We start from the raw sequence: 56,357 nt of genomic DNA on the forward strand, positions 1-56,357 counted from the left end.
ATTTGTTTATTAGTCAGTGGTGGAGCCCTCCGCCGCGGTGCGGGTCCGGCGCGCGGGGCGGTCGCCCGCGGCGCGGACCGCGCCACGGGCCGGGCGGGCGGGGGCCGGGGGGAGCTGGCCCTTGAGAGGGCCCCATTCATTGGGGTCGGGGACGCCCGGCGGCAGCATCTGGCGGCGCTTGGGCCCGCCGTGCTCGGACTCGCCGGGCTCCTTCGCGCCGGGCCAGGCCTTGGCGACGCGGGCTGCGAGGACGAAGTCCTTGCGGAGGGGGTGGCCTTCGAAGGTCTCCGGCAGCAGGAGGTGGTCCAGGCCGGGGTGACCCTCGAAGCGGACACCGAACATCTCGTGCGTCTCGCGCTCGTGCCAGCCCGCGCCCGCGAAGACCTCGACCGCGGAGGCGAGGACGGGGGCCTCGTGGGGGACGGTGGTGCGCATCAACAGGCGGCGCACGGGGTCGAGGGCGACCAGGTGGGCCGACACGCGGAAGCCCGTGCCGGGTTCGTCGACGGCGCTCAGCCAGTCGAAGTAGGTGCAGCCAAGCTCGTCGCGGGCGGTACGCAGGGCGGTGGTCCAGGACGCGGGAGGTACGTCGACGGTCAGGAGCTCGTACGACTCCTCGGCCGTGGCCTCCGTACCGAAGAGGTCCTCGGCGGGGGCGGGAAGCCAGCCGACCGTGCCGTTCATCGGGCCTCCCCCGCGTCGGTGCCGCCTGTGGCAGGCGGTGTGACCAGGCCGCTCTGCAGGGCCGCCGCCGACGGACGTGCGGCACCGTACCGCTCCCCCAGCGACTCGCGGGCGATCTTCTCCTGGAGCTTGAGGATGCCCTGGAGCAGCGCCTCGGGGCGGGGCGGGCAGCCGGGAACGTAGACGTCGACGGGAATGATCTGGTCGACGCCCTTGGTGACGGAGTACGAGTCCCAGTACGGGCCGCCGCAGTTGGAGCAGGCGCCGAAGGAGATGACGTACTTCGGCTCGGGCATCTGTTCGTAGAGGCGCTTGATGGCGGGCGCCATCTTGTCCGTGACCGTGCCGGAGACGACCATCAGGTCCGCCTGGCGGGGGCCCGGCGCGAACGGGATGACGCCGAGGCGGATGAAGTCGTGGCGGGCCATCGACGCGGCGATGAACTCGATGGCGCAGCAGGCGAGGCCGAAATTGAAGACCCAGAGCGAATAGCGGCGGCCCCAGTTCAGGACGACCTTCATCGGCTCGGGGGCGAGGCGCGCGAGCGCGCCGAGGCGCTTCGGCTCCGGAAGCAGGACGGGCTCCGCGACGGGCCCGGGCTGCCCTGTGCCCGCGGCGGGCACCGAAGGAGTCGTTTCTGGCGTCACGTCCATGCCAGGACACCCTTCTTGTATGCGTAGAGCAGGCCCACGGCCAGGAAGCCCAGGAAGATGAACATCTCGACGAGGGTCGCCGCTCCGTAACCGGGGGCGGCGAAGACCGTGGCCCACGGGAAGAGGAAGATCGAGTCGATCGCGAAGATCACGTAGAGGAACGCGTAGACGTAGTAGCGGACCTGGGTGTGGGCCCAGCCCTCGCCGACGGGGTCGACGCCGCACTCGTAGGTGAGGAGCTTCTCGGGGGTGGGCACGACGGGGCGCAGCAGCCGCCCCGCGCCGAAGGCGACGGCGACGAACAGCACGCCGATGGCGGCGAGCAGTCCGATGACAGAGTAGGACTGGAAGTAGTCCGCCGCGATGACGGCGGTCGGTTCGACGGTCGGTTCCCGCACGTCCGTCCCTCGCTCCCCTGGCCTCGACCTCATGACTGTTCGAGTGGCCTTCCGGCCTCGCGACGTCACGCCACCGTTCGACGATCTGTACGCAACGTGAGTCTAGGGCCTGTCAAAGAAGCGGTAAGCAGCCCATCACGCCTGGCGGGGCAGGGGTGGGGTTTTCCCTAGCAGAACGTGGCGGTGCACCTCATGGCGTCGGCGCGTGCCGCCGGGCACGCTGGCCCATGTGACCGAACAAATCCCGTCCGCGAGCGCGGCGGCGGCCGGCAAAGACACGGACCGCCTGCCGCCAGCCCGGTTCGCCTACGACAGGCACACCTGGAAGGAGATCGCGCATCTCCTGGCGAACCTGCCGGCGGCCCTGCTGGGCTTCGTCTACGTCGTCACCGTGCTGTCCGTCGGCGCCTTCCTGACCGTCACGGTGATCGGCTTCCCGCTGCTCGCCGCGGGTCTGCTGGGCGCCCGTCAGCTCGGCAGGCTGGAGCGGGCACGGGCCCGCATGCTGCTCGGGGTGCGCGTGGACGAGCCGAGCCCGCTCCCGCGCCGCGGGGCGGGCGGTTTCCTCCCCCGGCTGTGGATGGCGCTGAAGGACCCGGTGGGCTGGCGGACCGCCCTGTACGACTTCATCCGGCTGCCGTGGGGCATCCTCACCTTCACGCTGACGCTGACCTCGCTCTTCGTGCTGTGGCCGGTGCTGCCGTTCATCGCGCGGGGCCTGGCCAACGCGGACCGGGCGATGGTGCGCGGGCTGCTGTCACCCTCCGACGAGCTGGAGCGGCGGATCGCCGAGCTGGAGTCCGACCGGGGGGTCGTGGTCGACACGGCCGCCGCGGATCTGCGGCGCATCGAGCGCGACCTGCACGACGGGGCGCAGGCCCGCCTGGTCAACCTGGCCATGGGCCTCGGTCTGGCCAAGGAGAAGCTGCTGGAGGACCCCGTGTACGCGGCGGCGATGGTCGACGAGGCGCACGGTGAGGTGAAGCTGGCCCTCCAGGAGCTCCGGGACCTGGCGCGCGGCATCCATCCGGCGGTCCTCACCGACCGCGGCCTGGACGCCGCCCTCTCCTCGGTCGCCTCACGCTGCACGGTGCCGGTGAAGGTGACCGTCGACCTGGCGGCGAGGCCTGCCGAGGCCATCGAGGGCATCGCCTACTTCACCGTCTCGGAGCTGCTGCAGAACGTCAGCAAGCACAGCGCCGCGAAGTCCGCGTCCGTGGACGTGTGGCGCAGCGAGGACCGGCTCCTCATACAGGTCGCCGACGACGGCCGTGGCGGCGCCGGCTTCGACGGCGGTACGGGGATGCGCGGGCTGGCGGAGCGCCTGGGCGCCGTCGACGGCCTGTTCGTCGTCGACTCGCCGGAGGGCGGCCCCACGGTCGTCACCGCGGAACTGCCCTGGCGGGACCGGCAGCGCTGAGGGCGGACCGGTAGCGCCGAGGACGTACCGGCGGCGCCGAGGGGGTGGGGAAAACCCCCCGCCCAAGATGCCGACGGCCTCCATGGTCCACGGGCCCCGGGGCCAGCAGGGTTGGACCACGACAGACACAGCAGACCGAGAAGAACGGGGACCAGGCCCATGGCCACGGAGTACGGGCACGGCTACGGACGCCGGAGCGGGACGTCCGACTGGGGTGCGGAGTCGAGCGCCGGACGGCGGTCCCGGCTGCCGGCCGGGCTCCGGGCGCCGTTCGAGGGCCGCACCTGGCGCGAGTTCGCCTATGTGCTGCTCAGCCTGCCGATCAGCGTGCTGATGTTCACGTACGCCGTGACGATGGTCTCGCTCGGTGCGGGTCTGCTGGTGACCTTCCTCGGCATACCCGTGCTGGCGGCGGGGCTGGCCGGCTGCCGGGGCCTCGGCGCGCTGGAGCGGGCGCGGGCGCGCGGGCTGCTCGAACTCGACGTCGCCGCTCCCGAGCCGCTGCGGCTGCGCAGGAGCGGTCTGATGGGGTGGATGGGCGCGGTCCTCAAGAGCGGCACGTCCTGGCGCCACCTGCTGTACTCGGTGCTGCACTTCCCGTGGGCCGTCTTCTCCTTCGTCGTCGCGGTGAACTTCTGGGCGTACGGCTGGGCACTGCTGACGTACCCGCTCTGGTACTGGGTCCTCCCGATGTACGGCGGCCAGGACGGGCTGCAGCTGTACGGCGACGAGACGCATCAGATCTACCTGGACAACCCGTTCGAGATCACGGTGACCGCGCTCGTGGGGCTGCTGTTCACGCTGGCCACGCCATGGATCGTGCGGGCGCTCACGCTGGTGGACCGGCTGCTGGTGCACGGACTGCTCGGCCCGTCGCGGCTGGCGACACGGGTGGTGGAGCTGGAGTCGGACCGGGGGGTCGTGGTCGACACGGCCGCCGCGGATCTGCGGCGTATCGAGCGCGACCTGCACGACGGGGCGCAGGCCCGGCTGGTGGCGCTGGCGATGGATCTGGGGCTGGCGAAGGAGAAGCTGGCCGAGGACCCGCGGGCGGCGGCGCGCATGGTGGACGAGGCGCACGGCGAGGTGAAGACGGCCCTTCAGGAGCTGCGGGACCTGGCGCGCGGCATCCATCCGGCGGTCCTCACCGACCGCGGCCTGGACGCCGCCCTCTCCTCGGTCGCCTCACGGTGCGCGGTCCCGGTGCAGGTGGACGTGGATCTGGCGTCGCGGCCGGCGCCGGCGATCGAGGGGATCGCGTACTTCACCGTCTCCGAGCTGCTGCAGAACATCAGCAAGCACGCGCGCGCGACCTCGGCGGCGGTGGACGTCTGGCGGTCGGAGGACCGGCTGATGCTGCAGGTCACGGACAACGGCGTGGGCGGGGCCGAGGCCGGCGCGGGCGGCGGTTCCGGGCTGGCCGGGCTCGCGGAGCGGCTGGACGCGGTGGACGGCATATTGGTGGTCGACTCCCCGGCGGGCGGCCCCACCCGCGTCACCGCGGAACTGCCCTGGCGCGGCTGAGGCGCCGACGACCGGACAAGCAGGCAGGCCCGCACCCACCCCACCCCTGGCAAAACCTGGAATGCTTGACGGGTCTTCGGGGGCGAAGTCGAGCAACGGGGGGCCGAGGATCGTGGAGGACAGGGTGCGGGTGGTCATCGCCGAGGATTCGGTGCTGCTCCGGGAGGGTCTGACCCGGCTCCTCACCGACCGCGGGCACGACGTCGTGGCCGGCGTCGGTGACGCGGAGGCGTTGATCAAGACCATCACGGAGCTGGACGCCGAGGGCGGCCTGCCCGATGTCGTGGTCGCCGACGTGCGGATGCCGCCGACACACACGGACGAGGGCGTCCGCGCGGCGGTGCAGCTGCGGAAGACTCATCCAGGACTCGGCGTGCTGGTGCTGTCACAGTACGTGGAGGAGCGCTACGCCACCGAACTGCTGGCCGGTTCCAGCCGCGGCGTCGGGTACCTGCTGAAGGACCGCGTGGCCGAGGTGCGCGAGTTCGTGGACGCGGTGGTCCGGGTGGCCGAAGGGGGTACGGCCCTCGACCCGGAGGTCGTGGCGCAGCTGCTCGGACGCAGCCGGAAGCAGGACGTGCTCGCGGGGCTCACGCCAAGAGAGCGGGAGGTCCTGGGGCTGATGGCCGAGGGCCGGACCAACTCCGCCATCGCCAAGCAGCTGGTGGTGAGTGACGGCGCGGTCGAGAAGCACGTCAGCAACATCTTCCTCAAGCTGGGACTGTCCCCGAGCGAGGGGGACCACCGCCGCGTCCTCGCCGTACTGACCTATCTGAACTCCTGAGGTCCACCCCCGGATCCGCACCGGTCGACGCGGGCCCCGGGGACGACCCGTACGGCGCATTCGAACGGGATGCGGGGAGCTACTCGGGCAGGTAATCATCATGCGAATGGCCGAGGGCGGGCGAGCCGTCCAGTCGTAGGGTTGGTGCTGGGAGGACCCTGTGGGGTCGATCCCCGACAGTGCCTCGAAGGAGGTCCAGTTCAGTGACGAGCCAGGTCAGTAGCCCAGCGGAGCAGGCCGACGGAGCGGTCGTGGGAGAGCAGCGCAAAGCGGCCGGCGTCAAGGACGTCCGCCGTCTCGACCGAGTGATCATCAGGTTCGCGGGGGACTCGGGTGACGGTATGCAGCTCACCGGTGACCGTTTCACCTCGGAGACCGCGTCGTTCGGCAACGACCTGTCGACGTTGCCGAACTTCCCTGCCGAGATCCGGGCGCCTGCCGGGACGCTGCCGGGTGTCTCCTCGTTCCAGCTGCACTTCGCCGACCACGACATCCTCACCCCGGGCGACGCGCCGAACGTCCTGGTGGCGATGAACCCGGCGGCGCTGAAGGCGAACGTGGGTGATCTGCCGCGCGGTGCGGAGATCATCGTCAACACGGACGAGTTCACCAAGCGGGCGATGCAGAAGGTCGGCTACGGGACGAACCCGCTGGAGGACGGTTCGCTCGACGGCTACCAGTTGCATCCGGTGCCGCTGACCACGCTCACGGTGGAGGCGCTGAAGGACTTCGACCTCTCGCGCAAGGAGGCCGAGCGCAGCAAGAACATGTTCGCGCTGGGTCTGCTGTCGTGGATGTATCACCGGCCGACGGAGGGCACGGAGCGGTTCCTGCAGTCGAAGTTCGCGAAGAAGCCGGACATCGCGGCGGCGAACATCGCGGCGTTCAGGGCGGGCTGGAACTTCGGGGAGACCACGGAGGACTTCGCGGTCTCCTACGAGGTCGAGCCGGCGGCGAAGGCGTTCCCGGTGGGCACGTACCGCAACATCTCCGGGAACCTGGCCCTGGCCTACGGTCTGATCGCGGCGTCCCGGCAGGCGGATCTGCCGCTGTTCCTGGGCTCGTACCCGATCACGCCGGCCTCGGACATCCTGCACGAGCTGAGCCGGCACAAGAACTTCGGCGTGCGCACGTTCCAGGCCGAGGACGAGATCGCGGGTATCGGTGCGGCGCTGGGCGCGGCCTTCGGCGGTTCCCTGGCCGTGACGACCACGTCGGGGCCCGGTGTGGCGCTCAAGAGCGAGACGATCGGGCTGGCCGTGTCGCTGGAGCTGCCGCTGCTGGTGGTGGACATCCAGCGCGGCGGGCCCTCGACCGGTCTGCCGACCAAGACCGAGCAGGCCGACCTGCTGCAGGCGATGTTCGGGCGCAACGGTGAGGCTCCGGTACCGATCGTGGCGCCGCGCACGTCGGCGGACTGTTTCGGTGCGGCGCTGGAGGCGGCACGGATCGCGCTGACGTACCGCACTCCGGTCTTCCTGCTCTCCGACGGGTATCTCGCCAACGGTTCCGAGCCGTGGCGGATCCCGGAGCTGGAGGAGCTCCCGGATCTGACGATGCAGTTCGCGCAGGGTCCGAACCACACCCTGGAGGACGGCACCGAGACCTTCTGGCCCTACAAGCGCGACCCGCACACCCTCGCCCGCCCCTGGGCGATCCCGGGCACGCCCGGTCTGGAACACCGGATCGGCGGCATCGAGAAGCAGGACGGCACGGGGAACATCTCCTACGACCCGGCCAACCACGACTTCATGGTCCGCACCCGGCAGGCGAAGATCGACGGCATCGACGTCCCCGACATCGAGGTCGACGACCCCGCCGACGCGAGGGTCCTGGTACTGGGCTGGGGGTCGACGTACGGGCCGATCACAGCGGCGGTACGGCGGCTGCGCACGGCCGGGCTTCCCGTCGCGCAGGCGCATCTGCGTCATGTGAACCCGTTCCCGCGGAATCTGGGAGAGGTGCTGGCGCGTTTCGACAGGGTGGTGATCCCCGAGATGAACCTCGGTCAGCTCGCCACGCTGATCCGGGCGAAGTACCTGGTGGACGCCCAGTCGTACACCCAGGTCAACGGCATGCCGTTCAAGGCCGAGCAGCTGGCCGCGGCGCTGAAGGAGGCCATCGATGGCTGAGACGTCCCTGGAAGGAAGCGGCACGGTCGAAGCGCTTTCCCTGGTGCCCAAGGCCGCGGGCAGGCAGTCCATGAAGGACTTCAAGTCCGACCAGGAAGTGCGCTGGTGCCCCGGCTGCGGTGACTACGCGATCCTCGCCGCCGTACAGGGCTTCATGCCCGAACTGGGCCTGGCGAAGGAGAACATCGTCTTCGTCTCCGGCATCGGCTGCTCGTCCCGCTTCCCGTACTACATGGACACCTACGGGATGCACTCCATCCACGGCCGGGCCCCGGCGATCGCCACCGGCCTGGCCGCCTCCCGCCGCGACCTGTCCGTCTGGGTCGTCACCGGCGACGGCGACGCACTCTCCATCGGCGGCAACCACCTCATCCACGCCCTGCGCCGCAACGTCAACCTCAAGATCCTGCTGTTCAACAACCGGATCTACGGCCTGACCAAGGGCCAGTACTCCCCCACCTCCGAGGTCGGCAAGATCACCAAATCGACCCCGATGGGCTCGCTCGACGCCCCCTTCAACCCGGTCTCCCTGGCCCTGGGCGCCGAGGCGTCGTTCGTCGCCCGCACCGTCGACTCCGACCGCAAACACCTCACCGAGGTCCTGCGTGCCGCCGCCGCCCACCCCGGCACGGCCCTCATCGAGATCTACCAGAACTGCAACATCTTCAACGACGGTGCCTTCGACGCCCTCAAGGACAGGCAGCAGGCCGAGGAAGCCGTGATCCGCCTGGAGCACGGCCGGCCCATCCGCTTCGGCGCGGACAACACCCGCGGCGTGGTCCGCGACCAGCGGACCGGCGACCTCGAAGTCGTCACCGTCACGCCCGGCAACGAGGAGCAGATCCTCGTCCACGACGCCCACGCCGACTCCCCGACCACCGCGTTCGCACTCAGCAGGCTCGCCGACCCCGACACCCTGCACCACACCCCGATCGGCGTCTTCCGCGCCGTCGACCGCCCGGTCTACGACGCCCAGATGACCGACCAGCTCGACACCGCCGTCGAACAGAACGGCAAGGGCGACCTCGCCGCACTCCTCGCCGGCGGCGACACCTGGACCGTCGTCGGCTGAACCTCCCGGTCGGCGCAGTACCGGCCTCTCAGCAGGCGCGGTACAGGCTCCGCAACAGACGCACCACAGGCCCGGGCTCAGGCCCGGGCCTCGTCGTATGCCTTCCGCGCCTGCTCCACGTCCCCCATCCGCCGCTCCGTCCACAAGGCCAGCACCCGCACCTGCTCCGCGGCCTCGCGGCCGAGGTCGGTGAGGGAGTAGTCGACGCGGGGCGGGATCACGGGCCGGGCGTCGCGGTGCACGAACCCGTCACGCTCCAGGGTCTGCAAAGTCTGGGTGAGCATCTTCTCGCTGACCTGCCGGATCTCACCGATCGCCCGGCGCAGCTCGCTGAACCGGTGCGGGCGTTCGAGGAGCCGGATCAGCACCAGCACGCCCCAGCGGCTGGTGACGTGCTCCAGCACCAGCCGGTACGGGCACATCGCCTCGCTCCCGGGCTGCCTTGCGCTATCCGCCATGCCGGTACCTTACTTCAAAGTGGGTACTTTCGAGGAGTTAGTGCCCCTCTTAGGGTGAGTGTCAACCCCCGCCGCATCCACTCCACGGAGGAGCCTCACCATGAGCATCGTCGTCACCGGAGCCACCGGACGCCTCGGCCGCCACGTCATCGAGCAGCTGCTGGAGCAGGTCCCGGCCGACGGGATCACAGCCGTCGCCCGCGACGCCGAGAAGGCCGCCGGTCTCGCGGAACGCGGGGTGCGGATCGCACTCGCCGACTACAACGTGCCCGCGACCTTCGACGTTCTGTTCTCCGCGGGCGACAAGGTACTGCTCATCTCCGGCAACGAGTTCGACAAGGGCCGTGCGTCCCAGCACAAGGTCGTGATCGACGCCGCCAAGGCGGCCGGCGTGGCGCTGCTCGCGTACACGAGCGCCCCCGGCAGCCTGACGGCCGCGCTCGCCGACGACCACCGCGCCACCGAGGAGCTGCTGCTGGCGTCGGGCCTGCCGTACGTGCTGCTGCGCAACGGCTGGTACCACGAGAACTACACCGAGAACCTCGCCCCGGTCCTGGAGCACAACGCGGTGGTCACCGCCGCCGGTGCGGGCCGGGTCGCCTCCGCCTCGCGCGCCGACTTCGCGGCCGCCGCCGTCGCGGTGCTGACCGGCGCGGGCCACGAGAACAAGACGTACGAGCTGAGCGGCGACGAGGCGTGGGGGTTCACGGAGTACGCGGCCGAGCTCAGCCGGCAGACCGGCAGGGAGATCAAGTACAGCCCGGTCCCGGCCGACACCTACCAGGGCATCCTCACCGGCGCCGGGCTGCCCGAGGCGTTCGCCGCGATCCTGGCCGGGGTGGACGCGTCCATCGAGAAGGGCGAGCTGGCCGCGCGCACCGGCGCCCTCTCCCGCCTGGCCGGACGTCCGACCACCCCGCTCTCCGAGGCGATCGCGGCGGCACTGAGGGGCTGACTTCGCACCACCCGTCCCGCTTGTCATGACCGTATGGCGATACGGCCATGACAGGCGCGGGTGGTCGGCGCTACCTTCGTGCGGTGGGCTGGAGCGCGAAGGAGGAGCCGGTGTCCGGAAAGTCGAGGGGCGAGAGCCACATAGGCCTGCTGAACGGCGTCGCGGCCTATGGGATGTGGGGGCTCGTCCCCCTGTTCTGGCCGCTGCTGAAGCCCGCCGGCTCGGTGGAGATCCTCGCCCACCGGATGGTGTGGTCGCTCGCCTTCGTCGCCGTCGCACTGCTGTTCGTACGACGGTGGGGCTGGGCCGGCGAGTTGCTGCGGCAGCCGCGCCGCCTCGGACTCATCACGATCGCCGCGGCCGTCATCACCGTCAACTGGGGCGTCTACATCTGGGCCGTCAACAACGGTCAGGTCGTCGAGGCGTCCCTCGGCTACTTCATCAACCCGCTGGTCACCATCGCGATGGGCGTGCTGCTGCTGAAGGAACGGCTGCGGCCCGTGCAGTGGGCCGCGGTCGGCGTCGGCTTCACGGCCGTGCTCGTCCTCACCATCGGCTACGGCCGCCCTCCATGGGTCTCGCTCGTCCTCGCCTTCTCCTTCGCCACCTACGGCCTCGTGAAGAAGAAGGTGAACCTCAGCGGCCTGGAGTCGCTGACCGCGGAGACCGCGATCCAGTTCCTGCCGGCGCTCGCCTATCTGCTGTGGCTGACCGGCCGTGGCGAGTCGACCTTCCACACCGAGGGCGTGGGGCACGCGGTGCTGCTCGCCGCGACCGGCGTCGTGACCGCGCTGCCGCTGGTCTGCTTCGGCGCGGCCGCGATCCGCGTGCCCCTGTCGACGCTGGGGCTGCTGCAGTACCTGGCCCCGGTGTTCCAGTTCCTGCTGGGCGTCGTCTACTTCCGCGAGGCCATGCCGCCCGAGCGCTGGGCCGGGTTCGCGCTGGTCTGGCTGGCGCTGACGCTGCTCACCTGGGACGCGCTGCGCACCGCGCGCCGGGCGGTCCGCAGGCTGAGGGTCGAGAGGAGCGTGCCCGTCACCACCATCGCGACCGGCACCAGCAGCGCCGTACGGAAGGCGGACAGCGTGGCCTCCGGGCCCGATCCGGTCGTCGACTCCAAGCCGTAGACGGCGGTCACCGCGGAGATCCCGATCGCGGAGCCGAACCGCGTCGCGCTGTTGAGCAGCCCACCCGCCAGGCCCTGCCCCTCCGCCGCGACACCGTCCGTCGCCGCGATGGCCAGCGGCCCGTACGCCGGCGCGAACGCGGTGCCCTCGAGATGAGCACCGTGGACCACGGCGACGCCGACCCCTTTCAGCGGGACACCCGCGAGGGCCACGAGGTACGGCAGATTCTCGACCGGGTCGCAGACAAGTGGTCACTCCTCGTCATCGCCCTCCTGGACGCCGAGCGCGCGGCGGCACCACTTCGCCGCCTCGTGCAGGGTGCGGTCGGCCTGGTCACGCGTACGGTCCACCCCGTCGGACCGCCGCGCGTCGAGTACCGGCTCACCCCTCTGGGCGGCACCCCCCACGCCACGGTCCAGTCCCTGGTGCGGTGGTCGGAGGAGCATCAGCGGGAGCTCGCGGTGGCCCGGGCGGCGTACGGGAGCGAGAGACACGGCAGGCCGCCGGGCAGGCCTAGGAGGTGGCCCCGCGGGCGCGGTGGGCGCGGACCTTCGCACGGTTGCCGCAGTGCTCCATCGAGCACCAGCGCCGTCGGCCCGGCCGGGAGTTGTCGACGAACAGCAGCCGGCAGTCGTGGGCACCGCACTCGCGGACACGGCCGGCGTACGGGCCGGTGAACAGCTCGATCGCGTCACGCGCCACGGTCGCCAGCAGGGCCGTGCCGGTGGCGCCCGGGGCCCAGGCGCGGGTGCCGTCCGCGGTGAGGCGGGCGGCGAGCGCGGGCAGCGCGGCGGCAGCGTTGACGACGTCCAGGTGGCGGGAGCGGAGCGGGCGGCCGTGGGCGCGGTCGGCGGTGAGCACGGTCAGGGCGTCGCGCAGGGCACGGGCCCGCGCGAGTTCGTCCTCGGTGACGGTGAGGTCGAGTCCGGCCGGCAGCCGGCTGCGTTCCACCCAGGCCACCAGGTCGGCGGGCCGGTGCAGCACCTCGTAGCGGGCCAGGTCGCCCGGGCCGCCGGTGGTGAGCAGTTCCAGACAGAGCGCGCCGGGGTCGAAGCGGAAGGGCTTGCCCTCGGACGAGATCAGGGTCAGGCCGGGGGAAGCCGCCTGTGGAATCGGCGCTTCCCATGGACTCTCGGTCATGTAACCAATATAACTGGTTACATGACCGACAAGGCAGCAACACCTGTGCACTGGAAGCTCGTCATCGACGCCGCCGACCCCCACGCACAGGCCGACTTCTGGGCCGCCGCGCTGGGCTACGAGGTCGAGGACAACAGCGCCCTGATCGAACGGCTGCTCCAGCTCGGCTCGCTCCCGGTCGCCGCCACCATGGACTTCCACGGCCGCCCGGCCTTCCGGGACCTGGTCGCCGTACGGCATCCGGACGATCCGTACGAGGAGGAGAGCGGCACCGGCCTGGGACGGCGCCTGCTGTTCCAGCGCGTGCCCGAGTCCAAGACCGGCAAGAACCGGCTCCACCTGGATCTGCACCCCGGCGAGGGCCGGCGGGCGGACGAGGTGGAGCGACTGCGGGGCCTGGGCGCGAGCGCGGTGCGGGAGGTCAAGGAGGCCGGCGGCGAGTGGGTGGTGATGACCGACCCGGAGGGGAACGAGTTCTGCGTGCAGTAGGGCCGGGGTGTGGAGGGGTGGGTCCGGGGCGGGCCTCGCTACCCGGACGGACGGTCCCGGGGCAGCCGGCCCGAGCCCGGCCGGGCAAACGTCGCGGTGCCGCTCAGCCTCCGGATGCCCTGCCCGCGCGCGTGGCGAGACGGTCCATGCGGGCGTGGGCGGATTCCAGCTCCTCCACGTCCTCGGCGGCCGGGCCGGCCTCCGCGGCCAACTCGCTCCACAGGCCGATCAGTTCACGCCCCAGCTCCAGACCGAGCGCGGGGTCGCGCACGGCCCGCCAGGCCGTGGCCGCGCTCTGCACGTTCCCGTAGGCGCCCTCCGCGTCGTGCGTGCGGCGGTGGCTGCGGGCCACGTCCAGGGAGAGCCGGAAGGCGCGCACCGGTTCGGCCGCCAGGTAGGCGACGTACGCGGTGAGTTCGAGCAACCGGAGCAGTTCGGGGTGGTCGGGCGGCAGCGCCGCCGACGCCTCGGCCAAGGCCTGCTCCGCGACGGTCGCCGCGGTGTCTATATGCCCTGCCTTCACGGCTTCGCCGATACGGGCCGTGGGTTCGGCGAGGAGGGCGGAGGTCGGGAGCGGGGTTTCGTCCTCCGGCCCGAGGATGGCTTCGGCGACCGCGTCGAAGCCGCGAGGCGGCGTGGGCTTCGGGTCCGGGTCCGGCTCGCGGCCCGCGCCCAGCTCCGGCGCGACGAGCGGTTCCGGGTGCGGCCGCGCCTCCATGACGGGCGGCGGCCCGAACTCGCCCAGCGGCCGCGGCTCCTGGATCGCCCGCAGCCGGAAGGTCGGCGCGGAGGTGGGTCCGGAAACCGGCGGAGTGCGCAGCGTTTGCGTGACGTTGTCCTGCGGGAGTTGGGCAGCGTCCGGCCACACCGGCTCGTGCGGCGGACGAGACTGAGCGGGCGCCTGCGGCGAACGGGACGCGGCCGGGGCGGGCGCCTGCGGCGAACCAGGCTGAGCGGGGTCGGGCTCCTGCGGCGGACGAGACTGAGCGGGGCCGGGCGCCTCCGCCGGACGAGGCTGAGCGGGCGCGGGCGCCTGCGGCGAACGAGACGGGGCCGGGGCGGGCGCCTGCGGCGGACCAGGCTGAGCGAGGTCGGGCGCCTCCGCCGGACGAGGCTGAGCGGGCGCGGGCGCCTGCGGCGAACGAGACGCAGCCTGGTCGGGCGCCTGCGCCGGACGGGACCCGGCCGGATCGGGCGCCTGCGGCGGGGGCGCGGGGCGCGGTGCCGGGGGTACGGCTCCCTGTCCCGGGCCCGCCGACTCGGACACCGCACCCTGCGACCGGCCCGCCGCAGCGGATCGCGGCGGCGTCGGCACGGCCTCCTGCCCCGCGCCCGCCGGCACCGCCGCGGCATCCCCCGCCGCACTCGTCGGCACAGGATCCGCCGTGAAACAACTCGACCCGTCCGGGTGAACCTGAAGCGGTACGAGGTACCCGATCCGCTCGTCGTGAACGGTGGCGAGGACGGGCCGGCCGGTGGCAAGGGCGATGCGGTGGAGGTGGTTCAACACCGTCCGCTGGAGTTCCTCGCCGGGCACGGGAGGGACCGGGACACCCCCGATCGAGGCGCTGACCGGGCCACCCGCGCCCGGTCCGGCGCCGGGGACGCGGACGTCGATCACCGCGCCCGCGCCCTGGTCCTGCTGTTCCCGCTTCTTCTCGCGCCCTGGTCGAGACATCGGTTCCCTCACTCGCCGGCGTCCACGCCTCGGCGGACCCTACCGTCGAGTCTCACCGATTTCGCCCGATACACGCGTCACCGGGGCGTCACAGCATCGTCCCAAGACCCGGCACCCCGGTCACGGAGCTCCGCGGCGCCGCGCGAAGATCGATGGACGACGATCGCCGGCGGACGGCGGAGAGGAGCGGGCATGCGGACGGGTGCGCCACAGGGACCGGAGATCTGGATCCGCGGACCGGTCACCGCGGAACCGGCACCGGAGCCCTCCCCCGCCCCCTCCCGCACGGTCCGGCGCTTCTCCTGGGTCGGCACGCACGGCGGGTCGGGCGTCTCCACCCTGGCCGCGGTGTACGGCGGCCGGGACTGCGGACGTGAGTGGCCCGGCCCCGCCGACCCGCAGTCGGTGCTGCTCGTCGCCCGCACCCACGCGACCGGGCTGGCCTCCGTCATCCATGCCATGGAGGAGTTCCGGCGCGGGGAGGCGCCGGCCGGGCTCGACCTGGACGCCGTCGTCCTGGTCGCGGACGCGCCGGGCCGGCTGCCGCGCCCGCTCTCCCAGCAGATCAAGCTCATCGAGTCGGTCGTCGACGTGTACCGGGTGCCGTGGGTGCCGGCGTGGCGGCTGGGCGATCTGAGCGGACGCCCGCCTCGCGAGACCCGGGCGTTGGTCCGGCTGACGGCGGCGGTCCGCTGACCCAGGCCCCTTGAGCGCGGCCCTCTCCGATCCACACCTGCGACGCCCCTCGGACAGTGGACGCAGTATGCATGCGTGTGCATATACTGCACAGGCATCCAATCGTCGTACGCCGCCCATCCGGAATCCACTGGGGGACACCATGAACCGACGCTTTCTGTTCGTGCTGGGCAGCAGCCGCCGTGACGGCAACACCGAGCTGCTGGCCCGCGCGGCCGCCGAGCAGCTCCCCGCCGGCGTCGAGCAGCGGTGGATCCACCTCGCCGCGCATCCCCTGCCCGACTTCGAGGACCTCCGGCACGACAGCGACCACGTCCGACCCACGGAGGGCGATGTCGCACTGCTGCTCGACGCCACGCTCGCCGCGACGGACATCGTCATCGTCTCCCCGCTCTACTGGTACTCGGTGTCCGCGCACGTCAAGCGCTACCTCGACTACTGGTCGGCGTGGCTGCGCACCCCCGGCGTCGACTTCAAGGCGACACTGGCCGACCGCACCCTCTGGGGCGTCACCACGCTCGCGCACGAGGAGACCGAGGTCGCCGACCCGCTGATCGGCACCCTCAGCAACTCGGCCGCGTACATGGGGATGCGCTTTGGCGGAGTCCTGCTCGGCAACGGCAGCAAGCCCGGTGACGTACTGAAGGACACCGCGGCCCGCACCCGCGCGAAGACCTTCTTCGCGCAGGAGGCCCCGCTCGCGCGCTTCCCGTACGAGGCCGCGTAACCCTGCGGCTATGCGGTGATGTCCTTCGCCATGAACCGCGCCCACGCCGCCGAGCCGAACAGGGCCGCGTAGAGGGCCTGGAGGCCGAGGTTGCGTCTCAGCTCGTCCCAGTAGACCGGCTCGCGCGTCAGGTCGGCGAAGGACAGCCAGTAGTGGGAGAAGAAGTACGGCTGCATGGCGTGCAGTTGAGGTATCTGGTCGAGGATCTGCACCGTGATCAGCAGACCGACGGTCGTCGCCATCGCCGCGATACCGCTGCTGGTCAGCGTCGAGACGAACAGGCCGAGCGCCGCGACGCCGCTCCGCGAGTTCCCCCTCCGGCGGCTCCCCCGTCACCCGGTCCTCGGTGTCCGCGAGATCGCCGACGCCGCGCTCCTTCAGCACCCGGGCCGCGTCCCCGGTGTCCGGTGTGGTCACCACCAGCCGGCCCCGCGTGCCCGCCGCCAGGTCCGCCACCGCGCCCTGGGCGATCAGCCGGCCCCGCGCCATCACCGCCGCGTGTGTGCAGACCTGCTCGATCTCGTCGAGCAGGTGGGAGGAGAGGAACACGGTCGTGCCGTCGGAGGCCAGCTCCCGGACGAGGGCGCGGATTTCGCGCATGCCCTGCGGGTCGAGCCCGTTGGTCGGTTCGTCCAGGACGAGCAGGCGGCGCGGCTGGAGCAGGGCGGCCGCGAGGCCCAGCCGCTGATTCATACCGAGCGAGTAGGCCTTCGTCTTCTTGCCCGAGGCCGCCGCCAGACCGACCCGGTCCAGCGCCGCCGCGACACGGGCACGCCGGGTGCGGGGTCGGCGGACGGGTCGGCGGAGTCGTAGCGCACGAGGTTGTCGCGGCCGGAGAGGAAGCCGTACAGGGCGGGACCCTCGATGAGGGCGCCCACGTGCGGGAGCACGGCACGCGTGGCGCGGGGCATGGGGCGCCCCAGCACGTGCGCCGTGCCCGACGTGGGCTCGATCAGGCCCATCAGCATGCGGATGGTGGTGGTCCTGCCGGAGCCGTTCGGACCGAGGAAGCCGAAGACGCTGCTCGCCGGGACGGCCAGGTCGAGACCGTCGACGGCGAGCTGTCCGCCGCGGTAGCGCTTGGTGAGCGCGCGGGTGTGGATGATGCCCTCCCCCGCGGTCTCCCGCGGCGAACCCGTGACGGACGTGTCGTCCATGCGGCCCCCCGATGCGTCGTACGCGTACCGAGCCCACGCCCGGACACCGGCCCCGGGATCATGTCCCGGAGCCGGCGCTCAGCCCCTGCCTACTTCGCGGAGTCGGCCGCCTTCACCAGCGCGTCCTTGGTGACCGCGCCGACGTAGACCTTGCCGTCGTCCGTGATCAGCGCGTTGACCAGGCGGGTCTTGAAGACCGTGCCCGAGCCGAACTTGCCGTTCACCTCGTCGCCCAGGGAACCGAGGAAGCCGCCCGCGGCGCCCAGCTCGCCCGTGTCACCGCGGCCGGCACCGGAGGCCGCGCCCTCGGCCCCGGAGTCGAGGACGGCGACGGAGGTCCAGCCCTCGCCGATGACGTTCAGTCCTTCGAGGCCCTTGGCAAGCTCCTCCTCCTCGGGCCGCTGCGAGGAGTGCTCCGGCGCCTCCACGCTGTCCTCCTCGGTCACCTTCGCACCCTTGGGCGGGGTGAAGTCGAAGGTCGACGCGGCGGGCTTGGCGAAGCTGACCTGCGTGAAGCCCGCGTCCACCACGGCGGAGCCACCGCTCGCCGGGGTCAGCGTGAACTTCAGCGGCATCCCGGTCCTCGCGTCCACCGCCACGCTGATCGCGCCCACCGTGGAACCGGACTGCTTCGGCTCGATGAGCAGCTTGTAGGCGTCACGGCCGGCCACCTGGGCGGTGCCGTCGACGGTCACGGACGTGGTGTCGTCGACCGCCTTCAGCGCCTCCTCGGTCAGCCCCTTGGGCGTGGCCGGAGTCTCTTCCGCGCCCCGCTCGGTGCCCTCGTCCGCGGTGCCGTGGTAGACCTCGTTGGACGCGCTGTCGTAGCCCCAGACGTCCTTGCCGTTGTGGATCATGCTGTACTCGGCGGCGTTCTCCAGCAGCGACAGCTTCTGCTTGTCGGGGCCGTCGGCGGCGACGCGCAGGGTGTGCGTGCCGGTGGCCAGCTCGGTCAGCTTGGCCGACGGGTCGGCGGAGGAACCCTCACCGCCGGAGGGGGTCGCGCCGGACATCAGGTCACCCTCCAGGCCGCCCAGGTCGGGCAGTCCCAGATCGGTGCTGATCTTCACCGTGCCGGACAGCTGCTGCACGTCCGACGCGGCGATCTTCTCTATGAGCTCCTCCGCGGTGATCTTCGGCAGGTCGGGGCTGCCGGAGTCGGCCAGCGCGGGGACGAGCCCGATGGTGCCCGCCGCCAATCCCAGGACCGCCGCCGGGACGACGTACCGTGCGGCCTTGCGCCGCCGTGCCGCGCGCAGTTCGTCCGCGTCGGCCACGGCCGTGGTGTCGTCGGATTCGTACGGTGCCATGTGTGCCTTACCTCCGTCGTCGGCGGCGGCTGCCTCGTCGCGTCCTCGCAGGGGTCCCACCCTGAGCCGCCATTCTCACCCGGATCGGTGAGGAGTGGTGTGTTCCTTGTTCTCCATCTGACCAAACCGGACGGCAAGATGCGTCAGACCCGGGAGCCAACTCCGCGTACTGCTGGGGTATGACACGACACGACGGCTTCTCCCCCGACCCGTAGGGGTACGAGGGGGAGTCACGAGTACTACGGGGGTCACGAGGGCCGGACAACCGGCCCTCGACGCCCGGACGGCCGAACGGGCCGGACCGCTATCCGGCCCGGTGCACCACGGCGTCGCACAGCTCCGTCAGCGCCGCCTTCGCGTCGCACTCGGGCAGCGGGGCGAGCGCCGCCCGCGCCTCCTCCGCGAACCGCACGGTGTCGCGCCGCGCCTGCTCCAGCGCCGGATGCACCCGCAGCGCGGCCAGCGCCTCCGCGTGCCGCGCGTCGTCGGTGAGGTCGGAGGCGAGCAGCTCGCACAGCGCGACGTCCTCCGCCAGGCCCAGCCGGGCGGCCCGCTCGCGCAGCCGCAGCACGGGCATCGTCGGGATGCCCTCCCGGAGGTCCGTGCCCGGCGTCTTGCCCGACTCGTGCGAGTCGGAGGCGATGTCCAGCACGTCGTCCGCGAGCTGGAAGGCGACGCCGAGGCGCTCCCCGTACTGGGTGAGCACGTCCACCACCGACTCGTCGGCTCCGGACATCAGCGCGCCGAACCGGCACGACACCGCCACCAGCGATCCCGTCTTGCCGGCCAGCACGTCGAGGTAGTGCTCGACCGGGTCCCGCCCGTCCGACGGGCCCGCGGTCTCCAGGATCTGACCGGTCACCAGCCGTTCGAACGCCTCGGCCTGCACCCGTACCGCCTCGGGTCCGAGGTCGGCCAGGATGTGCGAGGCGCGGGCGAACAGGAAGTCACCGGTGAGGACGGCGACGGAGTTGCCCCAGCGGACGTTCGCGCTCGGCACCCCGCGCCGTACCTCGGCCTCGTCCATCACGTCGTCGTGGTAGAGCGTCGCGAGGTGCGTCAGCTCCACGACCACGGCGGAGGGCACGATTCCGGGTGCGTACGGGTCACCGAACCGGGCGGCCAGCATCACGAGCAGCGGCCGGAACCGCTTCCCGCCGGCCCGCACCAGATGCTGCGCGGCCTCCGTGATGAACGGGACCTCGCTCTTGGTGGCTTCGAGCAACCCTTCCTCGACAGCAGCCAATCCGGCCTGGACATCGGCTTCCAGAGCCTGGTCCCGCACGCTCAGCCCGAACGGCCCGACGACGGTCACGAGGGGTCTCCTGTCTGCTGGTGTCCACTGGCGATTACGCGGAATGTCGATAGGTCGCTGCCTTCACTCAAGTCAGCGTATCCGGTCACGTTTCGATCACCGAGGCCGCCCACCGTTACACCTCAGGCGGTATCGGATCACGGCGGGTATGTTTTTGATCACCTGATATGAGCACGTATTTATCGACTTAGCCGGAAGAGGTGCCCCTTGCTCCGCACCGCCGTCGACACCGGCCCCGAGAGCCTGGCCCGGTACGCCACCGGCCGTCGTCACCTGGCCGGACGCGAGCACATGGCGGAGTCCGCGAGCACGCCGCGGGCGACGCGCCGCACCGCCGGCCCGGCGGTGACGGCCGCCGCGCGCCGGCCGCGCCGCACGAAGCACCCGGTCCACTGAAGCCGTACCTGGGGTCACGCTCATGCACATCCGTACGTCCTTCCCCTACGAGACGACTCACGAGGACCTCCGTATCCCGCTGCCCGACGGAAGCCGGTTGTACGCGCGCGTATGGCGCCCGATCACCGACGAGCCCGTACCGGCCCTTCTGGAGTACCTCCCGTACCGCCTCACCGACTGGACCGCGCCCCGCGACCACCAGCGTCACCCCTGGTACGCCGGCCACGGCTACGCCTCCGTCCGCGTCGACGTGCGCGGGCACGGCAACAGCGAGGGCATGCCGACGGACGAGTACTCGGCGACGGAGCTGGCGGACGGTGTCGAGGTGGTGCACTGGCTGGCCGCGCAAGCGTGGTGCGACGGCAAGGTGGGCATGTTCGGCATCTCCTGGGGCGGCTTCAACTCCCTCCGGATCGCGGCGCTCGCTCCCGAACCGCTCAAGGCGATCGTCACCGTCTGCTCCCCGGGCGACCGTTACGACAACGACGCGCACCACATGGGAGGTTCCGTTCTCGCGGTGGACATGCACGCGTGGGCGGCGACCATGCTCGCCTTCGTCTGCCGCCCGCCCGATCCGCGGTACGTCGGCGACGCCTGGCGGGACATGTGGCTGCGGCGCCTCGAAGAGGTCGAGCCCTTCGTCCACACCTGGCTCGACCACCAGGTGCGCGACCACCACCGGCGGCACGACCGCGTCCGCGAGGACCACGGCGCCGTCGACGCCGCCGTGCTCGCGGTGGGCGGCTGGCACGACCCGTACCGCGACACCGTGCTCCGTCTGGTCGAGCACCTCCCGTCCGACCGCGTCCGCGGCCTGATCGGGCCCTGGTCGCACCACTACCCCGACCGCGCCTTGCCGCCCGGCCCGGCGATCGGCTTCCTCCAGGAGACCCTGCGCTGGTGGGACCACTGGCTGAAGGGCAGGGACACCGGCGTGATGTCCGAGCCCCTGTTGCGCTCGTACGTCATGGACGCGCATCCCCCGGCGACGGGGTACGAGACGCTGCCCGGCCGCTGGGTCGGTGAGCCCGCCTGGCCCTCACCCCACGTGACGACGGCCACGTACGCCCTCCGGGGCGAGCCCGTACTCGTCCGGTCACCCCAGCACACGGGCGTCGACGCGGGGCGCTTCCTCCCGATCGGCAACGAGGCCGACCTGCCGCCGGACCAACGGGAGGAGGACGCGCGCGGGGCGAGCTTCGAGTTCGCGGTGCCGGAGGAGACGTGGGTGCTGGGGCGGCCGCGGGTGCGACTGCGGCTGGCTTCGGAGGTGCCGAGCGGGCAGGTGGTCGCGCGCGTCTGCGACGTGGCGCCGGACAGCTCTTCGACGCTGGTGACGCGGGGGGTGATGGACCTCTCCGCGCGCGAGGGACGCGACCGGGTCGTGCCGTGGACCCCGGGGGCCACCGAGGACGTCACCTTCGAGCTCAGCGGCATCGGGTACGCCTTCCCGCCCGGCCACCGCATCCGCCTCTCGCTCGCCTCCGCGTACTGGCCCTGGATCTGGCCCCAGCCGGACTCCGCGGCCGGCTTCACCCTGGACCCGTCCGGCAGCGCTCTCGAACTGCCGGTACGCGCGTGTGCGACGGTCCCGCCGCTCACCTTGGAGGAGCCGGAGCAGTCCGAACCGCTCGGCGTCGCCCACCCGGCCACCCTCGACGAACCGCGCCCCGGGCGACTGGTCGTGCGCGACGTCGCCAAGGGCGAGTGGCGGCTGGAGGTCGACCAACCACGCCACGGCGGCACGCGCGTGTACCCGGACGGGCTGGAGCTCACCGAGGAGGCGCTGGAGGCGTACGCCATCCGCGAGGACGATCCGCTGTCCGCCCGCGCCCGCTCGGACTGGACGATCCGGCTGCACCGCCCGGAGCTCGCCTGGGACACCACGATCCGTACGCAGTCGGAGATCGCCTGCACCGCAGAGGACTTTTTGGCCTCAAATGAGGTGATTTGCACCTCCGGTGCCGAGGTGGTCTTCCACCGCACCTGGGAGAAGCGCATTCCACGGGCCGCCAGTTAACTAGGACTTGGGCTTATTGCCCGATTTGCCATCCTTCTGCACGCACGTGAGTTGGCTCACTCGCACCCCTTCACGAGTCCCTTGCATGGACGCGACGATCCGCCTTGACGCATGGCCGAGTTGACTCTTTTCGACCGCAAAGGATCAAGGGCGGCAAACAGGCGATTCGAAGATCAAATACCGCGATATGTGAAACCACCACTTGTTTCGGACATGTGCTCTCGCATACGTTCCCGGCCTGTCGGGCGGAACGCCGAATCCTGCCGCCGCCCGCGCCACCCATGACGGACTCACTCACCGCACGGCAGGAGCGGGGGACCCAGGTAAGCCGCCGGACCGGACGCCGCACACCACGGCACACCGGAACGGCTCGGGGTGAAGTCGCACTCGCAAGAGGGCGGCCGGGCACCTCCCAACCCGAACCCGACAGCTCACCTCGCAGGCACCGGAGAGGACAGTCCCCATGACTGCAAACGGTCAGCAGAGCCGTACCAGTACTGCCCGCATCGCTCGCAAGCTCGCCGTCGCCGGCACCGGCGCCGCCCTGCTCGCCCTGCCGCTCATCGGCGCGACCACCGCGTCCGCCGCCACGCCCACGGCCGTCAGCTCCGTCACGGCGTACCCGAACAACCTCGACGGCTGGATCCGCCAGTCGCTCGACATCATGGCGCAGCAGGGGATCCCGGGCTCGTACAACGGCATCCACCGCAACATCATGCGCGAGTCGTCCGGCAACCCGAACGCCATCAACAACTGGGACTCCAACGCCGCCAAGGGCACCCCGTCGAAGGGCCTGCTCCAGGTCATCGACCCCACCTTCGCGGCCTACCACGTGACCGGCACGGCGTACGACCCGTACGACCCGGTCGCCAACATCACCGCCGCCTGCAACTACGCGGCCGACCGCTACGGCTCGATCGACAACGTCTTCGGCGCGTACTGAGTCCTGGCCAGCAACCGTTCGAGGACGACGGCGATGCCGTCGTCCTCGTTCGACAGGGTGATCTCGTCGGCCACCGCCTTGAGCTCGGGGTGGGCGTTGGCCATGGCGACGCCGTGCGCGGCCCAGTCGAACATGGGGATGTCGTTGGGCATGTCCCCGAAGGCGATGGTCTGTTCCGGACTCACGCCCAGATGCCGTGCCGCCAGCGCCAGCCCCGTCGCCTTGGTGACGCCGCACGGCTGAAGCTCGACCGTCCCGGGCCCCGACATGGTGACGGTCGCGAGCGAGCCGACCACCATGCGGGCCACCGCCGCCAACTCGTCGTCGGACAGCGTCGGATGGCGCAGCAGCACCTTGCTGATCGGCGCGCACCACAGGTCGTCGCGGCGATCGATGCGCACCGCGGGCAACGTGGGGTGCGGCATCAGATACCCCGGCTCGATGAGGGTGAGCCCGTCGACGCCGTCCTGGTCGACGGCCGCGTACACCTGGCCGACCTCGGCCTCGATCTTGCCGAGCGCGGTCTCCGCGAGTTCCCGGTCCAGCGTGACGGACCACAGCAGACGGTCCGCGCCGGCGTCGTACAACTGCGCGCCCTGCCCGCACACCGCGAGCCCCCCGCCGCCCAGGACCTCCAGCAGTGGTCGCACCCGCGGCGCCGGCCGTCCGGTCACCACCAGATGCCGGGCACCGGCCGCCGAGACCCGCGCGAGCGCGGCGAGCGAACGGTCGGAGACCGTGTCGTCGCCGCGGAGCAGCGTTCCGTCCAGGTCGGTGGCGATGAGGGCGTAGTCGGTGCGCGCGTACTCGGTGCGCGCGGCATATGCGGTGGGTGCGGCCATGATCAGAGAATACGGACACCGCACCCTCACCGTTCATTCCCAACTACCTTCCCACTGTCTGCTTTTCACCCCCACGTGGTGCCTGCCGGCTCCTTGATCGTGGCGTTGACGCGGTTGAACATGTTCGTCAGCGCGACGGTCAGGATCAGCGCCGACACTTCCTTCTCGTCGAAGTGGTCGGCGACCTCGTCCCACAACGCGTCCGGAACCGGCTCCTCCGAGCGGTCCGCGAGCCGCGTCACCGTCTCCGCGAGGGTCAGCGCGGCGCGCACGGCGTCGCTGTGGAAGGGCGCGTGCCGCAAGGCGGCGATAGAGGCGACGCGCTCCTCACTCACGCCCGCTTTGCGCAGATTGTTCACATGTCCGTGGACGCAGGCGGCGCAGCCGTTGATCTGACTGACCCGCAGCCCGACGAGCTCCGCGACCTCCTGGTCCAGCCCGCTCTCCCCGATGGCCTGGAAGAGGGCCCCGATGCCCTTCAGCGCGCCCGGGAGGACGTACGCCGGGTTCGCCATCCGTGCCTGCATGATGCCGCCTCCTGTTGTCAGTGGCCGGTGCGATGCTTGCTTTCACCGCACTGACGGATCGGGGGCGGTCGTTGTGACGGATCGACGGGACGAGTTTCCGAAGCGTCGACGCGATAGACCTTTCGGGATATTCAGGACCTTCCGCGCTTATCGGACACTGCCCAAGACAGGTGCCGCAGCCGTAACGTGATCCGCGACCGCATGGACCGCGCGTACGAAAGTGAGGCAGCACCTCATGCCCCCCTTCGATGTCCCCGAGGGCGACCCCTTCGGTCCGCACAACCTTCCGTACGGCGTGTTCTCACCCGCCGGGTCCGCCGAACGGACGGTGGGTGTCCGCCTCGGCGACCACGTCCTCGACGCCGGCGCGGCCGCACTGGCGCTCGGCTCCCCGTACGCCGAGCTGCTGGCCCGCCCGACCCTCAACCCGCTGCTCGCCGCGGGCCGCACGACCTGGTCGGACGTCCGGCGCGCGCTGACCGCCTGGGTCACCGTGCCGTCCCACCGCGAGTCCCTCGCGCCCCTGATGCACCCCCTGGCCTCGGTGACCCTGCACCTCCCCTTCGAGGTCGCGGACTACGTCGACTTCTACGCCTCCGAGAACCACGCCCGGAACGTCGGCCAGATCTTCCGCCCCGACGCGGCGGACTCCCTCACGCCCAACTGGAAGCATCTGCCGATCGGTTACCACGGCCGCTCCGGCACGGTCGTCGTCTCCGGCACCGACGTAATCCGCCCCTCCGGCCAGCGCAAGGCCCCGGCCGACGCCGCGCCGGTCTTCGGTTCGTCCGTCCGACTGGACATCGAGGCCGAGGTCGGCTTCGTGGTCGGCGTCCCCTCGGCGATGGGCACGCCCGTGCCGCTGTCCGGCTTCCGCGATCACGTGTTCGGCCTGTGCCTGCTCAACGACTGGTCCGCCCGCGACATCCAGGCCTGGGAGTACGTCCCACTCGGCCCGTTCCTCGGCAAGTCCTTCGCCACCTCGGTGTCGGCGTGGATCACCCCGCTGGACGCGCTGGACGAGGCAAGGGTGGCCCCGCCCGGGCGGACCCACCCCCTGCTGCCGTACCTGGACGACACCGAGGAGGAGCCCGGCGGCTACGACCTGCGCATCTCCGTCGCCCTCAACGGTCATGTCGTCGCGGAGCCCCCGTTCTCCACCATGTACTGGACCGCGGCCCAGCAACTCGCCCACATGACCGTCAACGGCGCCTCCCTGCGCACCGGCGACCTGTACGGCTCGGGCACGGTGAGCGGCCCGGGCGAGGGCGAACGCGGTTCACTCCTGGAGCTGACCTGGAACGGCCGCGACGCCCTCGAACTGCCCGACGGCAAGCGGACGTTCCTGGAGGACGGCGACGTCGTGACGATGACGGCCTGGGCTCCGGGCGCGGGCGGCGTGCGCGTGGGGCTCGGCGAGGTCACGGGACGCGTCGTGTCGGGGTGAGGTTTCCGCGACAGCGACGGCTTCGGCGCTGACTCCGGCCGCCCGTCACCGTCATACTGGCGGCGGTGTGCGCGGTGCGCGGCGCGGGCTCGTGTGGCGCGTGACGCGGGTGCGTGCGGCTGGGCTTGCGAGGCGTGCAGCACGTGACGCGGGCGTGAGGTCCACGGTGCGTCGGCCGCCCACACTGCGCTGAACCGCACTGCACCGCACCGACCAGCACCGACCCGAAGCCGCCCCACTCCCGACCAGGATCCGGAGCCCGTGGCATGACCGTCTGCCTGCTCCTGCTGAGCGTCGTCGCTCTGGCGGCCGCCGTACCGGCCCCTCGTACGCTGGTGCGCGCCGCCTGGCCCGAGCGGGAGCCCGTCGTCGGGCTGTGGGTGTGGCAGTGCCTGGTCGCCACCGTCCTGCTGTGCTGTCTGACCGCGCTGGTCCTGGGCGCGGCGGCGGTCTTCCAGACGGTGCGCGACCAGGTCTTCGCGCCCGCCCCGCCGCGCGTGGCCGCCGCCTACGACCTCTCGGCGGCGCCGCCCTGGGCCGCCGCGCTGACCCTGCTGCTGGCCTGCGGTGCCGCGTGGACGACGGCGATGCTCGTGCGCGAGCTGTTCGAGGCCAGGCGCCGCCGCGGCCAGGCCCGCGCACATCTGCGGGAACGCGCCCCCGACCTGCCCGCCGGTCTGCCCGCCGCCCGGGGGCCGCTGCTCGTCCTGGAGGACGAGTACCCCGACGCCTGGTGGATGCCGGGCAGCCCGCCCCAGCTGATCGTCACGACCGGGGCGCTGCACCGTCTCACCGACCGCCAGCTCGACGCCGTCCTCACCCACGAACGCGGCCACGCCCGCGCCCGTCACGACTGGCTGCTGCACCTGTCCACCGCGCTCGCCACCGGCTTCCCTCGCGTCCCCCTCTTCACCCACTTCTGCGACCAGACCCACCGCCTGGTCGAACTCTCCGCCGACGACACGGCGTCCCGCCGCTGCGGCCACCTGACCACCGCGCTGGCCCTGATCGAACTCAACCAGCACCGGGGTGTCCTCTCCTGCGCCTCCAGCCACCGCCTGCTGGGCGAACGCGTGGACCGCCTCCTGGAGCCGCCCGCCCGGCTCGACCGCAGACACCGGGCCTTGACGACGACCGCGGCGGCTCTGGTGCCGCTGCTGCCCCTGCTGATCACCTTCGCTCCCGGGCTGACGGCATTGTCGTAGCGGCACCCCCGCCCTCCCGGGAGGGTCACCCGGCTGCGGGCAGGGTGGCAGATCTTGCCGTCGCCCTCACGAAGCTCCAGCTCATCAGCGCTTCTACCACTCCGGCGACTGGCGCAACACTTCCGCAACACGCCCATCCCTACCGGATCGGTATGGTTCGAGCCATGCCACCCACCGACCGCATCCGGGACCACGTCGGCCAGGGCGCGACCACCGTCGCCGCCCACCGCGCGCGGCGCCGGCTGCGCGCCGACCGGGCCCGGCAACTGGCTGATCTGCTCCGCCACCAGCTCCTTTCCGGCGCCTTCCCCGACGGCACCCTCCCCCACGAGTCGACCCTCGCCGCCGAGTACGGCGCCACCCGCAACACCGTTCGCCAGGCACTCGACCTGCTGCGCGCCGAAGGCCTCGTGGCACGTCAACCCGGCGTCGGCACCGTGGTCGTGGCCCGTAAGTACCCCCACGGGCTGGACCGTCTGATGGGCCTCGCGGAGACCCTGCGTGAACACGGCCAAGTGACCAACGAGGTCCGCACGATGGGCCCCGCCCCGGCACCCGCGCCCGTCGCCGAGCGCCTGAAGGTCCCACCCGGCACCGACGTCCTCTACATCGAGCGTCTGCGCCGGCTGAACGGCCTTCCGCTGTCCCTCGACCTCACCTACATCCCCCTCGACATCGGTACCGGCCTGCCGGGCGCCGACCTGGAGAACACCGACGTGTTCCGCCTCCTGGAGGCCATCGCCGGCCAGCCGCTCGGCCACGCCGAGATCACCCTGGAGGCGGTCAGCGCGGACACCCACTCCGCCGCCGTACTGGAGGCCCCGCGCGGCGCTGCCGTACTGATGCTGGAACGCCTCACCCACCTGGCCGACGGCCGCCCGGTCGACCTGGAGTTCATCCGCTTCCGCGGCGACCACATCACGATGAGCGGCCTGCTGCACCGCTCCCTCTGACCCGAACCGCCCCTTCGCAGGACCTTCCTGGAGACAGCCATGCCCTTGGCGCCCCAGCGGGCCGACGTGCCCGTGACCATCGACGAGTCGAAGTGCATCGACGACTGCACCCTCTGCGTGGACATGTGCCCGCTGGACTCCCTCGCCATCGACGAGAGCAACGGCAAGGCGTACATGCACGTCGACGAGTGCTGGTACTGCGGCCCGTGCGCGGCCCGCTGCCCCACCGGAGCCGTCACGGTCAACATGCCCTATCTGCTCCGGTGAGAGGCCCGACTCCCATGAAACGCCCAGCAGTCGCGGCGTCCACCGCTCTCCTGCTCACATCACTGCCGGCCTGCGGCGGCAGCGCCGGGGCCGGTGACGGCTCGACGGTCACCGTCACCGTCGGCTACCAGTCGAAGACGGTCAACACCGTGACCGCGGGCACCCTGCTCCGCACGCTCGGCTCCTTCGAGAAACAGCTGAACGCCCTCGGCGACGGCGTCACCTACAAGGTGGACTGGCAGGACTACGCCACCGGCGCCCCGATCACCGCCCAGATGACCGCCGGGAAGATCGACATCGGCTCGATGGGCGACTTCCCGCTGCTCATCAACGCGGCCCGCGGACAGCAACTGAACCGCCCCACCCGCCTGGTCTCGGTCACCGGTTACAACCTCCGCGGCGGCCTCAACACGATCGTCACCGCCCCGGACTCCGAACTGACCTCGCTGAAGGACCTGAAGGGCAAGAAGGTCTCCACCAGCATCGGTTCCGCCGCCGACGGCACCCTCATACGGGCCCTGCAACGCGCCGGACTCGACCCCGGCAAGGATGTCGAGAAACTCAACCAGCAACCCGCCGTGGGCGCCTCCGCCCTCGCGGCGGGCAGCGCGGACGCCTTGTCGCAGTTCGTCGCCTGGCCCGGCCTGCTCGCCCACCAGGGCAAGGCGAAGGCCCTGTACGACGGCGCGCAGCTGAACCTGCCCACCTTCCACGGCGTCACCGCCCGCGAGGACTTCGCGAAGCAGCGTCCAGCCGTGCTGGAGGCGTTCCTCAAGGCCCAGGCGGAGGCGACCGAATACCTCGACGACCACCCCGTGGCCGCCGCCGAGAAGGTCGCGAAGGCCACCGGACTACCGGCCGAGGTCGTCTACCTCTACAACGGCGCGCACGGCATCGCCACCTTCGACCCGGCCGTCAAACCCCGGCTCGTCTCCGCCCTGAAGCAGGACGTGTCGCTGCTGAAGACCGCGAAGCTGACGGGCGACGTGGACGTGGACGCCTTCGTCGACGACCGGTACGTGAAGAGGGCGCTCGGAGCCTCCTACGCCGAACGCCTCACCGCCACGCCCCCACCGGCCGCCGGCGAGGTGTGGACGAAGGGCGCCGAGGAGACCAGTACCTTCACCTCCCCTACCGCGCTGCTGAGGTACGTCTCGCGGCACGGGGACGGCGTCCGCGCCGCGTACGTCCCCGACGCCACCACCGGCACGCTGTGGTTCGCCGACAAGGCGGTGTGGGTGGCCGACGGCGGCAAGCTGCTGCCCTTCGTCGCCCCGGAGACCGCGCGGGCCTACGTCGCCGGGCACGGCGGCGCGCGGGTCATCACGTACGCCGATGCCCTGGAGCGTGCCTCGTGACCCGGTACGCGCTGCGCGGCTGCTCGGTGGCAGCCGCCCTCGGTCTCTGGCAGCTGCTGACCAGCCTCGACGTGGACCTGTGGCTCCGCTTCTCGCAGTTCCCCACGGTCACCGACGTGGCCCGCGCCTTCACCGGCCGCCTGGCCGGCCCGGACTACTGGAGGGATCTCACCGACAGCCTCACCCGTATCCTCACCGGCTTCCTCCTCGCCGCTTTCCTGGGCGTGGCGACGGGCGTGCTCGTGGCCCGCTCGCGGCTCGCCGAGGACCTGCTCGGCCCGCTGCTGGAAGTCGTCCGCCCCATCCCCGCCATCGCCCTCGTCCCCGTCGCGATCCTCCTCTTCCCCTCCAACGAACAGGGCATCGTCTTCATCACCTGCGCCGCCGCCTTCTTTCCGGTCCTGGTCTCGACACGGCACGCGGTGCGCGCGCTGACCCCGGTGTGGGAGGAGGCGGTGCGCACCATGGGCGGCGGCCGGTGGCGGATCCTCGGCTCCGTCGTGCTGCCGGGTGCCCTGCCCGGCGTCTTCGGCGGCCTGTCCGTCGGCATCGGCGTGTCGTGGATCTGCGTGATCTCGGCCGAGATGATCTCCGGCCAGTACGGCGTCGGCTACCGCACCTGGCAGGACTACACGGTCGTCGACTACCCGGGCGTGTTCGTCGGCATGGTCACCATCGGCGTGCTCGGCTGGGTCACCTCCACGGCCGTGGAACTGCTGGGGCGCCGCCTCACCCGCTGGCTGCCGCGCACCTCCTACGACCCCGGGTCGCGGCCCCGTCCCGCCCGCACGGCCGTATCCGCCCCGCCTGCCCCCGCCGCCGTACTCACCGGTCCCGACCCCGAGGAGAGGCGCGATGAGCACCTCGTCTGAGACGAAGACCGCCGTCGGCCCGGCGGCCGGCGCCCCGTCGGCGGCCGTCCGCGGCACCCGGCTCGGTCTGCGCGGCGCCACGCTCGGCCGGCCCGACGCCCCCGCCCTGACCGATGTCGACCTGGACGTCACACCCGGCGAGATCCTCACGGTCGTGGGCCCCTCGGGCTGCGGCAAGTCGACCCTGCTGCGCACCCTGGCCGGACTGCTGGCCCCGCTGGCAGGCGAGATCACCGAGGGCGCGCGCCCGCTGGACGGGCCGTCGGCCGCCCGTGCCCTGGTCTTCCAGGAGGACGCCCTCCTCCCCTGGCGTACGCTGCGCGCCAACGTCGAACTGCCCCTCGCCGTCCAGGGCGTGCCGCGCGCCGCGCGGCGGGAGCAGGCCCTGGCCTGGCTGGAACGGGTCGGACTCACGGCGCAGACGGGGCAGTTGCCGCACCGCGTCTCGGGCGGCCAGCGCCAGCGCGCGCAACTTGCCCGCGCGCTGGCCGCACGCCCGCGCGCCGTCCTGATGGACGAGCCTTTCGGCGCCCTCGACGCCCAGACCCGCGCCGGGATGCAGGACCTGCTGGTCGAAGTGCTGCGCGGCACGGGAGCGACTGTCGTCTTCGTCACCCACGACGTGGACGAGGCCCTGTTCCTCGGTGACCGCGTCGCGCTCCTCGGCTCCGGCCGGCTGACCGCCGTACGCGACATCCCGAGCCCCCGCGACCGCACGGCGCACGACCATCCGGCCCGCGTGGCTCTGCGCCGCGACGTCCTCACCTCGCTCGGCACCTGAAAGGCATCCTGGTGAACACCTCCGCGCAGCCTCTGCAGATCCCGGCGCTCGCCGCGGCAGAGGCGCTGACCTGCGACGTCCTCGTCATCGGCGGTGGCACGGCCGGCACCATGGCCGCGCTCACCGCCGCCGGGCGCGGCGCGAACGTGCTGCTCCTGGAGAAGGCCCACGTCCGCCACTCCGGCGCGCTCGCCATGGGCATGGACGGCGTCAACAACGCGGTCATCCCCGGTCGCGCCGAGCCCGACGACTACGTCGCCGAGATCACCCGCGCCAACGACGGCATCGTCGACCAGGCCACCGTCCGCCAGACCGCCACCCGCGGATTCGCCATGGTGCAGCGGCTGGAGTCGTACGGCGTGAAGTTCGAGAAGGACGAGCACGGCGAGTACGCGGTCCGCCAGGTGCACCGCTCCGGCTCCTACGTACTGCCGATGCCGGAGGGCAAGGACGTCAAGAAGGTCCTGTACCGCCAGTTGCGGCGGCGGGAGATGCGGGAGCGGATCCGGATCGAGAACCGGGTGATGCCGGTGCGGGTGCTCACCGCCGGGGGCCGGGCGGTGGGCGCGGCGGGCTTCAACACCCGTACCGGGCAGTTCGTCACGGTCCGGGCGGGCGCGGTGATCCTCGCGACCGGCGCTTGCGGCCGCCTCGGCCTGCCCGCCTCCGGCTACCTCTACGGCACCTACGAGAACCCGACCAACGCCGGTGACGGCTACGCCATGGCCTACCACGCGGGCGCCGAGCTCACCGGCATCGAGTGCTTCCAGATCAACCCGCTGATCAAGGACTACAACGGGCCCGCCTGCGCCTACGTCGCCAACCCCTTCGGCGGCTACCAGGTCAACCGCCACGGCGAACGCTTCGTCGACTCCGACTACTGGTCCGGCCAGATGATGGCCGAGTTCGCGGCGGAGGTCGCGAGCGACCGGGGCCCGGTGTACCTCAAGCTGAGCCATCTCCCCGAGGAGTCGCTCTCCGCCCTGGAGTCGATCCTCCACTCGACCGAACGCCCCACGCGCAGCACCTTCCACTCCGGGCGCGGCCACGACTACCGCACCCACGACGTCGAGATGCACATCTCCGAGATCGGACTGTGCGGCGGCCACTCGGCCTCGGGCGTACGGGTCGACGACCACGCCCGCACGACCGTCCCCCGCCTGTACGCCGCCGGCGACCTCGCCTGCGTGCCACACAACTACATGATCGGCGCGTTCGTCTTCGGCGACCTGGCCGGGGCGGACGCCGCCCAGTACACGCCGTACGAGGGAGAGTTGCCGGCCGATCAGCTGCGCGAGGCGCACGAGCTGATCTACCGCCCGCTGCGCAACCCCGAGGGCCCGCCGCAGACCCAGGTCGAGTACAAGCTGCGCCGCTTCGTGAACGACTACGTGGCTCCGCCCAAGTCCGGAGCACGGCTGTCGCTGGCCCTGGAATCGTTCGAACGGATGCGGGACGACATCACCGCGATGGGTGCGCGCACCGCGCACGAGCTGATGCGCTGTGCCGAGGTCACCTTCATCCGCGACTGCGCGGAGATGGCCGCGCGCGCCTCGCTGGCCCGCACGGAGTCCCGCTGGGGCCTCTACCACGACCGTCTCGACCACCCGCGTCGTGACGACGCGTCCTGGTTCCATCACCTCGATCTGCACAAGTCCCCCTCCGGTGCGATGGAGTTCACGGCCCGTCCCGTGGCTCCCTATGTGGTTCCGGTCGAGGGCTTCGCCCCCGTCGGCGGTGCTTCCCGCCACCTCGGCGAGGTCCATGCCGAGGACGTGGCCACGGCAGGCGGGCGGGACGTGGCGCCCGTCGCGACCCGAGCCGGGACCGCCACGGCGCACTCCGCGGCCATGGACTCGGCGCCCGGCTCCGGTGGCAGCGCGTCCCGCTCCCCGGACGCCGCCGAGGAGCCCGCGGCGGCGTCCGACCCCGAGCGGTCCGCCGCCCGCCTCCTCGAACTGGTCGTCCTGTCCGAGGAACAGCCCGAACTCGACTCTCTGCGTCCGTACTTGACCGACCCCGGCTCAGCCGTCCGGCGCGAGGCCGTCACCGTCCTGACCGAGACGCTGCCCCCGGGCACCGGTCCCGCCCTCGCCGAGGCGTTGCGCGACCCCGCCGCCGAGGTGCGGGCCGCCGCCGCGGCGTCCCTGCGTGAACTGGTGGAGACGCTGCCGCCCGAACCCGCCCTGCGCGACGGTCTCGCCGCCGCGCTGGCCGAGCCCGACACGACCGTCCGGGCCGCCGCCCTGGACGTCCTGCGCGCCCTGCGCCTGGGTGACGCCGGCCTGTTCGCGAACGCCTTGTCGGACTCCGACATCGCCGTCCGAGTGGAGGCTGTCCGCGCCCTTGTGTCGGTCGACGCCGCCGGAGTGCTGGCCCGCGCGGCGACCGCCGACCCGTCCCGCGAGGTCCGCGTGACGATCGCCAAGGGGCTGGCCACCGTGGCCGCGGGCCGCCTGGCCGGCGACGCACCGTCCGGTTCCGACGCCGCCGGGAGCATCTTGGACCCCGACACGACCCTCCTGGGCTCCGTCGGGGCCTGCGTCGACTCCGACGAGGCCCACTTCGAGCCCACCGGGTCGCGCCTCAACGCCAATGCGTCCCCCTTCGACGCCGAGAAGCCCCACTTCGACGCGGACGGACCCCACCTCGACGCCGACGGGTCCCACCTCGACGCGGCCGGACCCTACCCCGACACCAATGCGTCCCACCCCGACGCCGACGAAACCCATGTCGACGCCGACAACAGGCCCCTCTTCGAGGCCAAGGCGGTCCTCTCGGCGCTCTCGGACCTCACCGACGACCCCGACGCCCTCGTGCGCGGCGCCGCCTACGAAGCGCTGGGCACCACCGGCATCCCCGCACCGCTCGCCGTCCGCGCCACGGCCGCCCTGTCCGATCCGGCCTGGCAGGTCAGGTCCGGCGCCGCGACCGCCCTGTCGGCGGCGGATCCCGACCTGGCCGTCCCAGCTCTGGCCAAGGCCTTGGCCGACCCGAACGCCGACGTCCGCAAGGCCGCCGTCCTGGCCCTCACCCGCCACCGCGCCGCAGCGGGGGCCCGCGCGGCCCTGGCCACGGCCACGACGGACTCAGACGCGGATGTCAGGGCGTATGCGGGACGGGCGCTGTGAGGCGAGCGGCTCGGGTGGGGTGACGTGGGGGCGGGGCAGGGAGGGCCCGCGCGCCCAGGAGACCGCAGCCCGCCCCCCATCCAGTCGGCTATATCCAGTCGTCCGGCTCGGGCTCCGGCTCCGCATCCGGCTCGGGCCAGTCGTCCGCGCCCTGATTCCCCGCGGGCGCCGACGCCCGTCCGGACGATCCGTCCAAGGACGCCAGCACCGCCAGCACGCCCTCCCCGTACGTCACCAGCTTTTTCTCTCCGACTCCGCTGATGCCGCCGAGCTCGTCCACCGACCTGGGCCACACGGTGGCGATCTCGCGCAGGGTGGCGTCGTGGAAGATGACGTAGGCCGGGACGCCCTGCTCACGGGCCTGCTCGGCGCGCCAGGCGCGCAGCGCCTCGAAGGCCGGCAGCAGCTCCTCGGGCAGCTCCGCCGCGGCGGACTTCGCCTTGCGCTCGCCGCGCGCGGACGACGAGGATCCCGCCCGCGAACTCTCCGGCTTCTTCGGCTCCTTGCGCAGCGGCACCTCCCGCTCCCGCCGCAGCACCCCGCCGCTGGCGTCGGTCAGCACGAGCGTGCCGTAGTCCCCCTCGACCGCGAGCAGCCCCTGGGCGAGCAACTGTCTGACCACGCCACGCCATTCGCCCTCGCTCAGCTCCTCGCCGATGCCGAACACCGAGAGCTGGTCATGGTCGAACTGGATCACCTTGCCGGTGCGCTTGCCCAGCAGGATGTCGACGATCTGCACCGCGCCGAACTTCTGCCCCCGCTCCCGCTGCAACCGCACCACCGTCGACAGCACCTTCTGCGCCGCGACGGTGCCGTCCCAGGTCTCGGGCGGCGTGAGACAGGTGTCGCAGTTGCCGCAACCGGCCGCGTCCGGGTCCTGGCCGAAGTAGGCGAGCAACTGGCCCCGGCGGCACTGTGCCGTCTCGCACAGCGCCAGCATCGCGTCCAGGTGCGCGGCCGCCCGCCGCCGGAACGCCTCGTCGCCCTCGCCGGACTGGATCAGCTTGCGCTGCTGGATGACGTCGTTGAGGCCGTAGGCCATCCAGGCCGTGGACGGCAGTCCGTCGCGCCCGGCACGGCCGGTCTCCTGGTAGTACCCCTCCACCGACTTCGGCAGGTCCAGGTGGGCCACGAACCGCACGTCCGGCTTGTCGATACCCATCCCGAAGGCGATCGTCGCCACGACGACCAGCCCGTCCTCCCGCAGGAACCGGGACTGATGCGCGGCGCGCGTACCCGCGTCCAGCCCGGCGTGGTACGGCACGGCCTCGACGCCGTTCCTGGTGAGGAACTCGGCCGTCGACTCCACCGACTTCCGCGACAGGCAGTACACGATGCCCGCGTCGCCCGCGTGCTCCTCACGCAGGAAGCTCAGCAGCTGCTTCTTGGGGTCCGCCTTCGGCACGATCCGGTACTGGATGTTGGGCCGGTCGAAGCTCGCCTCGAAGTGACGGGCCGCCGGCATGTTCAGCCGCTGGGTGATCTCCTGGTGGGTGGCCCGCGTGGCCGTCGCCGTCAGCGCGATCCGCGGCACGTCGGGCCAGCGCTCGCCGAGCAGCGACAGCGTCAGATAGTCCGGCCGGAAGTCGTGCCCCCACTGGGACACGCAGTGCGCCTCGTCGATCGCGAAGACGGAGATCTTCCCGCGCGACAGCAGATCCAGGGTGGCGCCGAGGCGCAGCCGCTCCGGCGCCAGATACAGCAGATCCAGCTCACCGGCGAGGAACTCGGCCTCCACCACCCGCCGCTCGTCGAAGTCCTGCGTGGAGTTGACGAAGCCGGCCCGCACACCCAGCGCCCGCAGCGCGTCGACCTGGTCCTGCATCAGCGCGATCAGCGGCGACACGACGATGCCCGTGCCCGGTCTGACCAGGGCCGGAATCTGGTAGCAGAGCGACTTGCCGCCACCGGTCGGCATGAGTACGACGGCGTCGCCACCGGCCACCACATGCTCGATGACCGCTTCCTGCTCCCCACGAAAGGCCTCGTACCCGAACACCTTGTGGAGCGCAGCCAACGCCTCACTCTCAGCTACCGCCGTCATGGCACCTACCCCGCCCGTCCCACCCATCGCCGCGCCCCCGTACGTCGAATCTCGACCACTGCGTCCACGATAGGCGCCCGCACCGACAGCCCCGGAGTTATCCACAGGCTTCCTCCGGCTCACTCCGTAACCGATCGAACATGCGACCACTGTGATCGGCTTCAGGCGCGCCAGGCAGCAGAACGGCCCTCCCCGATCAACGAGGAGGGCCGCCGTGGACGGGAGGCGTCAGCGCACGAACACCCCCGCACTCCCCGCCAGCTCCAGGAAGTACTGCGGCGCCACACCCAGTACCAGCGTGACCGCCACGCCCACCCCGATCGCCGTCACCGTCAGCGGCGACGGCACCGCGACCGTCGGGCCCTCCGGCTTCGGGTCGCTGAAGAACATGAGGACGATCACCCGGATGTAGAAGAACGCGGCGATCGCCGACGAGATCACGCCGATCACCACCAGCGGGGCGGCCCCGCCTTCCGCCGCCGCCTTGAACACGGCGAACTTCCCGGCGAACCCGGAGGTCAGCGGGATGCCTGCGAAGGCCAGCAGGAAGATCGCGAACACCGCAGCCACCAGTGGCGACCTGCGTCCGAGCCCCGCCCACTTGGACAGGTGCGTCGCCTCGCCGCCCGCGTCCCGCACCAGCGTCACCACCGCGAACGCCCCGATCGTCACGAACGAGTACGCGAGCAGATAGAAGAGCACGGAGGACACACCGTCCGGCGTCGTGGCGATGACACCCGCGAGGATGAATCCCGCGTGTGCGATCGACGAGTACGCCAGCAGCCGCTTGATGTCGGTCTGCGTGATCGCGACGATCGCGCCGCCCAGCATGGTGACGATCGCGACACCCCACATCACCGGCCGCCAGTCCCAGCGCAGGCCGGGCAGCACGACGTACAGGATCCGCAGCAGCGCGCCGAACGCGGCCACCTTCGTCGCCGCCGCCATGAAGCCGGTCACCGGCGTCGGCGCTCCCTGGTACACGTCCGGCGTCCACATGTGGAACGGGACCGCGCCCACCTTGAACAGCAGCCCCATCACGATCAGCGCGGTGCCGAGCAGCAGCAGCACGTCGTTGCCCATGGTGCTCGCGAGGGCGGGGGTGATGTCGGTGATGGTGCCGTCGACGACCTGCGCGATCGTGCCGTACGACATCGAGCCGGAGTAGCCGTACAGCATCGCGATCCCGAACAGCGTGAACGCGGAGGCGAACGCGCCGAGCAGGAAGTACTTGACCGCGGCCTCCTGCGACATCAGCCGCTTGCGGCGGGCCAGCGCGCACATCAGGTACAGCGGCAGCGAGAAGACCTCCAGCGCCACGAACAGCGTCAGCAGGTCGTTGGCCGCGGGGAAGAGCAGCATCCCGGAGACCGCGAAGAGCAGCAGCGGGAAGACCTCGGTGGTGGCGAAGCCCGCCTTGATCGCGGCCTTCTCGCTGTCGCTGCCGGGCACGGACGCCGCCTGCGCGGCGAAGGAGTCGACGCGGTTGCCATGTGTGGCGGGGTCGAGCCGCCGCTCGGCGAAGGTGAACAGGGCGACCAGCGCGGACAGCAGGATCGTGCCCTGCAGGAACAGCGCCGGCCCGTCGACCGCGACCGCGCCCATCGCCGCGATCTGCGCCTTCGTGGTGCCGTACCCGTCCGCCGCGAGGGCGACGACCGCCGCGAAACCGGCGGCCAGACCCACGGCGGACACGAACATCTGTACGTAGTAGCGGGACTTTCGCGGTACGAACGCCTCGACCAGCACCCCGATGATCGCCGCGCCGATCACGATCAGCATGGGCGACAGCTGGGCGTACTCGATCTTCGGCGCGTCGATCTTGGCGATCGGATCCGCCGCGGTTGTCCACAGGCTGTGGACGGCTGTTGCGCTCACTTGGCCGCCTCCACCTCGGGCCGGGGGTCCTGCTTGTGTACGTCGGACATGGTCTGCTTCACCGCCGGGTTGACGATGTCCGTGAGGGGCTTCGGGTAGACGCCCAGGAAGATCAGCAGCGCGACCAGCGGGGCGACCACCACGAGCTCACGCACCCTGAGGTCCGGCATCGCGGAGACCTCCGGCTTCACCGGGCCCGTCATCGTCCGCTGGTACAGGACGAGGGTGTAGAGCGCGGCGAGCACGATGCCGAAGGTGGCGATGATGCCGATCACCGGATAGCGCGCGAACGTGCCCACCAGGACCAGGAATTCACTGACGAAGGGTGCGAGCCCGGGCAGCGACAGGGTCGCCAGGCCGCCGATCAGGAAGGTGCCGGCGAGCACCGGGGCGACCTTCTGGACCCCGCCGTAGTCCGCGATGAGCCGCGAGCCACGCCGCGAGATCAGGAAGCCCGCCACCAGCATCAGCGCTGCCGTCGAGATGCCGTGGTTGACCATGTACAGCGTCGCGCCCGACTGGCCCTGGCTGGTCATCGCGAAGATGCCCATGATGATGAAGCCGAAGTGCGAGATCGACGCGTACGCGATCAGGCGCTTCATGTCCCGCTGGCCGACCGCCAGCAGCGCGCCGTACACGATGCTGATCAGCGCCAGTACGAGGATGGCCGGCGTCGCCCACTTCGAGGCCTCCGGGAACAGCTGGAGGCAGAAGCGGAGCATCGCGAAGGTGCCCACCTTGTCCACGACCGCCGTGATGAGCACGGCGACCGGGGCGGTGGACTCCTGCATGGCGTTGGGCAGCCAGGTGTGCAGCGGCCACAGCGGCGCCTTCACCGCGAAGGCGAAGAAGAAGCCGAGGAACAGCCAGCGTTCGGTGCTGGCCGACATCTCCAGCGAGCCGTTGGCCCGGGCCTCGGCGATCTCGGTGAGAGAGAAGTTCCCGGCGACCACGTAGAGGCCGATCACCGCGGCCAGCATGATCAGACCGCCGACCAGGTTGTAGAGCAGGAACTTCACCGCGGCGTACGACCGCTGCGTCGAGGCCACCTGCTCGCCGTGCTCGTGGGCACGGTCCCCGAAGCCTCCGATGAGGAAGTACATCGGGATGAGCATGGCCTCGAAGAAGATGTAGAAGAGGAAGACGTCGGTGGCCTCGAAGGAGAGGATCACCATCGCCTCGACGGCCAGGATCAGCGCGAAGAAGCCCTGCGTGGGCCGCCAGCGCTTGCTGCCGGTCTCCAGCGGGTCGGCGTCGTGCCAGCCCGCGAGGATGATGAACGGGATCAGCAGTGCCGTGAGCGCGATGAGCGCCACAGCGATGCCGTCCACACCCAGCTCGTAGCGGACGCCGAACTCGGCGATCCAGGCGTGCGACTCGGTGAGCTGGTAGCGGTCGCCGTCCGGGTCGAAGCGGACCAGCACCGTGATGGCGAGGACGAGCGTGGCGAGCGAGACGAGCAGCGCCAGCCACTTGGCGGCGGTGCGCCGCGCGGCCGGGACGGCGGCCGTGGCGATCGCCCCCAGCGCCGGGAGCGCCGCTGTCGCTGTCAGCAGGGGAAAGGACATCGGTATCAGACCGCCCTCATCAGCAGGGTCGCGGCGACGAGAACCGCCGCGCCGCCGAACATCGAGACCGCGTACGACCGCGCGAAGCCGCTCTGCAGCCTGCGCAGCCGACCGGACAGGCCGCCGACCGAGGCCGCCGTGCCGTTGACGACTCCGTCGACCAGGGTGTGGTCGACGTACACCAGGGACCGCGTCAGGTGCTCGCCGCCACGGACCAGGACGACGTGGTTGAAGTCGTCCTGGAGCAGGTCACGGCGGGCGGCCCGGGTGAGCAGCGACCCGCGCGGGGTGACGACCGGGACCGGGCGCCGGCCGTACTGCGCGTACGCGACCGCGACACCGATCACCATCACGGCCACCGTGGACAGCGTGACCGTCAGCGCGCTGACCGGCGGCTCCCCGTGCTCGTAGCCGGTGACCGGCTCCAGCCAGTGCACGAAGCGCTCCCCGATGCTGAAGAACCCACCCGCGAACACCGACCCGAAGGCGAGCACGATCATCGGGATCGTCATGCTCCTGGGCGACTCGTGCGGGTGGGGCTCGTCGTGGGCACCGCGTGTCTCGGCGGCGGGCTCCACGTCCGGCTCGGCCGGGGACGCCGTAGCGGTGTGCCGCCAGCGCTCCTCGCCGAAGAACGTCATCAGCATCACGCGTGTCATGTAGTACGCCGTGATGGCGGCGCCGAGCAGGGCGCAGGCGCCGAGGATCCAGCCCTCGGTGCCGCCCTTGGCGAACGCCGCCTCGATGATCTTGTCCTTGGAGAAGAAACCGGACAGGCCCGGGAAGCCGATGATCGCGAGGTAGCCGAGGCCGAAGGTGACGAAAGTGATCGGCATGTACTTGCGCAGGCCGCCGTACTTGCGCATGTCGACCTCGTCGTTCATGCCGTGCATCACCGAACCGGCGCCGAGGAACAGCCCGGCCTTGAAGAAGCCGTGCGTCACCAGGTGCATGATCGCGAAGGCGTAGCCGATGGGGCCGAGGCCGGCGGCGAGGACCATGTAGCCGATCTGCGACATGGTCGAGCCGGCCAGCGCCTTCTTGATGTCGTCCTTGGCGCAACCCACGATCGCACCGAACAGGAGCGTGACCGCTCCGACGATCGTGACGACCAGCTGGGCGTCGGGCGCGGCGTTGAACAGGGCGCCGGAGCGGACGATCAGGTACACGCCCGCCGTCACCATCGTCGCGGCGTGGATCAGGGCCGAGACCGGGGTCGGGCCCTCCATCGCGTCCCCGAGCCAGGACTGCAGCGGCACCTGGGCGGACTTGCCGCAGGCGGCGAGCAGCAGCATCAGGCCGATCGCGGTGAGCATGCCCTCGGAGGTGTCGCCCACGAGGCCAGGCTCCTCGTGGCCGCCGAGCACCGGCCCGAACGCGAACGTGCCGAAGGTCGTGAACATCAGCATGATCGCGATCGACAGGCCCATGTCGCCGACGCGGTTGACCAGGAAGGCCTTCTTCGCGGCGGTGGCGGCGCTGGGCTTGTGCTGCCAGAAACCGATCAGCAGGTAGGAGGCGAGACCGACGCCTTCCCAGCCGACGTACAGCAGGAGGTAGTTGTCGGCGAGGACGAGCAGCAGCATCGCCGCGAGGAACAGGTTCAGGTAGCCGAAGAAGCGACGGCGCCGCTCGTCGTGCTCCATGTACCCGATCGAGTACAGGTGGATCAGCGAGCCGACGCCCGTGATCAGCAGGACGAACGTCATCGACAGCTGGTCGAGCTGGAAGGCGACGTCGGCCTGGAAGCCTTCGACGGGGATCCAGCTGAACAGGTGCTGTGTCAGCGTCCGTTCTTCCGCGCCCTTGCCCAGCAGGTCGGCGAAGAGGACCGCGCCGAGGGCGAAGGAGACGAACGCGAGGACCGTGCCGATCCAGTGGCCGACGGCGTCGAGCCGCCGGCCGCCGCACAACAGGACGGCCGCTCCGAGCAGGGGCGCCGCAATCAGCAGCGCAATCAGGTTCTCCACTTCAGCGACCCCTTAGAGCTTCATCAGGCTGGCGTCGTCGACCGAGGCCGAGTGGCGGGAGCGGAACAGCGACACGATGATCGCGAGACCGACCACGACCTCCGCCGCGGCGACGACCATCGTGAAGAACGCGATGATCTGGCCGTCGAGATTGCCGTGCATCCGGGAGAAGGCGACGAACGCGAGGTTGCAGGCGTTGAGCATCAGCTCGATGCACATGAACAGCACGATCGCGTTCCGCCGGATCAGCACGCCGGTCGCGCCGATCGTGAACAACAGGGCGGCGAGGTAGAGGTAGTAGACGGGGTTCACTTCGACGCCTCCTCGGTCCGCTTGAACGTCGGCGGATCGATCTCGGCCCGCTCCAGCCGCTCCTCCGCGCGCTGCTCGAGAGCCCGCAGGTCGTTGAGCGCCTCGGTGGACACGTCCCGGATCTGTCCGCGCTCGCGCAGCGTCTTGCTGACGGTGAGGTCGGACGGGGTGCCGTCGGGCAGCAGGCCCGCGATGTCCACGGCGTTGTGCCGCGCGTACACACCGGGCGCCGGCAGCGGCGGCAGGTGCTTGCCCTCGCGGACGCGCTCCTCGGCCAGCTCCCGCTGGGTCTTGGCGCGCTCGGTGCGCTCGCGGTGGGTGAGCACCATGGCGCCGACGGCGGCCGTGATCAGCAGGGCGCCGGTGAGCTCGAACGCGAAGACGTACTTGGTGAAGATGAGGGCGGCGAGGCCCTCCACGTTGCCCCCGGCGTTCGCCTGGCCGAGGCCGTCGAACTCCGTCAGGGACGCGCTGCCGATGCCCCCGACGAGCAGGACGCCGAAGCCGAGACCACAGATCAGGGCCAGCCAGCGCTGGCCCCTGATGGTCTCCTTCAGGGAGTCCGCCGCGGTGACACCGACCAGCATCACCACGAAGAGGAACAGCATCATGATCGCGCCGGTGTAGACGACGATCTGCACGATGCCCAGGAAGTAGGCACCGTTGGCCAGGTAGAACACCGCCAGGATGATCATGGTGCCGGCCAGGCAGAGCGCGCTGTGCACGGCCTTCTTCATGAAGACGGTGCACAGGGCGCCGATCACCGCGACCGTGCCGAGGATCCAGAACTGGACGGCCTCTCCGGTGGAGGTGGTGTACGCGGCGAGCTGTGCGGTCATCGTCCGACCACCTTCTCCGAGGCGGGTTCGCCGTCGCCGAAGGTCGAGGCCGCCTCCTGGGGCGTCTCGCCCTTGGAGAGGGCGACCTGAGGCACCGTGCCGGGCGCGGCCTCCGTCACCAGACCCCGGTAGTAGTCCTGTTCGTCCATCCCGGGGTAGATGGCGTGCGGCGAGTCGACCATGCCCTCTTCGAGGCCGGCCAGCAGCTGCTCCTTGGTGTAGATGAGGTTGGCGCGGCTGGAGTCGGCGAGCTCGAAGTCGTTCGTCATCGTCAACGCGCGCGTGGGGCACGCCTCGATGCACAGGCCGCACAGGATGCAGCGGGCGTAGTTGATCTGGTACACCCGGCCGTACCGCTCGCCCGGCGAGTAGCGCTCCTCTTCGGTGTTGTCCGCGCCCTCCACGTAGATGGCGTCGGCGGGGCAGGCCCAGGCGCACAGCTCGCAGCCGACGCACTTCTCCAGGCCGTCCGGATGGCGGTTGAGCTGGTGCCGTCCGTGGAACCGCGGGGCTGTGGTCTTCTGCTGCTCCGGGTACTGCTCGGTCAGCCGCTTCTTGAACATGGCCTTGAAGGTCACGCCGAAGCCGGCCACGGGGTTCTGGAAACCGGGCTTGGTCTCCTTGGGTTCCTCAGCCATCGGACGCCTCCTTTCCATCCGTAGATCCGCCCAGAGATCCATCACTCTGAGTATCGGGACCACCACTGACAATCAGCTCCCGCTCACGGCGCGAGCGGCGCCTCGGCACCGGTGGCAGCTCCTGTCCGGGCAGCGGCGGCACCGGGAATCCTCCGGCCATCGGGTCGAACGCGGGCTGCTCGGCGGGCGGCTCCGCCGACTTGGAGCGGTCGCGGAAGAAGTCCACGACGAACGAGAGCAGCAGGAGGGCGAGGACACCGCCACCCACGTAGAGGGCGATGTCGGCGAAGGCGTAGTTCTCGTTCCGCAGCGTCCGCACGGTCGCGACCAGCATCAGCCAGACCACGGAGACCGGGATGAGAACCTTCCAGCCGAGCTTCATCAGCTGGTCGTAGCGGACGCGCGGGAGCGTGCCGCGCAGCCAGATGAAGAAGAACAGCAGCAGCTGCACCTTGACGACGAACCAGAGCATCGGCCACCAGCCGTGGTTGGCGCCCTCCCAGAAGGTGCTGATCGGCCAGGGTGCCCGCCAGCCGCCCAGGAAGAGCGTCGCGGACACGGCCGAGACGGTCACCATGTTGATGTACTCGGCGAGCATGAACATCGCGAACTTGATCGACGAGTACTCGGTGTTGAACCCGCCGACCAGGTCGCCCTCCGACTCCGGCATGTCGAAGGGGGCGCGGTTGGTCTCGCCGATCATCGTCACGATGTAGATCACGAAGGACACCGGCAGCAGGATCACGAACCAGCGGTCCGCCTGCGCCTCGACGATCGCCGACGTCGACATCGAGCCCGAGTAGAGGAACACCGACGCGAAGGCGGCGCCCATGGCGATCTCGTACGAGATCATCTGCGCGCAGGAGCGCAGACCGCCGAGCAGGGGGTAGGTGGAGCCGGAACTCCAGCCCGCGAGCACGATGCCGTAGATGCCGACCGAGGCGACCGCGAGGATGTACAGCATCGCGATCGGCAGGTCGGTCAGCTGCATCGTCGTGCGCTGACCGAAGATCGAGATCTCGTTGCCCGCCGGGCCGAACGGGATCACCGCGATCGCCATGAACGCCGGGATGGCAGCGACGATCGGCGCGAGGATGTACACCGCCTTGTCGGCGCGCTTGACGACGAGATCTTCCTTGAGCATCAGCTTGATGCCGTCAGCGAGCGACTGGAGCATGCCCCAGGGGCCGTGCCGGTTGGGGCCGATGCGCAGCTGCATCCAGGCGACGACCTTGCGCTCCCACACGATGGAGAACAGCACGGTCACCATCAGGAAGGCGAAGCAGAACACGGCCTTGACGGCGACCAGCCACCACGGGTCGCGGCCGAACATGGAGAGGTCTTCAGCGGCGACGAAGTACGGGCTCATGCCTCCACCTCCTTGGGGGCCTCACCGGCGGGCGTCGCCGGGCCGATGCGGACGAGGGAGCCGGGCAGCGCCCCGCTGTCGGAGGCGACGCCCCCGCCCGCGGAGTTCAGCGGCAGCCAGACCACTCGGTCGGGCATCTCGGTGATCTGCAGCGGCAGCTGGACCGTGCCGACGGGGCCGGTCACGGCGAGCACGTCGCCCTCCTCGACCCCCGCCTCGGCGGCCGTGGCGGGCGACAAGCGCGCGCGTGCGGCATGCCGTGTCCCGGCCAGTGCCTCGTCGCCCTCCTGGAGCCGGCCCTGGTCGAGCAGCAGCCGGTGGCCGGCCAGTACGGCCTCCCCGGCGGCCGGCCGCGGCAGTACGCCCGCGGTTTCCAGCGGCTCGGTGGCCCGCGGCCCGTCCCAGGCACCGAGCCGGTCCAGCTCCGCACGCACGGTCCGCAGATCCGGCAGCCCGAGGTGTACGTCCATGGCGTCGGCCAGCATCTGCAGTACGCGCGCGTCGGTGGGCGCCAGGCGGCGGCTCATCTGGTCGGGCTTGAGCGCGGCGTCGAAGAAGCGGACCCGGCCCTCCCAGTTGAGGAACGCGCCTGCCTTCTCGGCCACCGCGGCGACCGGCAGGACCACGTCGGCGAGCTCCGTGACCTCACTGGGCCGCAGTTCGAGCGAGACCAGGAAGCCGACCTCGCCGAGCGCCTCACGCGCGCGTGCCGGGTCCGGGAGGTCCGCGACCTCGACACCGGCCACCAGCAGCGCCTGGAGCTCACCGCTCGCGGCGGCCTCGACGATCTGGCCGGTGTCCCGGCCGTAGCGGAGCGGGAGTTCGGCGACGCCCCAGGCGGTCGCGACCTCGTCCCGCGCGCGCGGGTCGGTCGCCGGGCGCCCGCCCGGCAGCAGCGACGGCAGCGCACCCGCCTCGATCGCACCGCGCTCCCCGGCCCGCCGCGGGATCCACACCAGCCGCGCACCGGTGGCGGACGCGGCCCGTACGGCGGCGGTGAGGCCACCGGCCACACCGGCCAGCCGCTCGCCCACGACGATCACCGCGCCCTCGGAGCGCAGCGCCTCCGCGGCCACCGCGCCGTCGTCCTCCAGGCCGACGCCGCTCGCGAGCGCGTCCAGCCATTCGGTCTCGGTGCCGGGAGCGGCGGGCAGCAGCGTGCCGCCTGCCTTCTCCAGACCGCGCGTGCTGTGCGTGGCCAGCGAGAACACCTTCTGCCCGTGCTTGCGCCATGCCTTGCGCAGCCGCAGGAAGACGCCGGGCGCCTCCTCCTCCGACTCGAACCCGGCCAGCAGCACGGCGGGCGCCTTCTCCAGAAGCGTGTACGTGACGCCCGTACCGTCGAGGTCGCGGCCGCGTCCGGCGACCCGCGCGGCGAGGAAGTCGGACTCCTCGCCGCTGTGCACGCGCGCGCGGAAGTCGATGTCGTTGGTGTCCAGCGCCACGCGCGCGAACTTGCTGTACGCGTACGCGTCCTCGACGGTGAGCCGGCCGCCGGTCAGCACGCCGGTGCGGCCACGCGAGGCGAGCAGCCCCTGGGCGGCGATCTGCAACGCCTCCGGCCAGGAGGCGGGCTCCAGCTCACCCTCGGCGTTCCGCAGCAGCGGTGTCTCCAGGCGGTCCTTCACCTGTGCGTACCGGAACGCGAAGCGCCCCTTGTCGCACATCCACTCCTCGTTGACCTCGGGGTCGTTCGCCGCGAGGCGCCGCATGACCTTGCCGCGCCGGTGGTCGGTGCGGGTGGCGCAGCCGCCGGAGCAGTGCTCGCAGACGCTCGGCGAGGAGACCAGGTCGAACGGGCGGGAGCGGAACCGGTAGGCCGCCGAGGTGAGCGCGCCGACCGGGCAGATCTGGATCGTGTTGCCGGAGAAGTACGACTCGAAGGGGTCGCCCTCGCCGGTGCCCACCTGCTGCAGCGCGCCGCGCTCCAGCAGCTCGATCATCGGGTCGCCCGCGACCTGGTTGGAGAACCGGGTGCAGCGCGCGCACAGCACACAGCGCTCACGGTCCAGCAGCACCTGCGTGGAGATCGGCACCGGCTTCGCGAAGGTGCGCTTGCGGCCCTCGAACCTGGACTCGGCGTTGCCGTGGGACATCGCCTGGTTCTGCAGCGGGCACTCGCCGCCCTTGTCGCAGACCGGGCAGTCCAGCGGGTGGTTGATGAGCAGCAGCTCCATCACACCGTGCTGCGCCTTCTCGGCGACCGGCGACGTCAGCTGAGTCTTGACCACCATCCCGTCGGTGCAGGTGATGGTGCAGGACGCCATCGGCTTGCGCTGGCCCTCGACGTCGACGATGCACTGGCGGCAGGCACCGACCGGGTCGAGGAGGGGATGGTCGCAGAACCGCGGGATCTCGATGCCGAGTTGCTCGGCGGCCCGGATGACCAGGGTGCCCTTGGGCACGCTGATCTCGGCGCCGTCGATCGTCAGCGTGACGAGGTCTTCCGGCGGGACCGCCGCCTCTCCCCCACCGGAGGGAGCGCTCGTGGTCACAGTCATGCGTTCACCTCCGTACGGTGGTCGGCCCAGGCCGTCGACCTGGCCGGGTCGAACGGGCAGCCACGGCCCGTGATGTGCTCCTCGTACTCGTCGCGGAAGTACTGGAGCGAGGAGAAGATCGGCGAGGCGGCACCGTCACCGAGGGCGCAGAAGGACTTGCCGTTGATGTTGTCGGCGATGTCGGCCAGCTTGTCGAGGTCGCTCATCGCGCCCTTGCCGGCCTCGATGTCCCTCAGCAACTGCACCAGCCAGTACGTCCCTTCACGGCAGGGCGTGCACTTGCCGCAGGACTCGTGGGCGTAGAACTCGGTCCAGCGGGTCACGGCGCGCACGACGCAGGTCGTCTCGTCGAAGCACTGCAGGGCCTTGGTGCCGAGCATGGAACCCGCGGCGCCCACTCCTTCGTAGTCAAGAGGGACGTCGAGGTGCTCGTCGGTGAGCAACGGGGTCGAGGAGCCGCCCGGCGTCCAGAACTTCAGCCGGTGGCCTGGCCGCATCCCGCCGCTCATGTCGAGGAGCTGGCGCAGGGTGATGCCGAGCGGCGCCTCGTACTGGCCGGGACTCGCGACGTGACCGCTGAGCGAATAGAGCGTGAAGCCGGGCGACTTCTCGCTCCCCATCGACCTGAACCATTCCTTGCCGTTTTTCAGGATGGCGGGAACTGAGGCGATCGATTCGACGTTATTCACCACAGTCGGGCACGCATAGAGGCCCGCGACCGCAGGAAAGGGGGGACGGAGCCGCGGTTGACCCCGGCGGCCTTCGAGCGAGTCGAGCAGTGCAGTTTCCTCACCGCAGATGTACGCGCCCGCGCCGGCGTGCACCGTGATGTCGAGGTTGAGCCCGCTGCCCAGGATGTTCTCGCCGAGGTAACCCGCCGCGTACGCCTCAGCGACGGCCGAGTGCAACCGCCGCAACACGGGGACGACTTCACCACGCAGATAGATGAAGGCATGCGACGACCTGATGGCGTAACACGCGATGATCATGCCCTCGATGAGGCTGTGCGGGTTCGCGAAGAGGAGCGGGATGTCCTTGCAAGTCCCGGGCTCCGATTCGTCGGCGTTGACAACTAGATAGTGCGGCTTTCCATCTCCCTGAGGAATGAACTGCCATTTCATTCCCGTCGGGAATCCCGCGCCACCACGGCCGCGCAGCCCGGAGTCCTTGACGTACGCGATGAGGTCGTCGGGCGTCATCGCGAGCGCCTTGCGGAGTCCCTCGTAGCCGTCGTGCCTGCGGTAGACGTCCAGCGTCCAGGACCCCTCCTCGTCCCAGAAGGACGACAGCACAGGTGCGAGCAGCTTCTCGGGGCTCGTGTCCTTCAGCTCGGGTGCCAACGTCATCACTCCCCCTCCTCGGCGGTAGGCCCTGCCGGGTGGGAGGGGTCGGACGCCGATGTCTTCTGCGGTGCGTCGTGCGAGCTGAGGTGCTCCGCCGGTGACGGCTCGTGAACGGCGCCCTGCGGCTCCTCGTGCGGGCCGCCCTCCCGCGGATGGACCACGCGCGCGGGTGCGGCCTCTCCCCTGGCCAGGCGGAGGCCCACCAGCGACGCGGGTCCCGCGCCGCCCGTGGCCTCGACGGCCCCGTCCCGCTCGTCGGGGAAGCCCGCCAGGATCCGGGCGGTCTCCTTGAACGTGCACAGCGGCGCGCCGCGGGTCGGCTCGACCCGCGCTCCCCTGCGCAGGTCGTCCACCAGGCGCTTGGCGCTCTGCACGGTCTGGTTGTCGAAGAACTCCCAGTTGACCATCACGACCGGCGCGAAGTCGCAGGCCGCGTTGCACTCGATGTGCTCCAGGGTGACCTTGCCGTCGTCGGTGGTCTCGCCGTTGCCGACGCCGAGGTGCTCCTGAAGCGCCTCGAAGATCGCGTCACCGCCCATCACGGCACAGAGGGTGTTGGTGCACACACCCACCTGGTAGTCGCCGCTCGGCCTGCGCCGGTACATGGTGTAGAAGGTCGCGACCGCGGTGACCTCGGCCGTGGTCAGGCCGAGTACGTCCGCGCAGAACCGCATGCCCGTGCGTGTGACATGGCCCTCCTCCGCCTGCACGAGATGCAGCAGCGGCAGCAGGGCGGACCGGGAGTCGGGGTAGCGGGCGATGACCTCGCGCGCGTCCCCCTCCAGCCGGGCTCGAACGTCGTCCGGGTAGTCGGGCGCGGGCAGTTCCGGCATGCCCAGGCTGACGCCCCGCTCCGAAGAAGAGGTGGTCACCGGTCGACGCCTCCCATCACGGGGTCGATGGACGCGACGGCGACGATGACGTCGGCCACCTGGCCGCCCTCGCACATCGCCGCCATGGCCTGCAGATTGGTGAAGGACGGGTCGCGGAAGTGGACCCGGAAGGGACGGGTGCCGCCGTCGGACACGGCGTGCACTCCCAGCTCGCCCTTGGGCGACTCGACCGCCGTGTACACCTGTCCCGGCGGCACGCGGAAGCCCTCGGTCACGAGCTTGAAGTGGTGGATCAGGGCCTCCATGGAGGTGCCCATGATCTTCTTGATGTGGTCCAGCGAGTTGCCCAGTCCGTCCGGGCCCAGGGCGAGCTGGGCGGGCCAGGCGATCTTCTTGTCGCCGACCATGACCGGCCCGGGCTGCAGCCGGTCCAGGCACTGCTCGACGATCCTGAGCGACTGGCGCATCTCCTCCAGGCGGATCAGGAAGCGGCCGTAGGCGTCGCAGGTGTCCGCGGTCGGGACCTCGAAGTCGTACGTCTCGTAGCCGCAGTACGGCTGGGACTTGCGCAGGTCGTGCGGCAGGCCGGTCGAGCGAAGGATCGGGCCGGTGGCGCCGAGGGCCATGCAGCCGGCCAGGTCCAGATAGCCGATGTCCTGCATACGGGCCTTGAAGATGGGGTTCCCGGTGGCGAGCTTGTCGTACTCCGGGAGGTTCTTCTTCATCTTCTTCACGAACTCGCGGATCTGGTCCACCGCGCCGGGCGGCAGGTCCTGGGCGAGTCCGCCGGGGCGGATGTACGCGTGGTTCATCCGCAGGCCCGTGATGAGCTCGTAGATGTCGAGAATCATTTCACGATCACGGAATCCGTAGATCATGATCGTGGTGGCGCCGAGCTCCATGCCGCCGGTGGCGATGCACACCAGGTGCGAGGAGAGCCGGTTCAGCTCCATCAGGAGCACCCGGATGATCGTGGCCCGGTCGGGGATCTCGTCCTCGATGCCGAGGAGCTTCTCGACGGCGAGGCAGTAGCCGGTCTCGTTGAAGAAGGACGTCAGGTAATCCATGCGCGTGACGAAGGTGGTGCCCTGCGTCCACGTGCGGAATTCCAGGTTCTTCTCGATGCCGGTGTGCAGATAGCCGATGCCGCACCGGGCCTCGGTGACCGTCTCGCCCTCGATCTCCAGGATCAGGCGGAGCACGCCGTGGGTGGACGGGTGCTGGGGCCCCATGTTGACGACGATGCGCTCGTCGTCGGCGCGGGCCGCGGACTGGACGACCTCGTCCCAGTCGCCACCGGTGACCGTGTAGACGGTGCCCTCGGTGGTCTCACGCGGAGTTGCGTGCTGCGTGCTCATGAGTACGACCTCCGCTGGTCCGGAGCCGGGATCTGGGCGCCCTTGTACTCGACGGGGATGCCGCCGAGGGGGTAGTCCTTGCGCTGCGGGTGGCCCTGCCAGTCGTCCGGCATCATGATCCGCGTCAGGGCCGGGTGACCTTCGAAGACGATCCCGAAGAAGTCGTAGGTCTCGCGCTCGTGCCAGTCGTTGGTGGGATAGACGGCGACCAGCGACGGGATGCGGGGGTCGCTGTCCGGCGCGCTGACCTCGAGGCGGATCAGCCTGTTGTGGGTGATCGAGCGCAGGTGGTAGACGGCGTGCAGCTCGCGGCCCTTGTCGCTGAGGTAGTGGACGCCGCTGACGCCGGTGCACAGCTCGAAGCGCAGGGCCGGGTCGTCGCGCAGGGTGCGGGCGACGCGGACCAGGTGCTCGCGCTCGATGTGGAAGGTGACTTCGCCCCGGTCGACGACCGTCTTCTCGATGGCGTTCTCGGGGAGCAGTCCCTGTTCCTCCAGGGCGCCCTCCAGCTCGTCGGCGACCTCGTCGAACCAGCCGCCGTAGGGGCGACTGGCCGGCCCCGGCAGCCGGACCGAGCGGACCAGGCCGCCGTAGCCGGAGGTGTCGCCGCCGTTGTCGGCGCCGAACATGCCGCGCTGGACGCGGATCTCCTCACCGCCGTCGCCGCGCTGGCCGGGGAGGTTGGAGGCGGAGAGGTCCTTCTCGGGGTTGACGCCGTTCGACGCCCCGCTGTCCGCGTCGCTCATCGCAGCAGCCCCTTCATCTCGATCGTGGGCAGTGCCTTGAGCGCCGCTTCCTCCGCCTCCCGGGCCGCCTCCTCGGCGTTCACGCCGAGCTTGGAGCCCTGGATCTTCTGGTGGAGCTTGAGGATGGCGTCCAGCAGCATCTCCGGCCGTGGCGGGCAGCCGGGGAGATAGATGTCGACCGGGACGACGTGGTCGACGCCCTGGACGATGGCGTAGTTGTTGAACATGCCGCCGGAGGAGGCGCACACCCCCATGGAGATCACCCACTTGGGGTTCGGCATCTGGTCGTAGACCTGCCGCAGCACCGGCGCCATCTTCTGGCTGACCCGGCCGGCCACGATCATCAGGTCCGCCTGGCGGGGTGACCCGCGGAAGACCTCCATGCCGAACCGGGCCAGGTCGTAGCGTCCCGCGCCGGTGGTCATCATCTCGATGGCACAGCAGGCGAGGCCGAACGTGGCGGGGAAGACGGACGCCTTGCGCACCCAGCCCGCGGCCTGCTCGACGGTGGTCAGCAGGAATCCGCTCGGCAGCTTTTCTTCGAGTCCCATGGCTAAAGGCCCCTCAGTCCCATTCCAGGCCGCCGCGCCGCCACACGTACGCGTAGGCGACGAAGACGGTGAGCACGAAGAGCAGCATCTCCACGAGCCCGAACACACCCAGGGCGTCGAAGGTGACGGCCCACGGGTAGAGGAAGACGATCTCGATGTCGAAGACGATGAAGAGCATCGCCGTCAGGTAGTACTTGATGGGGAAGCGCCCGCCGCCGGCCGGCGTGGGGGTCGGCTCGATACCGCACTCATAGGCTTCGAGCTTGGCGCGGTTGTACCGCTTCGGACCGATCAGCGTGGCCATGACCACGGAGAAGATCGCAAAGCCTGCCCCGAGGGCTCCCAGTACGAGGATGGGCGCATACGCGTTCACCGCTCCTCGCTCCTCTCAGTCGGCATTGACTGCTGCGGGTTGCACTGGACTCACTCCCTGCTCACCTGCTCCACGAGCCCCGCCCGTCCCGGCGAAGATCGAGAACATGTGAAGCAGGTCACAAGCCCAACTGCCTCGCATCCTATGCCTGCCGCTCTGTGATCTGCGACACGGGGTGTTCCACAAGCTTTGTGATCTCCACCACCTGATGAACGATCATGAAGTCGGATGATCGGCGATCTTCGCACGTGAGGCGTTCAACTGATCACCAGTGGTGACATTTCCGCTAGTCAGCACAGTTCGGAAGGGGCGTCTCCATATCAAGAGACTTCCCTTGCATGCAAATTGGAGCTGGTCGCCGAGGCCTGGTAGTGGACCTCGTTCACACGTCGGAGGGAGGCCGGAACGGGATGTGGACGCGTGCACGCGTTCACGAACTCGGCGGCGTCGGATTCCGTGCACCGGACGCACTGACTCCGGTAACCGTTTCGTGACCTCCGCCACATTCATGAGAGGCGCCTGAGAAGCGGGGTTGGCCATCCGTCCCAACCAGTGGTAGGTGGCGGGCAATTCGGACGTAACGAAGAAAGCCCATGATCACAGGCTTGATGGGCGACGTCCGCAATGTCCGTTACGGCGTCAATAAAGGGTGACGCGCCGAGGATTCGGGCCACTGATTGAACAACTGTGGCGGACCACACGTTCCTTGAAGGTATGGAGGAGCCCCTGATACCGGTTATTCCCATGTCCCACACCGCTCACATACGTAGCCACCGGAAACCCCGCCAGCGCAGCGCCTCGAAGATGGCGATGCGGGCCGGAGTTGCCGGTGGCATCCTCAGCACCGTGGCAGTGGCCGGCGCGTCGGCCTCGGCGAATGCCGCCGAGCCGGTGACGCAGACCATCGAACTGCCCACCCTCACGGCGGACCTGTCCGCACAGGTCGCCCAGTCCGCGGACGCCACGCAGCTGGCGGCCGCGAACTACGAGCTGCAGGCCGAGCGTGACGCGGCCGCCGCCCAGGCCGCCAAGGAGGCCAAGGCCGACCTGGCCGTGGCCAAGAAGAAGGCGGAGGCCCGCAAGAAGGCCGCCGAGGAGGCGCGCCAGGCCGCCGCGGAGCGCGCCGCGCGCGATGCCGAGCGGGCCACCCTCTCGACGACCTCCGCGGCCTCCGGCGCCGACGACACCGTGACCGTGCCGTCCGGCGGCAGCGTCGCGACCGTGATCGGCTTCCTTCAGGCCCAGCTGGGCGACGCCTACGTCATGGGCGCCAGCGGCCCCAACGCCTGGGACTGTTCCAGCCTGGTCCAGGCGGCGTTCAAGCAGGTCGGTGTGGACCTTCCGCGCGTGTCGCAGGACCAGTCGATGGCCGGCACGGACGTCTCCCTGTCGAACCTTCAGGTCGGCGACATCCTGTACTGGGGCGGCAAGGGCTCGGCGTACCACGTGGGTGTGTACATCGGGAACGGCCAGTACCTGGACGCGGCCAACCCCTCGAAGGGCGTCGTCATCCAGGACCTCTCCGGCTACCCGGCGTCGGGCGCGGTGCGCGTGCTCTGACGCGAACCCGCCTCACCACCACCACACAAAAGGCGCATTGAGGTACGAATGGGGCCGCAGCCGCTCGGGGGCGGCGGCTCCGTCCGCCTCCGCTCTCGCGGACCGACGTCAACCGAGGTCGAAGGTGTTGCGCAGGCCGAGCCGGTGACGCAGGGCGTCGACGCGCTTGAGGGGTTCCAGCTCCGGCGGCCGGTACAGCCCCCATACAGGGCAGCGCTCCGCGCGCGAATTGTCCGCTTCGAGTAGGGCGTTGACGGCAAGTCGGGCGGACTCGTTGGCGCCTTCCATGCTGGCGAGGTCGACGTCGGTACGGACGTAGTCGCCGGCGAGGAAGAAGTTCGGGATCGCCGTGCGGGCCGTGGGGCGGTTGTGGAGCGTGCCCGTGGGGTGGATGAGGAGCTGCTCGCGGTTGTGCGGCTGAGGGCCGCCCAGACCGGTCACCGCCGGATCCATGAACCACCCGAGCCGGTCCTCGTCCCCGAGCGTGGTCTTGCCGGCGTCGTTCACGCCGTCCTTCAGCTGGGCCCAGAGTTCGGCGACGACCTCCTCCTTCGTGCACTCACGGGCCGTCTTGCCGTACAGGATGCCGGGTTTGTCCCACTCGGAGATGATCGCGGACAGACAGTCACGCGCCCGCCCGTCGCCGTAGTCGCGCGAGAAGTCCCGTACGTCCCAGAACTGCGCCTGGCCGACGGCGGTCACCGACCAGGGCGAGTCGAGGCAGTTGACGTGGCCGTGGACGACCGGCGTGGGCGTGCGGAGGTAGAACATCACCCCGGTCATCCAGTCCGTCTGCAGCGCGTCGCAGCGGGCCAGCTGCGGGTCGGCCGCGCGCAGGGCCGGGCCCCACGTCAGCCGCGCGTGCTCGACGGGGAGCGCGCAGACGTAGTGGTCGGCGGTGACCGTACGTTCGTCGCCGCCGTCGTGGGCCGAGACGCGGACCCCTCGCACCCGGCCGCCCTCGTACAGCACCTCCCGCACCTGGGCGCCGAGCACGAATGCGACGCCCAGGGAGCGCAGGTGGCTCTCCCAGGGGTCGATCCAGGCCTCGCTCGTGGGGGCGTTGAGCACGCGGTCGATGTCCGCGTCGGGGCCGTCCATGCCGCGCCCGAGGAGCCCCCAGAGCAGCAGGGCCTCGATGATGACGCGGCCGACGGTGCGGGTGGAGGCGACCTCGGCGCGGGTGGCGACCAGGTTGCGGGTCTGGCCGATGCCGAGGAGCGCCTGGTACTCGGGGCTCATCTCCTCGGCTCGGATGAAGTCCCACCAGGACGTCCTCTCCCACTGGTCCTCGCGGCGGGCGTCGCAGCTGGTGAGGTGGACGAGCAGACGGTTGACGAAGTAGGCGGCCTCGTGGGCGGGCAGGCGGGTGCCGAGGTCCAGGACGGACAGCAGCTGGTCGCGGATCCAGGACAGGGTGAGGCTGCCAGGGCCGGGCGGGGTGGTGACGCGGCGGAGCGGGAAGTGCAGGTCCGGGCGGCCTGAGTCACGGGCGAACAGGGCCTCGGTGCCGTTGCGCAGGTTGCCGCGCACACCGTCGGGGTTGCCGGCGTAGGGGATGCGACGCATGGTGTCGGGCAGGTTCCGGTAGAACCCGGGGAAGAACCGGAACCCGTGCTCCCCTGGAAGTGGCCGCCGCCCGCCTGCCGCGGTGCCCGGGACGTCCATCGAGCGGGCCTTGCCGCCCAGGGCGTCGTAGTACTCGTAGACGGTCACGGCGTAGCCGCGCTCGGCGAGCTCGTGCGCGGCGCTGAGGCCGGACACGCCGCCACCGAGCACGGCGACCCGCTTCCCTGCCGAAGCGGCGGTCGCGCGGCCGGCGGCGGCTCCTAAGGCCAGGGCCGCTCCTCCGGCGCCGGTCCCGGCGAGAAAGCGTCTGCGGGTCTGTCCGGGCGGCTGCTGCGGCAGCGTCGGCTGTCGCGCGTGTTCTGTTGTCATGGGAAGGGGAGAGTAGGGGTCCGCCGCGGGGGCCGGAAGCCCGATTCCCGGCCGACCACGGCACTCACACACCGG

Annotated in this window: 47 protein-coding genes, 4 pseudogenes and 1 riboswitch; of the genes and pseudogenes, 23 read left to right on the forward strand and 28 right to left on the reverse strand. The window is 70.8% G+C overall.

Features of this window, described 5'->3' with window-relative positions; genetic code table 11:
- Window positions 1-21: 21 nt before the first annotated feature.
- The 3 genes and pseudogenes from ACFV6X_RS14780 to ACFV6X_RS14790 form a co-directional block, all read right to left on the reverse strand.
- A pseudogene (locus ACFV6X_RS14780) lies at window positions 22-684 on the reverse strand (NADH-quinone oxidoreductase subunit C); the annotation flags it as partial.
- Window positions 681-1,337 carry an NADH-quinone oxidoreductase subunit B family protein gene (locus tag ACFV6X_RS14785; RefSeq protein ID WP_365459989.1) on the reverse strand — a complete coding sequence of 219 codons (657 nt, stop codon included), beginning with the start codon at window positions 1,335-1,337 and terminating at the stop codon, window positions 681-683. The pseudogene ACFV6X_RS14780 and the gene ACFV6X_RS14785, both read right to left, overlap by 4 nt.
- Window positions 1,328-1,768: an NADH-quinone oxidoreductase subunit A gene (locus ACFV6X_RS14790; RefSeq protein WP_385382710.1), complete on the reverse strand. Its 441-nt coding sequence runs from the start codon at window positions 1,766-1,768 to the stop codon at window positions 1,328-1,330. The genes ACFV6X_RS14785 and ACFV6X_RS14790 overlap by 10 nt, the downstream gene beginning before the upstream one ends.
- A gap of 196 nt (window positions 1,769-1,964) precedes the next feature.
- On the opposite strand from ACFV6X_RS14790, the gene ACFV6X_RS14795 reads away from it, so the two are divergent.
- From ACFV6X_RS14795 to ACFV6X_RS14815, 5 genes are all read left to right on the forward strand, one after another.
- Complete coding sequence (locus ACFV6X_RS14795; protein ID WP_385382713.1) at window positions 1,965-3,155, forward strand: sensor histidine kinase; 1,191 nt, start codon at window positions 1,965-1,967, stop codon at window positions 3,153-3,155.
- A gap of 159 nt (window positions 3,156-3,314) precedes the next feature.
- The gene (locus tag ACFV6X_RS14800) at window positions 3,315-4,679 is read left to right on the forward strand and encodes a sensor histidine kinase (RefSeq protein ID WP_385382716.1); all 1,365 of its coding nucleotides are present in this window, start codon (window positions 3,315-3,317) and stop codon (window positions 4,677-4,679) included.
- Between the two features lie 124 nt (window positions 4,680-4,803).
- Window positions 4,804-5,463, forward strand: coding sequence for a response regulator transcription factor (locus ACFV6X_RS14805; protein ID WP_365460001.1), 660 nt, complete (start codon window positions 4,804-4,806; stop codon window positions 5,461-5,463).
- A gap of 203 nt (window positions 5,464-5,666) precedes the next feature.
- A complete protein-coding gene (locus tag ACFV6X_RS14810; RefSeq protein ID WP_385382719.1) occupies window positions 5,667-7,595 on the forward strand; it encodes a 2-oxoacid:acceptor oxidoreductase subunit alpha in 1,929 nt (642 codons plus the stop codon).
- Window positions 7,588-8,667, forward strand: a complete 1,080-nt coding sequence (locus ACFV6X_RS14815) for a 2-oxoacid:ferredoxin oxidoreductase subunit beta (RefSeq protein WP_385382722.1) — start codon at window positions 7,588-7,590, stop codon at window positions 8,665-8,667. Before ACFV6X_RS14810 ends, ACFV6X_RS14815 begins: the two co-directional genes overlap by 8 nt.
- 77 nt (window positions 8,668-8,744) lie before the next feature.
- Here ACFV6X_RS14815 and ACFV6X_RS14820 read toward each other — a convergent pair whose 3' ends face one another.
- The gene (locus ACFV6X_RS14820) at window positions 8,745-9,125 is read right to left on the reverse strand and encodes a winged helix-turn-helix transcriptional regulator (RefSeq protein ID WP_385382725.1); all 381 of its coding nucleotides are present in this window, start codon (window positions 9,123-9,125) and stop codon (window positions 8,745-8,747) included.
- A gap of 100 nt (window positions 9,126-9,225) precedes the next feature.
- Here ACFV6X_RS14820 and ACFV6X_RS14825 point away from each other — a divergent pair, with 100 nt between their 5' ends.
- The 3 genes and pseudogenes from ACFV6X_RS14825 to ACFV6X_RS14835 form a co-directional block, all read left to right on the forward strand.
- Window positions 9,226-10,080 carry an SDR family oxidoreductase gene (locus ACFV6X_RS14825; RefSeq protein WP_385382728.1) on the forward strand — a complete coding sequence of 285 codons (855 nt, stop codon included), beginning with the start codon at window positions 9,226-9,228 and terminating at the stop codon, window positions 10,078-10,080.
- Window positions 10,081-10,253: 173 nt separating this feature from the next.
- Window positions 10,254-11,207, forward strand: a complete 954-nt coding sequence (gene rarD, locus ACFV6X_RS14830) for an EamA family transporter RarD (RefSeq protein ID WP_385383069.1) — start codon at window positions 10,254-10,256, stop codon at window positions 11,205-11,207.
- A gap of 152 nt (window positions 11,208-11,359) precedes the next feature.
- Window positions 11,360-11,686 (forward strand): annotated as a pseudogene (locus ACFV6X_RS14835) (winged helix-turn-helix transcriptional regulator); the annotation flags it as partial.
- Between the two features lie 34 nt (window positions 11,687-11,720).
- Here the strand turns inward: ACFV6X_RS14835 and ACFV6X_RS14840 are convergent.
- The gene (locus ACFV6X_RS14840) at window positions 11,721-12,347 is read right to left on the reverse strand and encodes a CGNR zinc finger domain-containing protein (RefSeq protein ID WP_385382731.1); all 627 of its coding nucleotides are present in this window, start codon (window positions 12,345-12,347) and stop codon (window positions 11,721-11,723) included.
- A gap of 21 nt (window positions 12,348-12,368) precedes the next feature.
- Between ACFV6X_RS14840 and ACFV6X_RS14845 the strand changes: the two genes are divergently transcribed.
- Window positions 12,369-12,836 (forward strand): VOC family protein, encoded by a 468-nt coding sequence (locus ACFV6X_RS14845; RefSeq protein ID WP_385382734.1) that lies wholly within the window; start codon window positions 12,369-12,371, stop codon window positions 12,834-12,836.
- 103 nt (window positions 12,837-12,939) lie between these two features.
- On the opposite strand, the gene ACFV6X_RS14850 is transcribed toward ACFV6X_RS14845, so the two are convergent.
- The gene (locus ACFV6X_RS14850; RefSeq protein ID WP_385382737.1) at window positions 12,940-13,704 is read right to left on the reverse strand and encodes a hypothetical protein; all 765 of its coding nucleotides are present in this window, start codon (window positions 13,702-13,704) and stop codon (window positions 12,940-12,942) included.
- A gap of 1,002 nt (window positions 13,705-14,706) precedes the next feature.
- Between ACFV6X_RS14850 and ACFV6X_RS14855 the strand changes: the two genes are divergently transcribed.
- Together ACFV6X_RS14855 and ACFV6X_RS14860 are read left to right on the forward strand one after the other, a co-directional pair.
- Window positions 14,707-15,210, forward strand: a complete 504-nt coding sequence (locus tag ACFV6X_RS14855; RefSeq protein WP_385382740.1) for a DUF6668 family protein — start codon at window positions 14,707-14,709, stop codon at window positions 15,208-15,210.
- Between the two features lie 142 nt (window positions 15,211-15,352).
- The gene (locus tag ACFV6X_RS14860; RefSeq protein WP_385382743.1) at window positions 15,353-15,937 is read left to right on the forward strand and encodes a flavodoxin family protein; all 585 of its coding nucleotides are present in this window, start codon (window positions 15,353-15,355) and stop codon (window positions 15,935-15,937) included.
- Between the two features lie 8 nt (window positions 15,938-15,945).
- On the opposite strand, the pseudogene ACFV6X_RS14865 reads toward ACFV6X_RS14860, so the two are convergent.
- From ACFV6X_RS14865 to ACFV6X_RS14880, 4 genes and pseudogenes are all read right to left on the reverse strand, one after another.
- Window positions 15,946-16,236: pseudogene (locus tag ACFV6X_RS14865) on the reverse strand (ABC transporter permease); the annotation flags it as partial.
- Between the two features lies 1 nt (window position 16,237).
- A pseudogene (locus tag ACFV6X_RS14870) lies at window positions 16,238-17,094 on the reverse strand (ABC transporter ATP-binding protein); the annotation flags it as partial.
- Window positions 17,095-17,183: 89 nt separating this feature from the next.
- Complete coding sequence (locus tag ACFV6X_RS14875) at window positions 17,184-18,404, reverse strand: outer membrane lipoprotein carrier protein LolA (RefSeq protein WP_385382746.1); 1,221 nt, start codon at window positions 18,402-18,404, stop codon at window positions 17,184-17,186.
- 304 nt (window positions 18,405-18,708) lie between these two features.
- Window positions 18,709-19,719, reverse strand: a complete 1,011-nt coding sequence (locus ACFV6X_RS14880) for a polyprenyl synthetase family protein (RefSeq protein ID WP_365446552.1) — start codon at window positions 19,717-19,719, stop codon at window positions 18,709-18,711.
- A gap of 207 nt (window positions 19,720-19,926) precedes the next feature.
- Between ACFV6X_RS14880 and ACFV6X_RS14885 the strand changes: the two genes are divergently transcribed.
- From ACFV6X_RS14885 to ACFV6X_RS14895, 3 genes are all read left to right on the forward strand, one after another.
- Window positions 19,927-20,115, forward strand: coding sequence for a hypothetical protein (locus tag ACFV6X_RS14885; protein WP_385382749.1), 189 nt, complete (start codon window positions 19,927-19,929; stop codon window positions 20,113-20,115).
- A gap of 22 nt (window positions 20,116-20,137) precedes the next feature.
- The gene (locus ACFV6X_RS14890; protein ID WP_385382751.1) at window positions 20,138-22,135 is read left to right on the forward strand and encodes a CocE/NonD family hydrolase; all 1,998 of its coding nucleotides are present in this window, start codon (window positions 20,138-20,140) and stop codon (window positions 22,133-22,135) included.
- A 277-nt stretch (window positions 22,136-22,412) separates the two neighbouring features.
- A riboswitch (cyclic di-AMP (ydaO/yuaA leader) is annotated at window positions 22,413-22,595 on the forward strand.
- A gap of 3 nt (window positions 22,596-22,598) precedes the next feature.
- A complete protein-coding gene (locus ACFV6X_RS14895; protein WP_385382754.1) occupies window positions 22,599-23,078 on the forward strand; it encodes a transglycosylase SLT domain-containing protein in 480 nt (159 codons plus the stop codon).
- Here the strand turns inward: ACFV6X_RS14895 and ACFV6X_RS14900 are convergent.
- On the reverse strand, window positions 23,042-23,920 hold the full coding sequence (locus tag ACFV6X_RS14900; RefSeq protein WP_385382757.1) for an HAD family hydrolase: 879 nt from the start codon (window positions 23,918-23,920) through the stop codon (window positions 23,042-23,044). The two genes, ACFV6X_RS14895 and ACFV6X_RS14900, sit on opposite strands and share 37 nt — an antisense overlap.
- A gap of 65 nt (window positions 23,921-23,985) precedes the next feature.
- Window positions 23,986-24,447, reverse strand: coding sequence for a carboxymuconolactone decarboxylase family protein (locus ACFV6X_RS14905; RefSeq protein ID WP_385382760.1), 462 nt, complete (start codon window positions 24,445-24,447; stop codon window positions 23,986-23,988).
- A 235-nt stretch (window positions 24,448-24,682) separates the two neighbouring features.
- Between ACFV6X_RS14905 and fahA the strand changes: the two genes are divergently transcribed.
- The 8 genes from fahA to ACFV6X_RS14945 all read left to right on the forward strand — a co-directional run bounded on the left by fahA (window position 24,683) and on the right by ACFV6X_RS14945 (window position 34,461).
- A complete protein-coding gene (gene fahA, locus ACFV6X_RS14910) occupies window positions 24,683-25,894 on the forward strand; it encodes a fumarylacetoacetase (protein ID WP_385382763.1) in 1,212 nt (403 codons plus the stop codon).
- Between the two features lie 266 nt (window positions 25,895-26,160).
- A complete protein-coding gene (locus ACFV6X_RS14915) occupies window positions 26,161-27,099 on the forward strand; it encodes a M56 family metallopeptidase (protein ID WP_385382766.1) in 939 nt (312 codons plus the stop codon).
- A gap of 164 nt (window positions 27,100-27,263) precedes the next feature.
- Window positions 27,264-28,052, forward strand: coding sequence for a GntR family transcriptional regulator (locus ACFV6X_RS14920; RefSeq protein ID WP_385382769.1), 789 nt, complete (start codon window positions 27,264-27,266; stop codon window positions 28,050-28,052).
- 39 nt (window positions 28,053-28,091) lie between these two features.
- Window positions 28,092-28,319, forward strand: coding sequence for a ferredoxin family protein (locus ACFV6X_RS14925; protein ID WP_385382772.1), 228 nt, complete (start codon window positions 28,092-28,094; stop codon window positions 28,317-28,319).
- 14 nt (window positions 28,320-28,333) lie between these two features.
- Entirely contained in the window at window positions 28,334-29,677 is a 1,344-nt protein-coding gene (locus tag ACFV6X_RS14930) for an ABC transporter substrate-binding protein (RefSeq protein ID WP_385382775.1), read from the forward strand.
- Window positions 29,674-30,549, forward strand: a complete 876-nt coding sequence (locus ACFV6X_RS14935) for an ABC transporter permease (RefSeq protein WP_385382778.1) — start codon at window positions 29,674-29,676, stop codon at window positions 30,547-30,549. Before ACFV6X_RS14930 ends, ACFV6X_RS14935 begins: the two co-directional genes overlap by 4 nt.
- Window positions 30,533-31,330, forward strand: coding sequence for an ABC transporter ATP-binding protein (locus ACFV6X_RS14940; protein WP_385382780.1), 798 nt, complete (start codon window positions 30,533-30,535; stop codon window positions 31,328-31,330). Before ACFV6X_RS14935 ends, ACFV6X_RS14940 begins: the two co-directional genes overlap by 17 nt.
- A gap of 32 nt (window positions 31,331-31,362) precedes the next feature.
- Window positions 31,363-34,461, forward strand: coding sequence for a fumarate reductase/succinate dehydrogenase flavoprotein subunit (locus ACFV6X_RS14945; RefSeq protein WP_385383072.1), 3,099 nt, complete (start codon window positions 31,363-31,365; stop codon window positions 34,459-34,461).
- Between the two features lie 88 nt (window positions 34,462-34,549).
- Here the strand turns inward: ACFV6X_RS14945 and recQ are convergent, their stop codons facing one another.
- The 15 genes from recQ to ACFV6X_RS15020 all read right to left on the reverse strand — a co-directional run bounded on the left by recQ (window position 34,550) and on the right by ACFV6X_RS15020 (window position 52,784).
- A complete protein-coding gene (gene recQ / locus ACFV6X_RS14950; RefSeq protein WP_385382783.1) occupies window positions 34,550-36,532 on the reverse strand; it encodes a DNA helicase RecQ in 1,983 nt (660 codons plus the stop codon).
- Between the two features lie 201 nt (window positions 36,533-36,733).
- Window positions 36,734-38,383 (reverse strand): NADH-quinone oxidoreductase subunit NuoN, encoded by a 1,650-nt coding sequence (nuoN, locus tag ACFV6X_RS14955; protein WP_385382786.1) that lies wholly within the window; start codon window positions 38,381-38,383, stop codon window positions 36,734-36,736.
- Window positions 38,380-39,951 (reverse strand): NADH-quinone oxidoreductase subunit M, encoded by a 1,572-nt coding sequence (locus tag ACFV6X_RS14960; protein ID WP_385382789.1) that lies wholly within the window; start codon window positions 39,949-39,951, stop codon window positions 38,380-38,382. Before ACFV6X_RS14960 ends, nuoN begins: the two co-directional genes overlap by 4 nt.
- Before the next feature lie 5 nt (window positions 39,952-39,956).
- Window positions 39,957-41,921, reverse strand: coding sequence for an NADH-quinone oxidoreductase subunit L (gene nuoL / locus ACFV6X_RS14965; protein ID WP_385382792.1), 1,965 nt, complete (start codon window positions 41,919-41,921; stop codon window positions 39,957-39,959).
- Window positions 41,922-41,933: 12 nt separating this feature from the next.
- Entirely contained in the window at window positions 41,934-42,233 is a 300-nt protein-coding gene (gene nuoK / locus ACFV6X_RS14970; RefSeq protein ID WP_141309549.1) for an NADH-quinone oxidoreductase subunit NuoK, read from the reverse strand.
- On the reverse strand, window positions 42,230-43,072 hold the full coding sequence (locus ACFV6X_RS14975) for an NADH-quinone oxidoreductase subunit J (protein ID WP_385382795.1): 843 nt from the start codon (window positions 43,070-43,072) through the stop codon (window positions 42,230-42,232). The genes nuoK and ACFV6X_RS14975 overlap by 4 nt, the downstream gene beginning before the upstream one ends.
- Window positions 43,069-43,710: an NADH-quinone oxidoreductase subunit NuoI gene (gene nuoI, locus ACFV6X_RS14980; RefSeq protein ID WP_385382798.1), complete on the reverse strand. Its 642-nt coding sequence runs from the start codon at window positions 43,708-43,710 to the stop codon at window positions 43,069-43,071. Before nuoI ends, ACFV6X_RS14975 begins: the two co-directional genes overlap by 4 nt.
- Window positions 43,703-45,079: an NADH-quinone oxidoreductase subunit NuoH gene (nuoH, locus tag ACFV6X_RS14985; protein WP_385382801.1), complete on the reverse strand. Its 1,377-nt coding sequence runs from the start codon at window positions 45,077-45,079 to the stop codon at window positions 43,703-43,705. The genes nuoI and nuoH overlap by 8 nt, the downstream gene beginning before the upstream one ends.
- On the reverse strand, window positions 45,076-47,580 hold the full coding sequence (locus tag ACFV6X_RS14990) for an NADH-quinone oxidoreductase subunit G (protein ID WP_385382804.1): 2,505 nt from the start codon (window positions 47,578-47,580) through the stop codon (window positions 45,076-45,078). The genes nuoH and ACFV6X_RS14990 overlap by 4 nt, the downstream gene beginning before the upstream one ends.
- The gene (gene nuoF, locus ACFV6X_RS14995; protein WP_385382807.1) at window positions 47,577-48,926 is read right to left on the reverse strand and encodes an NADH-quinone oxidoreductase subunit NuoF; all 1,350 of its coding nucleotides are present in this window, start codon (window positions 48,924-48,926) and stop codon (window positions 47,577-47,579) included. The genes ACFV6X_RS14990 and nuoF overlap by 4 nt, the downstream gene beginning before the upstream one ends.
- Window positions 48,926-49,795, reverse strand: coding sequence for an NADH-quinone oxidoreductase subunit NuoE (nuoE, locus tag ACFV6X_RS15000; protein WP_385382808.1), 870 nt, complete (start codon window positions 49,793-49,795; stop codon window positions 48,926-48,928). The genes nuoF and nuoE overlap by 1 nt, the downstream gene beginning before the upstream one ends.
- Complete coding sequence (locus tag ACFV6X_RS15005; RefSeq protein WP_385382811.1) at window positions 49,792-51,114, reverse strand: NADH-quinone oxidoreductase subunit D; 1,323 nt, start codon at window positions 51,112-51,114, stop codon at window positions 49,792-49,794. Before ACFV6X_RS15005 ends, nuoE begins: the two co-directional genes overlap by 4 nt.
- Complete coding sequence (locus ACFV6X_RS15010; RefSeq protein ID WP_385382814.1) at window positions 51,111-51,860, reverse strand: NADH-quinone oxidoreductase subunit C; 750 nt, start codon at window positions 51,858-51,860, stop codon at window positions 51,111-51,113. Before ACFV6X_RS15010 ends, ACFV6X_RS15005 begins: the two co-directional genes overlap by 4 nt.
- Window positions 51,857-52,411 (reverse strand): NADH-quinone oxidoreductase subunit B family protein, encoded by a 555-nt coding sequence (locus tag ACFV6X_RS15015; RefSeq protein ID WP_007490930.1) that lies wholly within the window; start codon window positions 52,409-52,411, stop codon window positions 51,857-51,859. The genes ACFV6X_RS15010 and ACFV6X_RS15015 overlap by 4 nt, the downstream gene beginning before the upstream one ends.
- A gap of 13 nt (window positions 52,412-52,424) precedes the next feature.
- Window positions 52,425-52,784 (reverse strand): NADH-quinone oxidoreductase subunit A, encoded by a 360-nt coding sequence (locus tag ACFV6X_RS15020; RefSeq protein WP_007383963.1) that lies wholly within the window; start codon window positions 52,782-52,784, stop codon window positions 52,425-52,427.
- 714 nt (window positions 52,785-53,498) lie between these two features.
- Here ACFV6X_RS15020 and ACFV6X_RS15025 point away from each other — a divergent pair.
- On the forward strand, window positions 53,499-54,344 hold the full coding sequence (locus tag ACFV6X_RS15025) for a C40 family peptidase (protein WP_385382818.1): 846 nt from the start codon (window positions 53,499-53,501) through the stop codon (window positions 54,342-54,344).
- Window positions 54,345-54,452: 108 nt separating this feature from the next.
- Here the strand turns inward: ACFV6X_RS15025 and ACFV6X_RS15030 are convergent, their stop codons facing one another.
- Complete coding sequence (locus ACFV6X_RS15030) at window positions 54,453-56,282, reverse strand: FAD-dependent oxidoreductase (protein ID WP_385382821.1); 1,830 nt, start codon at window positions 56,280-56,282, stop codon at window positions 54,453-54,455.
- Window positions 56,283-56,357: the final 75 nt, after the last annotated feature.

Source organism: Streptomyces sp. NPDC059861 (assembly GCF_042731435.1).
GTDB lineage: Bacteria > Actinomycetota > Actinomycetes > Streptomycetales > Streptomycetaceae > Streptomyces.

What these genes read in the sequence shown, in the direction of transcription:
- ACFV6X_RS14785 (WP_365459989.1), bottom strand. Translation starts at nt 1,337, where the DNA reads ATGGACGTGACGCCAGAAACGACTCCTTCGGTGCCCGCCGCGGGCACA.
- ACFV6X_RS14790 (WP_385382710.1), bottom strand. Translation starts at nt 1,768, where the DNA reads ATGAGGTCGAGGCCAGGGGAGCGAGGGACGGACGTGCGGGAACCGACC.
- ACFV6X_RS14800 (WP_385382716.1), top strand. Translation starts at nt 3,315, where the DNA reads ATGGCCACGGAGTACGGGCACGGCTACGGACGCCGGAGCGGGACGTCC.
- ACFV6X_RS14815 (WP_385382722.1), top strand. Translation starts at nt 7,588, where the DNA reads ATGGCTGAGACGTCCCTGGAAGGAAGCGGCACGGTCGAAGCGCTTTCC.
- ACFV6X_RS14820 (WP_385382725.1), bottom strand. Translation starts at nt 9,125, where the DNA reads ATGGCGGATAGCGCAAGGCAGCCCGGGAGCGAGGCGATGTGCCCGTAC.
- ACFV6X_RS14825 (WP_385382728.1), top strand. Translation starts at nt 9,226, where the DNA reads ATGAGCATCGTCGTCACCGGAGCCACCGGACGCCTCGGCCGCCACGTC.
- rarD (WP_385383069.1), top strand. Translation starts at nt 10,254, where the DNA reads ATGTGGGGGCTCGTCCCCCTGTTCTGGCCGCTGCTGAAGCCCGCCGGC.
- ACFV6X_RS14840 (WP_385382731.1), bottom strand. Translation starts at nt 12,347, where the DNA reads ATGACCGAGAGTCCATGGGAAGCGCCGATTCCACAGGCGGCTTCCCCC.
- ACFV6X_RS14845 (WP_385382734.1), top strand. Translation starts at nt 12,369, where the DNA reads ATGACCGACAAGGCAGCAACACCTGTGCACTGGAAGCTCGTCATCGAC.
- ACFV6X_RS14855 (WP_385382740.1), top strand. Translation starts at nt 14,707, where the DNA reads ATGCGGACGGGTGCGCCACAGGGACCGGAGATCTGGATCCGCGGACCG.
- ACFV6X_RS14860 (WP_385382743.1), top strand. Translation starts at nt 15,353, where the DNA reads ATGAACCGACGCTTTCTGTTCGTGCTGGGCAGCAGCCGCCGTGACGGC.
- ACFV6X_RS14875 (WP_385382746.1), bottom strand. Translation starts at nt 18,404, where the DNA reads ATGGCACCGTACGAATCCGACGACACCACGGCCGTGGCCGACGCGGAC.
- ACFV6X_RS14890 (WP_385382751.1), top strand. Translation starts at nt 20,138, where the DNA reads ATGCACATCCGTACGTCCTTCCCCTACGAGACGACTCACGAGGACCTC.
- ACFV6X_RS14895 (WP_385382754.1), top strand. Translation starts at nt 22,599, where the DNA reads ATGACTGCAAACGGTCAGCAGAGCCGTACCAGTACTGCCCGCATCGCT.
- ACFV6X_RS14900 (WP_385382757.1), bottom strand. Translation starts at nt 23,920, where the DNA reads ATGGCCGCACCCACCGCATATGCCGCGCGCACCGAGTACGCGCGCACC.
- ACFV6X_RS14905 (WP_385382760.1), bottom strand. Translation starts at nt 24,447, where the DNA reads ATGCAGGCACGGATGGCGAACCCGGCGTACGTCCTCCCGGGCGCGCTG.
- fahA (WP_385382763.1), top strand. Translation starts at nt 24,683, where the DNA reads ATGCCCCCCTTCGATGTCCCCGAGGGCGACCCCTTCGGTCCGCACAAC.
- ACFV6X_RS14915 (WP_385382766.1), top strand. Translation starts at nt 26,161, where the DNA reads ATGACCGTCTGCCTGCTCCTGCTGAGCGTCGTCGCTCTGGCGGCCGCC.
- ACFV6X_RS14920 (WP_385382769.1), top strand. Translation starts at nt 27,264, where the DNA reads ATGCCACCCACCGACCGCATCCGGGACCACGTCGGCCAGGGCGCGACC.
- ACFV6X_RS14925 (WP_385382772.1), top strand. Translation starts at nt 28,092, where the DNA reads ATGCCCTTGGCGCCCCAGCGGGCCGACGTGCCCGTGACCATCGACGAG.
- ACFV6X_RS14930 (WP_385382775.1), top strand. Translation starts at nt 28,334, where the DNA reads ATGAAACGCCCAGCAGTCGCGGCGTCCACCGCTCTCCTGCTCACATCA.
- ACFV6X_RS14940 (WP_385382780.1), top strand. Translation starts at nt 30,533, where the DNA reads ATGAGCACCTCGTCTGAGACGAAGACCGCCGTCGGCCCGGCGGCCGGC.
- recQ (WP_385382783.1), bottom strand. Translation starts at nt 36,532, where the DNA reads ATGGGTGGGACGGGCGGGGTAGGTGCCATGACGGCGGTAGCTGAGAGT.
- ACFV6X_RS14960 (WP_385382789.1), bottom strand. Translation starts at nt 39,951, where the DNA reads ATGTCCTTTCCCCTGCTGACAGCGACAGCGGCGCTCCCGGCGCTGGGG.
- ACFV6X_RS14975 (WP_385382795.1), bottom strand. Translation starts at nt 43,072, where the DNA reads ATGACCGCACAGCTCGCCGCGTACACCACCTCCACCGGAGAGGCCGTC.
- nuoI (WP_385382798.1), bottom strand. Translation starts at nt 43,710, where the DNA reads ATGGCTGAGGAACCCAAGGAGACCAAGCCCGGTTTCCAGAACCCCGTG.
- nuoH (WP_385382801.1), bottom strand. Translation starts at nt 45,079, where the DNA reads ATGAGCCCGTACTTCGTCGCCGCTGAAGACCTCTCCATGTTCGGCCGC.
- ACFV6X_RS14990 (WP_385382804.1), bottom strand. Translation starts at nt 47,580, where the DNA reads ATGACTGTGACCACGAGCGCTCCCTCCGGTGGGGGAGAGGCGGCGGTC.
- nuoF (WP_385382807.1), bottom strand. Translation starts at nt 48,926, where the DNA reads ATGACGTTGGCACCCGAGCTGAAGGACACGAGCCCCGAGAAGCTGCTC.
- ACFV6X_RS15005 (WP_385382811.1), bottom strand. Translation starts at nt 51,114, where the DNA reads ATGAGCACGCAGCACGCAACTCCGCGTGAGACCACCGAGGGCACCGTC.
- ACFV6X_RS15010 (WP_385382814.1), bottom strand. Translation starts at nt 51,860, where the DNA reads ATGAGCGACGCGGACAGCGGGGCGTCGAACGGCGTCAACCCCGAGAAG.
- ACFV6X_RS15015 (WP_007490930.1), bottom strand. Translation starts at nt 52,411, where the DNA reads ATGGGACTCGAAGAAAAGCTGCCGAGCGGATTCCTGCTGACCACCGTC.
- ACFV6X_RS15025 (WP_385382818.1), top strand. Translation starts at nt 53,499, where the DNA reads ATGGAGGAGCCCCTGATACCGGTTATTCCCATGTCCCACACCGCTCAC.
- ACFV6X_RS15030 (WP_385382821.1), bottom strand. Translation starts at nt 56,282, where the DNA reads ATGACAACAGAACACGCGCGACAGCCGACGCTGCCGCAGCAGCCGCCC.